Here is a 57,671-nt window from a genome sequence, read left to right as displayed (position 1 = left end):
GCCCGTTGCTAGCTGGCTGCAAGGCACCTAGCTTACAATACTCAACGATTAGAGACTGTCGAGTTTCGAGCCAATGATCGATGACCTCATTAGAGCCACCCCATTGTTCTTGTATTTGTTTGAATTTATTTAGCATGACCATGTCCTCATGATCTGATCACAACCTTGTGATCAAGTAATTGCCTAAGCAGGGTCCGTTTTATTGGTAGCTACTAAAAGTAATAGTTTGAAATATTCTCTGCTACAACTCTAGTATGAAATTAGATTGCCAGTAAAATGAACGAACTGCAAGCAATGAGGCATAGGGATGTTAAAAAAAAGTGATAACAAAATGACAGAGCAAGCTTATTGGTGCGTCGTTTCTGGTAGTGATATTTGGGTTAATAATGATCAGTTTCCGTTTGGCTCTGCTGAAGAGCTTGGGCTGAGTGTGGAGCATGCAATCTGTATTGGTCAGCATCAAGGTCGCAAGGTGTATTGGCTCAACGATTGTGATGTGGAGAATGAGCTGAACATGGTTAGCCTAAGAGAGTTACTGCACTGGCCTGAAGTGAGTTTCTTGACTGCAAGCAAAGCCATCCAATATGGGCATATGACTCAAAGTATGCGTTTTTGCCCTCAGTGTGGTGGTCGAAATCATCTCAATCATAACCAGGTGGCGATGCAGTGTGGAGATTGCCGCACACTTCATTACCCTCGTATCTTCCCATGCATCATTGTCGCTGTACGAAACGACAACAAGATATTGCTTGCGCAGCACCCAAGACATAAAACAGGCATGTATACCGTGATAGCGGGCTTCCTAGAGGTTGGAGAGACCTTAGAGCAGTGTGTGGCAAGAGAAGTCAAAGAAGAAACGGGTATCGATGTCGATAATATTCGTTATTTTGGCAGCCAACCATGGGCGTTTCCATCGAGTATGATGATGGGCTTTCTCGCAGATTATGCTGGTGGTACGCTTAAGCCTGACTACAGCGAGCTATCGGATGCTCAATGGTTTGACGTAACAAGCCTGCCTGATGTTGCTCCTGTTGGAACCATTGCGAGACAGTTGATTGAGAAAACCGTTGATGACGTGATGAAAGATGGTGTGACTGAGCAGATACTAGAGCACTAATTTGCCTGTGATAGTATTTGGCCTATGGGTGATCAAAAGCTAAAAAAAACCCTCCACAAGTGGAGGGGGTAAGTAAGATGTCGTTATGAGATGCTGAGTAGTGACTACTCAGATGTTATAATTGTAATTTTCGCTAGCGAACAAATTTTTAACATGCTCCCGTAATTGGGTGCAAATTAAGCATTGATTTAAAAGTTAATAACTTGATCTAGGTTGCAAAGCACACAGCTTTTACCCTTCAATCAGTGTTAGAATACTTGCCATCAAAACTAGACAAGATTGAATTGGAATTTAACGGAATGACCGAATTAAAAAACGATCGCTATTTACGCGCACTTTTAAAACAGCCTGTTGATTACACACCGGTATGGATGATGCGCCAAGCTGGCCGCTATCTTCCTGAGTACAAAGCAACGCGCGCTGAAGCGGGCGATTTCATGTCTTTGTGCAAAAACGCTGAACTGGCATCAGAAGTAACACTTCAACCTTTACGTCGTTTCCCGCTTGATGCGGCAATCTTGTTCTCAGACATCCTAACTATCCCTGATGCAATGGGCTTAGGTTTGTACTTTGAAACAGGTGAAGGTCCTAAGTTTGAGCGTCCTATCACGTGTAAAGCTGACGTAGAGAAGATTGGCCTACCAGATCCAGAAGGTGAGCTTCAATACGTAATGAATGCCGTTCGTCAGATCCGTAAAGACCTGAAAGGCGAAGTGCCACTGATTGGTTTCTCTGGTAGCCCATGGACTCTAGCGACATACATGGTTGAAGGTGGAAGCTCTAAAGCATTCACTAAGATCAAGAAGATGATGTACGCAGAACCACAAACGCTGCACCTGCTTCTAGATAAGCTGGCTGACAGTGTTATCGAATACCTGAACGCGCAAATTAAAGCGGGTGCTCAATCGGTAATGGTATTTGATACATGGGGTGGTGTACTGACTCCTCGTGACTACAACCTATTCTCACTGCAATACATGCACAAAATCGTTGATGGCCTAATCCGTGAAAACGAAGGTCGTCGAGTACCGGTTACTCTGTTCACTAAGAACGGTGGCATGTGGCTTGAGTCTATCGCAGCAACAGGTTGTGATGCGGTTGGTCTAGACTGGACTATCAACATCGCAGATGCAAAAGCTCGCATCGGCGACAAAGTTGCTCTGCAAGGTAACATGGATCCTTCAATGCTTTACGCTCAGCCTGAACGTATTCGCGAAGAAGTGGGCAGCATCCTTGAAGGCTTCGGCGACGGTGGTACAGGTCATGTATTTAACCTAGGCCACGGTATCCACTTAGATGTACCGCCAGAGAACGCTGGTGTATTCGTTGACGCTGTTCACGAATTGTCTAAGCCTTACCACAAGTAATTCTGAGTAAGATTATTGAAAGCGCTGTTGGGAAACCAACAGCGCTTTTTTATTGTCTGAAATTGGCATTTGATGGCGGTTTAATCTTATTGTGTGCAGTTAATCAGGTATTTGGATCATGGTAGGCCAAATGCTCTGAGATGTGTTTCCTGATATAAGGAATGACTTCATTTTCAAACCAAGGGTTCTTCTTGAGCCAGATATTATTGCGTGGCGAAGGGTGGGGTAATGGCAAAAACTCAGGCGCCCACCTTTGCCAATCACGCACGGTTTCGGTCAATGTGCTGGTGGTTTTGTTTGTTAGGTAATGGTTTTGTGCGTACTGGCCAATCAGCAGTGTCATTTGAACATTGGGTAGAGATTGCAGCACTTTGTTGTGCCAAAGCTCCGCGCACTCTTTGCGTGGTGGGAGATCACCACTTTTCCCTTTCCCCGGATAACAAAACCCCATAGGCACAATCGCGACTTTTTGCTCGTCGTAAAAAGTATCGCTATCTATCCCTAACCATCCTCTTAATCGTTCGCCACTCGCGTCATTCCAAGGGGTCGACGACTCATGCACCTTGATACCCGGCGCTTGACCTATGATCAGCAAGCGCGCGTTTGGATGCGCTTGAATCACCGGGTTAGCACCGTGTGATAGGTGAGGCTCACAAGCTCGGCATTGTCGAATCTCTTTAAGTAACGAAGAGGACATCAGTAACCTTTATCAAAATCGATGACATGATTAAGTGTAAAGCCATCTCGCCACTGTTTGTAATTCTCTGCGAAGATCTCGACTACTTGTCTTGGCTCACTGAGTGCAGCGATGTGTGGAGTGATGGTGACTTGCGGTAGTTTCCAGAAAGGATGTTCCTGAGAGAGGGGTTCACTTTCAAACACATCTAAAAATGCGTGTTCTACCCATCTGTTTTTTATGGCGAGCAACAAGGCTTTATTGTCGATACTTTCCCCTCGACCGACATTAAACAGCAACACATTAGAGCAGTAACCTAACGTGGTTTGGTTCAACAGCTGATAGGTTTCAGCGGTTGATGGCAAGGTGTTGACCACAATATCGGCCTGCTTAAGGGCAGCCTCTATCTCATTGATGTGGAAAGTCTCTTTAAAGGTTTCTTGTTTGGATGGGATACCCGTACGGTTGACACCTATGGTATGAATACCAAAAGCCGCCGCGGTTTTTGCCAAATGACTGCCGATTGAACCTGTTCCTAAAATCACCATAGTTTTGTCAGTTAGGCTAGTATAAAGCTGTGGCTGCCAGTTTCGTTGTTGTTGATGCTGGTGGTAATGAGGGAAGTGTCTACAGTGACTGATTGTGTAACCCAATACGTATTCTGCGATAGCCGGACCAAAGATGCCTTTGACGTTGGTTAGCGTATAGTCCTGACGCAGATCTGGCTGAGTGAGTTTATTGATTCCGGCATAGGTACTCTGTACCCAGTCTAGCTCTTTAAACTCGCCGAGGCGCTCTGCGATTAGAGGTGGTGACGCCAAGACAATCTGTGCTGATTTGGGGTTTTGAGTGATTTCTAGGTCGGGTAAATCCTGGTTTAGAATCAGTTGCGTATAGGTATCGTCATGCTCAGTAAGAATATAGAGCTTATTCGTAAAATTGTTCATCGGCTTACCTTTTCCCCCCAGGGTTTATCAAGTACACTTTCGCTGTCTTTTTCTGCAATTATTGAGTGACTATGCTTCAGAATCCACTGCAGGTTCGTCTTGAAAAGTTAGAACCTTGGCAACAAATTACCTTTATGGCGTGTCTATGTGAGCGTATGTACCCTAACTATGCCATGTTTTGTGAGAATACAGAATTTGCGGAAGCTCGAATCTATCGTGATGTTTTGGATAGCATTTGGGAAATCCTGACGGTTAAAACAGCAAAGGTGAACTTTGAGCGTCAACTTGAGAAGGTTGAAGAGCTATTCCCTAGCGGTGATGATTTTGATTTTTATGGTGTTTACCCAGCAATGGACGCATGCCAAGGCCTAGCAACGCTAATTCATGGTCTGCTTGACCGTGAACATATGTTGGAAGCGGTAATTAAAGTGAGTCAACAATCGGTGAAGACGGTTGCTGAGCTTGAGTTTGCTCAAGGCGCTGAAGAAGTGACGAACGAAAACCAGAAAGAAAACGAAGCGGTGTGTGAAGAGTGGGACGTTCAGTGGGCCATTTTCCGACCTCTACGTGAAACGACTGAGCGTGACTTAGAGCTGATCAAAGACCTACGCCACGAACTGCGTGAAGACCCAGTCAGTAACATTGGTGTTGCGCTATAATTCGCAATTGCACCAAGGTACGAATAAAAACAAAGGCTCCCTAGGGAGCCTTTGTGGTATCTGACGGTATCAAATTTAGATTAAGCGTCTTTTTTGTCTTCGTTCTACACTTTGTCTTTTGATGCCTTATCTTTTGATGCGTCGTTGTCATTCGTTGATTTTGCATCTGAAGAGTCGTTGTCTGCTGGAGTTTCTTCCTCGTCCTCGTCATCGCGGTTTTCGATAACACCGTGTGTCTCTTTCCACTTCTCCCAGCGTTGGAACGCCAGTTCTTGCATGTCAGTCGTCTTATCCGCTTCGTCGACAATCTCTTCGCCCACTAGGTGCTCAAAGATGTCTTCTAGGGTGATGATGCCCTGAATAGTGCCGTATTCGTCCACAACTAAAGACAGTTGCAGGCGGTTTGCCATCATCTGGTCAAAGGCCTTAGCCAAGCCCATGTTGTTCAGCAACACGTGGATAGGGCGCATTACTTCACCCAAAGCTTTCTCACCACAACCGGCTTGCTGCAATCTAAACAGCTCTAAGCGGTGAACAAAACCGATGATGTTGTCACTCTGCTCGCTGTAAACCAGCGGACGTGAGAATGGCGTGTCTTTATGTTGTTCTAGGAACGTATTCACACTCATTTCCGCATCAACACGGAATACCACTGGGCGCGGCGTCATTACCTGAGTCACGGGTACATCTTGAATACCCAGTAGGTTGCTCAGGATTTTTGACTCGCCTTCTGCAAATTCACCGCTCTCTTTTGCCAAAATCGCCATTGCAGATAACTCATCACGCATTTTTGGTGCTTGGTGGCCACGAGCAAGACGTTTGGTGATCTGTTCTGAGAACCAGACAAACGGTGTTAGGAAGAACACCATCCAACGAAGCACGCTTGCCGAAGCAGGAGCAAGTTGACGCCAGTAGGTTGCACCAATGGTTTTTGGAACAATCTCAGATAATACCAAGATACCTAGCGTTAGCACGGCAGAGAAGACACCTAACCATTGGCTACCAAAAACGACAGCCGCTTGTGCACCTGCTGTCGCAGCACCGATAGTATGGGCGATGGTGTTGAGCGTTAAAATTGACGCAAGCGGGCGGTCAATATCTGTTTTCAGTTTGTCTAAAGACTCTGCTGCAGGGTGCCCATTTTGTTTTAGTTGAGCAATGTAGCTCGGACTAATACTCAAAAGTACAGCTTCCAAAACAGAACAAATGAAAGAAACTCCAATAGCAATGGAGACGTAAATAGATAGCAGCAGCATGTTTGCCCTTAAATTAAATTGTACGCTTTAGCAGCGATTCAGCGTGGATTATAGTGAAAAAGTAGTGGCTAGGTCATCATTAATTTTGCTCTCAGCCCCTTTTAAACAAGGGCTTGCTTAATAAAATCAGTAACAAATTGTGAGTTATTACTCATATTATGGCTAAAACTACGGCATTAGAGCTAAAGATCGACGACAAACCTTTGCCAGATGGGGCATTTATGTTTTAGAGTGAATTGAATTCAAAAATACAAAGAAGGGAAACCTAAAATGAACAAGACTCAATTAATCGACTTTATTGCTGAAAAAGCGGACCTTTCTAAAGCACAAGCTAAAGCTGCTCTAGAAGCGACTCTTGGCGGTGTTACAGATGCTCTTAAAGATGGCGATCAAGTTCAGCTAATTGGTTTTGGTACTTTTAAAGTAAACCACCGTGCAGCTCGCACTGGTCGTAACCCAAAAACTGGTGATGAGATCCAAATCGCTGCTGCAAATGTTCCAGCATTTGTTGCAGGTAAAGCGCTGAAAGATTCAGTGAAATAATCTAAACTGTACCGAGGTAGTCGTATTCCACCTCGGTACAGGTTTTTATGAAAAAAGCATTTCTTCTCGTTTCACTATTATCTACATTTCTTATTGGCTGTTCTTCAACAAGCCCTCGCAAAAACCTAGAGCAATTTGAAACTCACACTGGCGGCCAAGTCATGGGCGACGCGACGAGTTTCTACTGGGTTACAAACAAGCTAACACAACCTCATACTTCAGCTGACTACGTCACTGTCGGCGATTACGGCTGGTACCAAACTGATTATGCTTGGTCAGAAGGCGTGCTTCGTGAATTCATTCGTGAAGGCGAGCAGCGTAACTCTTCTAATGAGCTGGTTCCCTATCGAGTCCATGTGCGTTTCAATAAGTCAGGCGAAGCTGTGTATCAACAGTATCGTATTGATAGCAAAATCTTACCTATCCAAGCCAAGCAGCTTGAAAACTATCAGAAAGAAGCGACGTCGGTTCTAGAGACCACAACGAAGCAGCATGATGAAGGGCTTAGGCTGATTCAGGGTTACTGGAATGGCAGCTCTTTTAAAACGTGCGCTGGTGGTGAGTTTGATCGCATTGAATTTAACCAGACCTTGCCAGGCTTCGTGATTGACCGATTGGCGTCTGTGGAAAGCTATGCGGCGTTTCTTGGCAGTGATTCACTGGGTAAGATGAGCGTGGAAGAGTTACTGATGCTGGCTGAAGACAGCCATGATTGTGTCGTTAGGCCATCATTGTTGAAAGAATAGCGAGTAATCAAAGGATTGAGAGTATTTGGCCTACTGTAGGCCAAGTGCCTATTTGTCTGTACAAATACAGATTCTTGTGTAAATGAGATAATAAAAGGCGCCTATTGAGGCGCCTTTTTCTGTTATTCACTTGCTGTCATTTGCTTACTGTTATTGGAAAGTAAGCGAGCAACAAGATTGTTTACTGCTCTTGTTCGCGCGCAATCGCACGGTAACCAATATCATTGCGGTGGAACATACCATTCCAGCTAACTTGCTTCGTCAACGCGTAAGCGCGCTCTTGAGCCTCAGAAACCGTATTGCCCAGTGCTGTTGCACAAAGTACACGACCGCCGTTTGTCACAACGTCGCCAGCTTCATTATTTGTCGTACCCGCGTGGAAAACCTTTTGGCCTTCAACTTCGCTTGTTGGTAGTGAAATAACGTCACCTTTTGCGTAGTCAGCAGGGTAACCGCCAGCCGCAAGAACAACACCGATAGAAGCGCGTGGATCCCACTTCGATTCTGCTTCGTCGAGCTTCTCGTCGATAGCCATTAGGCAAAGTTCAACAAGGTCTGACTCCATACGCATCATGATAGGTTGCGTTTCAGGGTCGCCAAAGCGGCAGTTGTATTCGATAACTTTAGGTGTGCCGTCAGCATCGATCATTAGGCCAGCGTAAAGGAAACCTGTGTAAGGTGCGCCTTCTGCGTCCATACCACGTACCGTTGGGTAGATAACTTCCTCAAGGATACGGTTGTGGATTTCTGGAGTTACAACCGGCGCAGGAGAGTAAGCACCCATGCCGCCCGTGTTTGGCCCAGTGTCTTTGTCGCCAACACGTTTGTGATCTTGGCTGGTGGCCATAGGAAGCACGCTAGAGCCGTCAACCATTACGATGAAGCTTGCTTCTTCGCCTTCGAGGAACTCTTCGATAACAACGCGGCTGCCTGCTTCGCCAAAGGCGTTGCCCGCTAGCATGTCTTTGATTGCGTCTTCTGCTTCTTCAAGGGTCATCGCAACGATAACGCCTTTACCTGCCGCAAGACCGTCAGCTTTCACTACGATAGGAGCGCCTTGCTCGCGAACGTAAGCGATAGCTGGCTCAATCTCAGTGAAGTTTGAGTAGTAACCTGTTGGGATATCATGACGAGCTAGGAAGTCTTTAGTGAATGCTTTAGAGCCTTCAAGCTGTGCTGCAGCTTGAGTAGGGCCGAAGATTGGCAAACCTACTTCGCGGAATGCATCAACCACACCGATAACCAATGGTGCTTCAGGGCCCACGATAGTCAGTTCGATTTTTTTATCTTGAGCAAACGCGACTAAACCAGCGATGTCTTCAACGCCGATGTTTACGTTCTCTAGTTTTGGCTCAAGTGCAGTACCTGCGTTACCTGGAGCGATGAATACTGTTTCAACGTTTGGGTTTTGTGCTGCTTTCCAACCTAGTGCATGCTCACGACCGCCGGCACCAATAATTAATACATTCATTTTATTTTACCTTTGATAGCTTCATCAGATTACCTATTTCGGCGTCAAACATGCTCACTTATAGTCATAAGCTCCGCGTGTTTTCCTTGAACTAGGCAATCTGATTTTGCTCTAAAAATTAAAATTTCTATTAACGTTGATGAGTAAAACGCCAACATTAATGAACGGTTAAACGAATAAAAAAGGCTCTAGGAAAACCTAGAGCCTATTCTGATTAGTGGCGGAAGTGACGCATGCCCGTAAAGATCATCGCCATGCCGTGTTCGTCTGCTGCTGCGATAACTTCGTCATCACGCATAGAGCCGCCCGGTTGGATAACACACTTGATGCCAGCCTCTGCAGCCGCGTCGATACCGTCACGGAATGGGAAGAATGCATCTGATGCCATCACACAGCCTTCAACCTGTAGACCTTCGTCTGCAGCTTTGATGCCTGCGATTTTCGCAGAGTAAACGCGGCTCATTTGGCCAGCGCCAACACCAATTGTCATGTCGCCTTTCGAGTAAACGATAGCGTTAGATTTAACGTATTTCGCTACTTTCCAGCAGAATAGAGCATCTTTCAATTCTTCAGCTGTAGGTTGGCGCTTAGAAACCACTTTAAGGTCATCTTCAGACACCATGCCTTGGTCGCGGTCTTGAACTAGCAAACCACCGTTAACGCGTTTAACGTCAAAGCCAGTTGTCTTCGTTGTCCACTCACCACACTCAAGTAGGCGAAGGTTTTTCTTAGCCGCTACGATTGCTACTGCTTCAGCAGAAACTGATGGTGCAATGATAACTTCAACGAATTGACGCTCAGTGATAGCCGTTGCTGTTGCAGCGTCTAGCTCACGGTTGAAAGCGATGATGCCGCCAAATGCAGAAGTTGGGTCTGTTTTGAATGCACGGTTATAAGCTTCTAGGATGTCTTCACCTAGTGCAACACCACATGGGTTAGCGTGCTTAACAATCACACATGCTGGCTGGTCGAACTCTTTCACACACTCAAGTGCTGCATCAGTGTCAGCGATGTTGTTGTAAGAAAGGGCTTTACCTTGAATTTGGCGAGCAGTAGATACTGACGCTTCTTCAGGGTTTGCTTCAACGTAGAATGCGGCTGCCTGGTGGCTGTTCTCACCGTAGCGCATGTCTTGTTTTTTCTCGAACTGTTGGTTGAACGTGCGAGGGAATTTGCTCTTGTTTTCAGGAGAAGGTTCGTCACCTTCTTTGTTCTCACCGTAAGATGGAACCATAGTGCCGAAGTAGTTTGCGATCATGCCGTCGTAAGAAGCGGTGTGCTCGAATGCTGCGATAGCGAGGTCGAAGCGAGTCTCTAGTGTTAGAGATTTATCGTTCGCGTCCATTTCAGCGACAACGCGCTCGTAGTCGTGTGTGTTAACAACGATAGTCACGTCTTTGTGGTTTTTCGCTGCAGAGCGAACCATTGTAGGACCGCCGATGTCGATGTTCTCAACAGCGTCAGCAAGAGTACAACCTTCTTTAGCAACGGTTTCTGCGAATGGGTATAGGTTTACAACAACCATATCGATAGGGTTGATACCGTGAGTTTCCATCACGTCATCATCTTGGCCACGACGGCCTAGAACACCACCATGAACTTTTGGGTGCAGAGTCTTAACACGGCCATCCATCATTTCTGGGAAACCAGTGTAGTCAGATACTTCTGTAACAGAGATGCCTTTTTCAGCAAGCAGGCGAGCAGTGCCACCGGTAGATAGGATATCTACACCACGGTTAGCAAGAGCTTGTGCAAATTCAACGATACCAGTTTTGTCTGATACGCTGATTAGAGCGCGGCGAATTGGACGAGCGTTATTCATGCTTCCATCTTCCTCAAATTCATGGGGTTAAAATAAAGATATTTGCCAAAAAAGAACTTGTTTCTATCTTCTTAGCGTGGATTATCTTAGATACCAGTAAGAGATAAAATAATGGCCAGTTTTGGTAAAGACCTTTTGGGTTAGTCTTATGATTAAGCTATAAGATAACCAACTCCAAATTTGATGGCGCAGATTCTAACTAATTTATTACAAAAAAGCTCGCGCAATCGTTTGGCATCTCAAGATTAATTATGAAAAGTGCCATTTCAGCCTGAAAGTAACGATAAGGTTAATTGTGGAATGGACGAAACAGTAGGAAAAAACATGTTTCAGATCGGTGAATTAGCGAAGCGATGCGGTGTGACAGCCGATACCTTGCGATTTTATGAGAAGAATAACCTGATCGCGCCAGCCAGTCGCAGTGAGTCGGGCTATCGCCTATATGATGAAAATAACCAGAAACAGGTGACGTTTATTCTCAAATCTAAAGCGTTGGGGCTGAGTTTGGACGAGATTAAAGAATTGCTTGAGATTCGCCTCGAGGCCACACAGCACAGTTGCGCTGAAGTGAAGTCGATTACCTCAGCAAAATTAGAGATGATTGATGAGAAGATCACTGAGTTAACTAAGATTCGCACCGCACTTAAGAAGATTAATGATGCGTGTTGCGGCCACGTAGACGACGATGCAAGCCATTGTTCGATTCTGGCAGCCTTGGATTCCGCAAACGTCGACAAAGGGCGCTGTTGTCGCACTGGAGAGTAATCAGCCACTATCACGGATCGACAAGCCAAAAAAAAGCCAAACTCAACAATGAGCTTGGCTTTCAATTCAATAAATTACGAAAGAACGATTAGTTCATGCCGTATTTTTTAAGTTTCTTGCGAAGAGTACCGCGGTTAATACCCATCATGGTTGCTGCGCGAGTTTGGTTACCGCGAGTGTACTGCATGATAGTGTCTAGTAGTGGCTGTTCAACTTCAGCTAATACTAATTCGTATAACTCGCTGACTTCTTGACCGTTTAATTGAGCAAGGTAATTTTTCAATGATGCTTTAACTGAGTCACGTAGTGGCTTCTGCGTGATTTGGTCTTGTGATGTAACTGTAGTTACTGTCAATGCTTCTGAAGTCAGATTTTGTTCGAACATATTCGGTCTAGCTCTTCTCGTAATTATGGTGCAACGTTATCAAAAAAACCTTCTAGCGCTTCAAGCTGCAGATCACCTGCTTCGAATGCGTTGAAGGTACGGCGAAACTCACTCGCTTGTTCATGTTCTTTTAGATACCAACCCACATGCTTACGAGCGATGCGAGGGCCTAAAAACTCTCCATAAAATTCATGTAGAGCGTGCACATGACCAAGCATGATGTCTTTCACTTCCGAAATCGGGAGTGGGTCCATCGTGGTGCCGTTTTCCAAATAGTGTAGGATTTCGTTAAAAATCCAAGGACGTCCTTGGGCAGGTCGACCTATCATTAAAGCATCAGCGCCGGTGTACTCCAGCACAAACTTCGCTTTTTCCGGACTATCGATATCACCGTTAGCGATAACCGGAATAGATACTGCTTGTTTCGCTGCTTTAATGTGTTTGTATTCTGCCTCACCTTTGTACATACAAGCGCGAGTTCTTCCATGGAGCGCAAGAGCTTGTATGCCGCAGTCTTCGGCTATTTTCGCGATTTGGACACAGTTTCTATTGTCTGTATCCCAGCCTGTGCGCGTTTTCAACGTTACTGGAACGTCGACAGCATTTACCACCGCTTTCAGAATGTCTTCAATGAGTTCTGGATGCTGCAGTAAAGCTGAGCCCGCAAGCTTCTTATTCACTTTTTTGGCTGGACAACCCATGTTGATATCGATGATTTGCGCACCGTTATCGACATTAAATTGAGCAGCCTCGGCCATAAGCTGTGGATCTGCACCAGCGATTTGTACTGAACGAATGCCCGATTCGCCTTCATGTACCATACGCTGCTGAGACTTTGACGTTTTCCAAACTTTCGGATTGGAGGACATCATTTCACTGACTGCCATCCCCGCACCGTAGCGAAGACACAACTCACGGAATGGTCTATCCGTTACGCCAGCCATAGGAGCGACGATTAGATTGTTCTTAAGTTGATAATTTCCGATTTTCAAAAATGTCATCACAGTTCTGTACCAGCAAGGGCGCGCATTTTACGCATTTTTTCGCTGCGTGAAAAGACTAATATTTGAGCATTTACAATTTGTTTTTGTAATTTGTTTAAATTTCAGTCAATTAGCGCCCAAAGTCTTGTCTAGCCTTGCTTGCGACCTGAGATTCGACACCATTCTTGTTGTTCGATGATCGGATCAATGTGAAGCTCATCACGATAATAAGTGGCAACATCTTCTGCTTGTGTATCTAAAACACCCGACATCGCAAGTACACCATTTGGCTTAACTAGGCCCTTGATGATGCCAGAAAGGTCGCGTAATGGACCTGCAAGAATGTTGGCAACAACAACGTCTGCTAGCAAACCTTCCGGTTGATCTTGTGGCAAGAACACTTCTAGTTGCTCAGCAACGCCATTGCGTTGTGCGTTGTCTTTTGATGCAAGCAGAGCTTGAGGATCAATGTCGATCCCGATAACTTTTGCCGCGCCTAGTTTGATCGCAGCGATCGCTAGGATGCCTGAGCCACAACCGAAGTCGATCACGGTTTTGCCTGCAAGGTCTAAGCCTTCAAGCCACTCCAGACACAATGCCGTTGTCGGGTGAGTACCTGTACCAAATGCAAGGCCTGGGTCTAGCATTACGTTAACAGCGTCAGGTTCAGGGATATCGCGCCAGCTAGGGCAGATCCATAAACGCTCACCAAACTTCATTGGGTGGAAGTTATCCATCCATTCACGTTCCCAATCCTTGTCTTCAATTTGCTCTACTTTATGAGCAAAGTCTGCAGGGAACATGTTGCTTGCTTTAATCTGCGCTAGAACGACACCAGTATCAGTCTCAGCGTCGTAAAGCGCGAGAATGTCAGTATCACCCCAAAGGCGAGTTTCACCCGGCAGAGGCTCAAATACAGGGGTATCTTGTGCATCCAGGAAAGTTACAGAAAGAGCACCAGTCTCTTCCATTAACATGTCGCCGATTTGTTCGGCATTTTCATTGGTAGCATTAAGCTTGATTTGAATCCAAGGCATGGCTGCATCTTCTATATGAGAAAAATTGGATGGCGAGTCTAGCAGAAAATATGAGCAAATTCACCAAAACCCCACGGAATATAATGGGGATTAAAGATTGATTTTTTCGGCGGCTTAAAAACAAAAATGCTCACCGAAGTGAGCATTTTGACTGTTCTTAAACGAACGGATTATGACAAACCAAGTTTCTTCTCAAGGTAGTGGATGTTTGCACCACCGTGTTGGAAATTTTCGTCGTTCATAATAGACAGTTGAAGCTCGGTATTAACGTTAATACCTTCAACAATCATTTCACCCAATGCGTTCTTCATACGAGCGATAGCAACATCACGGTTCTCACCGTAAGTGATCAGCTTACCAATCATTGAATCGTAGTGTGGTGGTACTGTGTAACCCGTGTAGATGTGAGATTCCCAACGTACGCCCATGCCGCCTGGTGCGTGGAAACGTTCAATCTTACCTGGTGAAGGTAGGAAACGAACTGGATCTTCAGCATTGATACGACATTCGATTGAGTGGCCGCGCAGCTTAATGTCATCCTGAGTGAATGATAGAGGCTGACCAGCTGCAATACGTAGCTGTTCTTTCACTAGGTCGATACCCGTTACCATTTCAGTAATCGTGTGTTCAACCTGGATACGAGTGTTCATCTCGATGAAGTAGAACTCACCGTTCTCGTATAGGAATTCAAATGTACCTGCACCGCGGTAACCGATCTCAATACATGCACGAGTACAGCGTTCGCCGATGTACTTACGCATCTCTTCAGTGATACCTGGAGCTGGCGCTTCTTCCACAACTTTCTGGTGACGACGCTGCATTGAACAGTCACGCTCACCTAGGTGGATAGCATTACCTTGGCCATCTGCAAGCACTTGTACTTCAATGTGACGTGGGTTTTCTAGGAATTTCTCCATGTAAACCATGTCGTTGTTGAAACATGCTTTTGCTTCAGCGCGAGTCATCGCGATAGCTTCTGTTAGTTCTGCTTCAGAACGAACAACACGCATACCACGACCGCCGCCGCCGCCAGATGCCTTGATGATAACTGGGAAGCCAATGCGCTTAGCGTGCGCTTTGTTTTTCGCTTCGTCGTCATCAAGAGGACCGTCAGAACCTGGTACACAAGGTACGCCAGCTTTCTTCATTGACGTGATAGCTGACACTTTGTCACCCATCATGCGAATGGTTTCAGCTTTAGGGCCAACAAAGATAAAGCCACTGCGCTCTACCTGTTCTGCAAAGTCTGCATTTTCAGATAGGAAACCGTAGCCAGGGTGAACAGCCACTGCACCTGTCACTTCAGCTGCGCTGATGATACGAGGGATATTTAGGTAGCTATCGATACCACGAGCTGGACCGATACAAATGGTTTCGTCTGCAAGCAGTACGTGCTTAAGGTCACGGTCAGCAGTTGAGTGAACCGCTACCGTTTTAATGCCAAGCTCTTTACATGCACGCAGAATACGTAGTGCAATCTCACCACGGTTCGCGATTACTAATTTATCTAACATAATGAGTGCTCTCTATTATTCGATAATTACTAGAGCTTGGTCGAATTCTACTGGTTGACCGTCTTCAACTAGGATAGCTGTTACAACACCAGATTTATCAGCTTCGATTTGGTTCATCATCTTCATTGCTTCAACGATACATAGCGTTTCGCCAGCAGTTACAGATTGACCAACTTTAACGAATGGTTTTGCGTCTGGGCTTGGAGCGCCGTAGAAAGTACCAACCATTGGAGAAAGAACTTGGTGACCAGCTGGAACTGCAGGAGCCGCTGCTTCTGCTGCAACAGGTGCCGCCGCAGGAGCTGCTGCCGCTACAGGTGCTGGAGCAGCTGCATATTGAACAGGTGCTACAGGTGCAGTGCTGTTACGACTGATTCGTACTGACTCTTCACCTTCAGAGATTTCTAGCTCAGAAATACCAGACTCTTCAACCAATTCGATTAGCTTTTTGATTTTGCGAATATCCATTGTTTCTTTCTCTTTATCTGTTAATTGAACTTACTCTATGACTGAGTAGGTTAGTAATAGTTCGTTGTTTATGTTTACTTTGAGTTGAGCTTGCTGAGCGCAGCGGTCAAAGCAAATTGATAACCTTGGGCACCTAAGCCACAAATCACACCTTCTGCTTTATCAGATAGGTAAGAGTGGTGACGGAATGGTTCACGTGCGTGAACATTCGATAGATGAACCTCAATAAACGGGATGGCAACGCCAAGTAGTGCATCACGCAGTGCCACACTGGTATGTGTAAAGGCTGCTGGGTTGATAATAATAAAATCAACATTTTGATACGCACTATGGATCGCTTCAATCAGTTCATACTCACGATTTGACTGTAAGTGAGATAGCTCAACATCGTGTGCTTTCGCTTGCTCGGTCAGTGAGCTAATAATCTGGTCAAGTGTTTGAGAACCGTAGTGTGCAGGCTCTCTAAGGCCTAACAGGTTAAGGTTTGGGCCATTTAAAACTAGAATGCGAAACTTTGTAGACATCGTGGGGCTATCTTCCTTTATCGTGTTTACGAACGTGAATGTTGCCATTTTATTGAAAATTTGCGGTTAATTTCTAGTGAGAAAAACCCAAATTTAAAAATTAGAACCAGATTATAGCTAATTCAGCGCAAATCGCAGCAATTTACTGGTCTAATCTCCTATTGATACAGCTTGGAATTGTTACCAACTTAACAAAAAAGCGTCTTAGCCTTAATTTGGGTCGGGATATTTGAGATCAAGATCAGCCATAAAAAAACCGCCACATAGGTGACGGTTTAGAAATTGCTGTTTTAAACAGTGACTAGCTGCTGTGACTAGTTGCTTATGCCAGTTCTGCTTTCTCGGCAATCAGCTTATCAACCACGCTTGGGTCGGCTAGTGTCGAGGTATCACCTAGGTTACCTGTATCGCCAGTCGCGATTTTACGCAGGATACGACGCATGATTTTACCTGAACGAGTTTTTGGTAGAGAGTCAGTCCAGTGCAGTACATCTGGCGTTGCAATTGGGCCAATCTCTTTACGTACCCAGTCTTTCACTTCTTTATGAAGCTCTGCAGTTGGGAACTCACCATCATTTAGCGTGATGTAAGCGTAAATCGCTTGGCCTTTAATATCATGAGGGATACCCACAATCGCGGCTTCTGCAATCTTATCGAACGCGACTAGAGCCGATTCAATCTCAGCGGTACCCATACGGTGACCTGATACGTTAAGCACGTCATCGACACGACCCGTAATCCAGTAGTAACCGTCTTCATCACGACGAGCGCCATCACTGGTAAAGTACATGCCTTTAAAGGTCGAGAAGTAAGTCTGTTCGAAGCGGTCATGATCGCCATGAACGGTACGCATTTGGCCTGGCCAAGAATCAAGAATCACTAGGTTGCCATCTGTTGCACCCTCAATGATGTTACCCATGTTATCAACCAGCGCCGGTTGCACACCGAAGAATGGACGAGTTGCAGAGCCCGGTTTCAGGTCTGTTGCGCCCGGTAGCGGTGCAATTAAGATACCGCCCGTTTCCGTTTGCCACCATGTATCAACAATTGGAGACTGCTCATTGCCGATTGTTTTGTAATACCACTCCCATGCTTCAGGGTTGATAGGTTCACCCACTGAGCCCATGATTCTTAGGCTGTCACGAGAAGTTCCTTCAACGGCTTCATTGCCTTTCGCCATCAATGCACGAATAGCCGTTGGCGCAGTATAAAGAATATTAACTTGGTGCTTATCGACCACTTCACTCATGCGGCTGGTGTTCGGGTAATTTGGTACGCCTTCAAACAGAATCGTTTTTGCGCCATTAGCAAGCGGCCCGTAAACAAGGTATGTGTGGCCAGTAATCCAACCCACATCCGCTGTACACCAGAAAGTTTCGCCTTCTTGGTAATCGAACACGTATTTGAAGGTCATCGCCGCATAAACAAGGTAGCCACCTGTAGTGTGCATAACGCCTTTAGGTTTACCTGTTGAGCCTGACGTATAAAGGATGAATAGTGGATCTTCGGCGTTCATCTCTTCTGGTGGGCAATCTGCAGATACATTAGCAATAGCATCGTGCCACCACACATCGCGGTGTTCGTGCCATGCCACATCACCGCCAGTGCGTTTGAATACCACAACCTTCTCGATGTTTTTCACTTCAGGGTTCGTCAGTGCTTCATCGACATTCTTTTTCAGTGGAACCGCACGGCCGCCACGTACGCCTTCATCGGCAGTGATAACGACTTTAGAATTTGAATCGATAATACGACCAGACAGTGCTTCTGGTGAGAAACCACCAAATACGACTGTGTGAACCGCACCTATACGGGTACACGCCAGCATGGCTACGGCCGCTTCTGGCACCATTGGCATGTATAAACAAACCACATCACCTTTGCGCACGCCTTGCTCTTTTAGAGCATTCGAAAACAGACACACTTCTTTGTGTAGTTCATTAAAAGTTAGAGTTTTGTCATCAGCCGGGTCATCGCCTTCCCAGATGATAGCGACTTCATCACCGCGCTCAGCAAGGTGGCGGTCGATACAGTTAGCCGAAACGTTAAGCGTGCCATCTTCAAACCAGCGAATATCAATGTGGCCAGGATCGAAAGAGGTGTTTTTGACCTGTGTGAAAGGTTTGATCCAATCAACGATTTTTCCGTGTTCACCCCAAAAGCCTTCAGGGTCAGAAACAGATTGCTGGTACATGGCTAGGTAAGTGTCATTATCCGCGTGTGTGGTTGATTTAATATTTTCTTTTACCGGATAAACGTGGGCTTCACTCATTGCATCTCTCCTTGTGCCTACATTCCTAATGAACTGGCAACTTCCTTTGTGTTCAGTTTCTAGGTCTATTACAGAACCGTCTGTGTGTTATCACTCTCGGCTAGGACGGCGATTTCCACAATTAGACTTTAGGATGAGACGCTGCTTTTCACTTACAAAATAGCGAGTTAAGTTCATTTTTGAGATGTTGCTCTCTATGTGAAGCGCCAGTGGTTGAATTAAGAATAAGAAGAGTTGAAACGGGGTAGGTCACCATGTTTCAGACGCACAAAGATCAGCGCAGCGGAGATAGCGTCTTGTAATGCATCATGTTTATTGACCGGGATGGGTAAATCGAGCTGGCGACAGATGGCGTCCATACTGAGATCAAAATAGGCATTGGGCAGCTGTCTTTCGAGTTTGTCTTGGTAGAGTTGGCTCACTTCGACTAATCGGTTAGGCAGTGGAAATCCAAGCTGTTTTAAACAGGCGCGGTCGAGAATTTTTTTGTCATAGCGGATGTGATAGCCGACTAAAGGACGATTTCCAATGAAGTTCAGTAGCTCGATTAAAGCCTGTTTTTCTTCGATGCCGTGCTTTAGATCTTGATGACGAATGCGGTGGATTTTTATTGAATTGCAATCGAGCGATTGTGGGGCGCGCAATCGGACTTCAAAAGGTTGGCTGGTAATGATCCGGTTACCGATGATCTTGGTCGCGGCAATAGTAACTAATTCTGCCTGATTGGGGTCTAGGCTGGTGGTTTCACAATCGAGCGATACATATTCATGATCAATAGGCGCAGTAAACAGAGGCTGATAGAGAGAGCCTTTGAGCTTGTGATGCCAGTAATAGCGAACCAACCTATTCATCGCTCAATCGCCTAATCCCGTATCTGATAGTGGTAGCCGAGCCATTGCTTGAATTTCTTTACTACGTGCAGGCTATGACGAAGCAGATCCCTATCTGCTCGCTCCATCAGTTTGACGTTAATCTTGTTGCTGCTGTGCTGCTGAGAAAGCCTTTGGGCTAAGCGCCACTTAAAGAATTGCTTGAGCGCTTCACTGAGATTATCGGCGGTACTTTGCTCTAATACTTTCTTGCTGACCAACTGCTCAATGCGTTCGAAGGTGTTGTTTACGGTAACACCATGCTCAAGACAAAGTGCTCTCACACCATGCACGATAGGGAAAATACCGCCTTGTTTGATATCGAGCCCTGACTTGGATTGCTTCACATTGCCAAATAGGGTGAGGGGAACCGAGAAGTTCAGCGCCGGGCGGCAGAACTCCGTCAGAATCAATTCTTGTCCGAGCATCAAATCACTGAGGTGCTGCTTTACAGGTTTTAATAGCTCTCTATTCCCCGCCACAGCGTGTGCATCTGCCATGATCGCAATATCCATCACGGTGTCTGGCGTGGCTTTTTTTACCCAATGGGTGAGGGTTTGTTTCCACTCTTGTTCTGAATGCACCCATTTCGGATTGTTGACCATCACGTTGCCCGGACACAGTGGATAACCCAATTGTTGAAGGGTATGAGTGAGGTCGTTCATGGCGCTTTGGCATTGATGCCACTCCAAACCATCTTGAATTATTAGCGCGTTGTCTTGATCGGTTTTGAGAATTTGTTCCCCACGGCCTTCGGAACCCAATACGATTAGGCAGCAATGATTATGCAGTGCCGGTGGGATCACCAACTCAAAAGCCTTCTCTATGATCTGTTCGTTGACCGCAGAAATCAGCTCCATGATAAAGCGTGTGCGAATCCCATTACTGAGCAAGCTCTCGACCAGTTGACGTTGTTTGTTGGATGCCATTGCCAACTCTTCAACGCTGGTGGCGCGCGCAATACGCAAAGTAAGAACGTGGGAATGTGTGGAGAATGCACTGAGGATCTGTGTCATATCCACCATGCCAACCGCATTTTTACCATCACAAACCATCAACCTTTTTACTCGATTTCTGGTCATGGTAATCATGGCGTTAAATAAGAAATCGCCTTGGTTCACGTGCATCACCGGAAACGTTGCGATCTCACCGACAGGCGCATCCAGTGGGAAGTTATCGAGCATCACAGCATGCAATAAATTGGTTCGAGTGACAATTCCATACGGCAAGGAATATGATGATCCAAAAGCTTTTGGATCATTATGTTCCAAATGAATTAGGGCCGAGTCTAACCCTTGTTCTTTAAGGGTTTGAGTGACTTGGTTGATCGGTTGGTTTGGTTCAAGTATCAGTGGTGGGTGATAGATAGAGTCATCCACTTTGGTCAATATAAACTCGGCAAGATTCTGTTGCTGCTGGGCGGCTTCTATCAAAGCTTTTCTTGTCGAGAGGTTGCTATCAAAGTAGGCCGCGAATTGGCCATTGGCGTGGTAAAGCTCAAGAAAAATATCGGTGGGCAGCAGATAACTTAATGTATCTTCGAGTGCGATATATTGGTGTTTGGTGTGAGGTTCAAACTGGCTTCGAACATCAAAAATATCGTCATTGGCATAGTGTGCGTAAATCTCACCATCATTGCTCGCGCGCTCTTCAACTGCCCCTTTGATCAAAATGTGCAGGTGTCGACTCGGCCTTTCAGCTTCCAGTATCACTTCTTGAGAGCGGTAATACACCACGTCTAATGAAGAGCGAAGCTTCAACTGTTCGGCGTCGGACAGGCTATCGAAAGGTGGGTGCTGCATATTAAATTTGTCAGGCATAAGCATCACAAGAAGAAATGGGAGTCTTTAATCAGTCTGACAAAATACCAGCGAAGCTCCAGACGACTTTAGTCTAAATGCGAGTATGGGTATTAATGAGCGTGAAATCTCTTATTGAAATGCGATATTCAGACCCATTGAATATGGGAATACTATCCCAGTAATAATTCCCTTTTTCATCGTATGCGAGATAGGCATAATTGGTGCTGCCTTTTTCCGCACACTTTATAGGTCATTTATGTTTAGCCCTTCACCCTATGGCTGGATCTCTCAGTATTTTCTTGGTTTCTTTTTTGCGTATGGCGTGTATTTGCCATTTTGGGCGTTGTGGTTTGAAGACCAAGGCGTGTCTGCTGGTGATATTGGCGTATTGATTGGTATCGGCTTTGCGACTCGTTGTGTGGCCAACTTAGTGATTACGCCGCGTATCCATAAAGTGGAACACTTGATGCCAGCGCTACGCTGTTTGAGTTTCGCTGCGCTGCTGTTTGTCGGCTTCCACTTCTTCACTGGTGGCAGTTTTGTACTGATGTTGTTGGCAACGGTACTGTTTAACCTCTGTTGTGGGCCGATTATTCCTCTTTCTGATGCGATGGCTAACCATTACAGTCGTTTGAAAATGCTCGACTACGGCCGAACTCGCCTTTGGGGTTCAATTGCCTTTATCGCAGGTTCAACGGTGGTTGGCTATTTGGTGGCACAATTTGGCACCGACATGATTTTGTATACTGCACTTGCGGGCGTGTTGTTGTCATTGATTCTGGCGATGAGAAATCCTAACGTGATGCCAGTAACGCAATCTGAGCAACAAGCGGCGCGACCAAAACTAGGTGAACTGCTGCGTGAGTCGTCAGTGGTAAAATTTTTAGCTTTGATGGCGTTGCTGCAAGGCAGTCATGCGGCTTACTACAGTTTTAGTGCGATTTATTGGAAAGAAGCGGGTCACTCAGAAGCGATCATCGGTTACTTGTGGAGCCTAGGTGTTGTTGCTGAGGTGGCAGTATTTGCTCTGAGTAAGCGATTATTCTCAGGCTGGTCACTGCGTACTTTGTTTGTCGTCGCGGCTATTGGGGTGATGGCGCGTTGGGGTATTACCGCATCAACCACGGCGATTTTCGCTCTGGTTATGGTACAGCTACTGCACGGTGTGACCTTTGCCATGGCACACATCGCCGCGATTCAATACATCCAATCTGAAGAACAAAACAAGATGGTTGCGCTACAAGCCCTGTATAACGCGATTCCATTAGGTGCCTTTATTGCATTAATGACTACCTTAAGTGGTTGGGGTTATGAGCTTTGGGGCGCAAATATCTTCTGGGGTATGGCTGCAATGGGTGCACTTGCTCTGTTCATTAAGTTGGATGAAAGAAGTTCAGTGGTTGAGATTAATCAATCAGATTCGGAACAGTCAGAATCTCACAGCAAATGCTGATAATTAGAGTCTAAAGCACAGAATTTAAGCGATGCGATTGAGTTAATCACCCATCCTTAGTTAAATGAAACCTCTCCCTTATGGAGAGGTTTTTTTATGGATGAAAAAAGGGTTTTCAATGCAAGGATGGATAGTAATTCCAGTCTCTTTAGCCTACTTGGGCGTGTTATTTCTGATCGCTTGGTATGGAGACAGGCAGGTTCGTTGGCTATCGCGTTGGCGTCCGTGGATCTATAGCCTTTCGATTGCCGTGTATTGTACCTCTTGGACCTTCTATGGAACGGTCGGGCAGGCGAGCAATAACCCTTGGTCCTTTTTACCCATTTATCTCGCCCCGATTCTGGTCTTTACACTAGGCTGGCGGATCTTGGCGCGGCTGATCCTGATTGCGAAGCGGGAGCACATCACCTCCATTGCCGACTTTATCGCGGCTCGTTACGGAAAATCTCAGGGCTTAGCGGTGGCGGTGACGGTTATCGCCGTGGTCGGTATCCTTCCTTATATCGCTCTGCAACTGCGTGGTATTACCATGGGGTTGGATATTGTTGCGCCCAACCTAGCGGCTGACTTCGGCTATCAGGACTATCACGTCTCTTGGTTTGTGGTCGGTGCTTTGGCCATTTTTACCATGTTGTTTGGTACTAGGCATATCGATAACACAGAACATCACCGTGGCATGATGATGGCGGTGGCGTTTGAATCCATTGTTAAGCTCGCGGCATTCTTGATTGTTGGCTTGTTCATCATGTATCTGGCGATGAGCAGCGACAAAATTGACCTGCTTGATGTGGCGGCTTCCACTTACGAATCACCGAATATTCCGACATTAATCATTCATACCGTTTTAACCATGTTGGCGATTGTCTGTTTGCCGCGTCAGTTTCATACCATGGTGGTTGAAAACGAACGTCCTCAAGATCTGCATACCGCTCGTTGGTTGTTTCCGCTTTACCTGATTTTGATGGGACTGTTCGTGCTGCCAATTGCTTGGGCAGGACAAGGGCTACTTACTGGCATGCCAGCAGATACCTATGTGATCAGTGTGCCAATGGCAGAAGGTGCGAATCACATTGCCTTGTTGGCTTTTCTTGGTGGTACGTCTGCGGCAAGTGGCATGGTGATAGTGTCGACCATCGCCTTGGCGATCATGGTGTCGAACGATTTAGTGATGCCATTGTTATTGCGCCGTATGCGTCTAACCCAAAGAACCCATCGACATTTTTCTGGCCTGCTATTGGTGATTCGCCGCGGGCTAATTTTACTGCTGTTACTGGGTGCTTGGCTGTTTTATCAGGCGCTCGATACCATCCATTCACTGTCAGCGATTGGCTTTCTTTCCTTTGCTGCGATTGCTCAATTCGCGCCAGCACTTATTGGTGGTTTGTACTGGCGCCCGGGTAACCGCAAGGGCGTGTATGTCGGCTTAATGGTGGGCTCGTTGATTTGGCTGATTACCTTGATGAGCCAAACCAGCATGTTGGCTGGCGACAGTGACAGTAACCTTTTACTGTGGATTATCACGCCGCCAGAACTGCTCAGTAGCTGGAATATCAGCAGTTCAAACTGGGGCATTGTGCTGAGTATTGTACTTAATACCTTGTGCTATGCCGTGGTTTCGATGACGACTCGCCCAAGCCTAAGTGAGCGCTTACAATCAGCAGCATTTGTTGGCACGCCGCTGCCTGAAAACGAGAATATCAGCCTTTACCAGAACCGAGTGACGGTCGCTGAATTAGAGATGCTGGCGTCGCGTTTTGTGGGTCGCAAACGTGCGAAAAGTGCCTTACACAGCTATTGGCAACAACACGGTCAGCCGCTGCTTCCTAATCAACAAGCGCCTGCAAGTCTGATTCGACACGCAGAGCGCGTGCTCGCCGGAGTATTCGGTGCTTCGTCTGCTAAGTTAGTACTTACTTCCGCTTTACAGGGAAGAAACATGCAGCTTGAAGAAGTCGCGACCATCGTGGATGAAGCTTCGGAACTGTACGACTTCAGCCGTGGTTTACTGCAAGGCGCGATTGAACATATTGGCCAAGGTATTGCAGTAATCGACAAACAAATGAGGCTGGTGGCGTGGAATCAACGTTACTTAGAACTGTTTGAGTTCCCTGCTGGCTTGATTCAGGTTGGTCGACCCATTTCAGATGTGATTCGTCATAATGCTGAACAAGGTTTGTGTGGCCCGGGTGACCCGGAAGATCACGTTCGCCGCCGTGTTTATCACCTTGAGCAAGGAACACGACACACCTCTTCTCGTATTCGTCCTGATGGTCGAGTGATTGAGGTGCAAGGTAACCCAATGCCAAGTGGTGGTTTTGTGATGAGCTTTACCGACATCACGGTATTCCGACAAGCAGAGCAAGCGCTAAAAGATGCCAATGAAAGCTTGGAATCGAGAGTGCATGAGCGAACTCAAGAGCTCGAAAAGCTTAACCATCGCTTGGTAAAAGCCACGCAGATTTCGGATCAAGAATCACAATCTAAGAGTCGTTTTCTAGCCGCGGTAAGCCACGATTTGATGCAGCCGCTCAATGCCGCACGTCTATTTGCTTCGTCACTGTCTGAGGTGGCAAAAGAGCAAGAGGTGAAGCAATTGTCATCTCACATCGAGAGTGCACTTGGCGCCGCAGAAGATTTGATTGGTGACTTGCTGGATATCTCTCGATTGGAGTCCGGAAAGTTAGAAACCAACATTCACGCGATTGCCGTGCATGACGTATTAACCAATTTGAACGCGGAATTTAGCGCTCTAGCGAGACAACAGAAAATTGAGTTTAAGATGATTCCGTCGTCATTGTTCATTCATTCAGACCCTAAGCTGTTGAGGCGTGTGATTCAGAACTTTTTGACCAATGCGTTCCGCTACAACCCGGAAGGGAAAGTGGTACTGGGTGCGAGAAGAGTCAATGGACAGGTTCGAATTGATGTGTGGGATAATGGAACCGGTATCGATGAAGACAAGCAACAAGAAATCTTTGAAGAGTTTACTCGTGGCAGCCAAGTACGAGCCGATCAAGGATTGGGGTTAGGGTTAGCAATCTCGAAAGGTATTGCTCATGTGCTTGGCCATCAAATTTCGATGCGCTCATGGCCGGGGCAAGGCAGTGTCTTTTCCATCACCTTAGCTAGAGCGGAAAAAGTGGCTCCAGTTGTGCAAGCTTCGACGCCAATGGCGACCAGCGACATCGAACATCTCAAGATATTGTGTGTCGATAATGAACGAGAAATCTTAGTCGGTATGGAAAACCTGATCGGACGTTGGGGCTGTGAGGTTAAGACGGCGGTTGATTTGGTCGAAAGCTTGCAGTGCCTAGATGAGGGTTGGCTACCTGATGTGATTTTCTCTGATTACCGTTTAGATAATGGCAGAACGGGTCTCGAAGTCCTGCAGCAGTGTCGCTTGCGCCTCGGAGACTCTTTTGAAGGGGTCATCATTAGTGCCGATAGAACCGATGACATGTTGGCAGCGATAAAGGCCAACAGCTTTCGCTTTATTGCCAAGCCAGTGAAGCCACTTAAGTTAAGAGCGGTCTTGAATCGAGTGAGCTAGTTTGGGTTAACAGGCTCGGATTAGTACGTTCGTGAGCGGATAGTGAAAAGGCCTCAGATGAGGCCTTTTTTGTCTCTGTTTTTTTTGCGAACGCCGATTCGCTTGTTAATTCAATAACTAACCAGCAATGCCACCTTGTGTCAGTGTGGTTGGATCAAGCAGTTTACTGAGCTCTTCTCGGCTAAGATCGGTTTCTCTTTCTGCGACATCCAGAATTGGTAAGCCTTCTTTGTAAGCTTTCTTGGCAATATCAGCCGCCTTCAAGTAGCCAATCACAGGGTTAAGTGCGGTCACTAGGATTGGGTTCTTTGACAGTGCCAAATCGAGATTGTCTTGGCGTACCGTGAAGGTCGCGATGGCTTTGTCCGCTAAAGCGACTGAGCTGTTTGCCAATAACTCAATACTTTCCAACACGTTATGAGCAATCACTGGCAGCATCACATTAAGTTGGAAGTTACCTGATTGTCCGGCTACGGTAATGGTGGTGTCGTTGCCAATGACTTGCGCCGCCGCCATAGCTGCAGCTTCTGGAATCACAGGGTTGACCTTGCCAGGCATGATCGATGAGCCTGGTTGTAGAGCCTGTAATTCAATTTCCCCTAAGCCAGCCAACGGCCCAGAGTTCATCCAGCGAAGATCGTTTGAGATCTTCATGATCGCAACTACTGCCGTTTTGAGCTGACCTGACAGCGCAACGATCGCGTCTTGACTGCTGAGGCTAAAAAAGAAGTTTTCACTCGAGCTAAAACTGATCTTTGTCGATTGAGACAGGTTACTCGCAAACTTATCGGCAAAGCGTGGGTCAGCATTGATCCCTGTTCCAACCGCAGTACCACCTTGTGCTAAAGCCTTGATAGCGGGCAGGGTGTTCTCTATTGCTTGCTTAGCGTGTTCTATCTGAAATTTCCAACCACCTAGCTCTTGAGCAAAGGTCATTGGCATCGCATCCATTAGATGAGTGCGGCCGGTCTTCACGACCTCTGCAAGTTCCTGTTGCTTGATAGTGAGTGCTTCAGAAAGGTGAGTTAATGCAGGTAATAGCTTATTTTCAGCCATCAAAGCAACGCTCACTTGAATTGCGGTTGGCACCACATCGTTACTGCTTTGGCCCATGTTGACGTGATCATTGGGGTTCACGTCGCCTTGCAAGCTTCTTGAGGCAAGCGTAGCAATCACTTCATTGGCATTCATGTTGGAACTGGTACCTGAACCGGTTTGGTAGACATCGATAGGGAATTGATCGAGGTGTTTACCCTCAATGATCTCTTGGCTGGCTTCGGCTATCGCGTTGGCAATATCACCTTCCAGTAGACCTAACTGAGCATTGGTATCTGCCGCTGCCTGTTTAATTAACGCCAGTGCTTGAATAAAACTGGTCGGCATCTTGTGAGAGCTAAACGCGAAGTTATCCGCTGCACGCTGAGTTTGTGCTTGGTATAGCGCATCGGCAGGGACTTTCACTTCGCCCATGCTGTCTTTTTCAATCCGAAATTGTAGGGTCATGTTCTATCCTTGTTAGCCAAGTGGGGCTTGGACTTGTTGTAGTGTTTGGCTGAGATTCAAAAAACGCGCTTGGCCTTGAGGTTGCTGGCAGTAGTGGCGCTTCAAATAAAATAGTGGTGAGTGAATAGAGTCTAGGCAGATATGACGAAAGGCGAAACTGCGCTGAGGAGACTCAATCGCTTCAATCAAATGAAAGAAAACTTGGCGTAGATACAGCTCGCACAACAAGATGTTTTCTTGAGCGGCATGCTTTTCATAGTAAGCCGAAAGCGTCAGTGCACACTCGATATACTCTCGAATTACAAACGGCTCATGGCCTTGAACTTGTTCTAATGAAGCAAAGCGATCCTGTGCTTTGTAAAATCTCGAATAGAGAACCTGCTGCTCTTTCATCATCATCTGCATCTCTTTATTGGATCTTAATGATAATTATTATCAAATAAAGTTTTAAAAACAACCCTTTGTTTATCTTTTTATAAAGTGAGCAGAAAAAGAAAAAGCCGATACACGAAGTATCGGCTTTCTGGAGTCAGTACCTAATCCCTACAATGTAAGTACTGATTCATTTTTTGCTAAACATCTTTGTTTAGTGGTCGTGCTTAGTGGTCGTGAGCTTCACCTGCACCTTTCGGGTAACGGATGTTCTCAACCATATCTTGTACATCTTGTGGTACTTCAGCAGTTACTTTGTTTACAGCAATCGATACTACGAAGTTTAGACACATACCTAGCGTACCGATGCCTTCTGGGCTGATACCAAACCACCAGTTTTCAGGTGTGCTTGCTGCTGGGTTAATGAACTTGAAGTAGATGATGTAGCTTGCTGTGAAGGCAATACCTGACAACATACCTGCAATTGCGCCTTCCTTGTTCATCTTCTTGTAGAAGATACCTAGGATAATCGCTGGGAAGAAGGATGCTGCGGCTAAGCCGAAGGCAAACGCTACTACCTGTGCTACAAAGCCTGGTGGGTTAATACCTAAGTAACCGGCACCGACAATCGCGACCATGGCTGCCAGACGAGCGGCTAACAGCTCCTGCTTGTCGGTCATGTTTGGTCTGAAGCCTTTCTTCAACAAGTCATGTGAAATCGACGTTGAGATGACCAATAGTAGACCCGCGGCTGTTGATAGTGCGGCTGCTAGGCCACCGGCTGCAAGCAGTGCTACAACCCAGTTTGGTAGTTTCGCTAGCTCTGGAGAAGCCAGTACGATGATGTCACGGTTAATCTTCATCTCGTTGCGCTCATCGCCCGAGTAGAACATTTTGCCATCGCCGTTCTTATCTTCCCAACCTACTAGGCCAGTGCTTTCCCAGTTTTTGTACCAGCTTGGTGCGTCCGCTGCAGCGACACCTTGCATGTCAGGGCCGTTGATTGTTTCGATCATGTTTACACGAGCGAATGCTGCAACGCCTGGTGCTGTTGTGTATAGCAATGAGATGAACAGTAGTGCCCAACCCGCTGAGATACGAGCATCACGTACTTTTGGTACCGTGAAGAAACGAATGATTACGTGTGGAAGACCCGCAGTACCGACCATTAGAGCCGCACAGATGAAGAATACATCTACCATGCTCTTGTTACCTTCGGTATAGGCGGTAAATCCGAGTTCTTCGGTCAGTCCATCCAGTTTATCAAGAAGGTAAACATCTGTGCCTGATAGCGTAGAGCCCATACCAACTTGTGGAAGTGGGTTACCTGTCATCATGATTGAGGTAAAGATTGCTGGAACAAGGAAGGCGAAAATGAGGACACAGAATTGAGCTACCTGCGTATAAGTGATGCCTTTCATGCCACCTAGTACTGCGTAGAAGAACACAATACCCATACCAATGATGATGCCTAGGTTAATATCAACTTCTAGGAAACGAGAGAATACAACGCCCACACCACGCATCTGGCCTGCAACGTACGTAAACGATACGAAGATTGCACAGAATACCGCTACCATACGTGCCGTTTTCGAGTAGTAACGCTCACCGATGAAATCAGGAACCGTAAACTGACCGAACTTACGTAGGTAAGGTGCTAAACATAGCGCAAGTAGTACATAACCACCTGTCCAACCCATTAGGTAAACCGCACCGTCGTAACCAACGAATGAGATGATACCTGCCATTGAGATGAATGATGCTGCCGACATCCAGTCAGCGGCGGTCGCCATGCCGTTTGCTACTGGGTGTACACCACCGCCAGCAACGTAGAACTCACTAGTAGACCCTGCACGAGCCCAGATTGCGATGCCGATATATACCGCGAAAGTAATACCGACGAGAATAAACGTCCAAGTTTGAATATCCATGTTCTAGCCTCTAGTCTTCCTGTACGTTGTATTTTTTGTCGAGCGCATTCATGCGGACAACGTAAATAAATATCAGCGCCACGAAGGTGTATATCGAACCTTGCTGAGCGAACCAAAATCCTAGCTTGAACCCGCCAAACTGAACGGTATTGAGGGCATCCACAAATAAGATGCCAGCGCCGTAAGACACCGCAAACCAGACCGCGAGCAGTGTTCCCATAATTCCCAAGTTTTCCTTCCAGTAGGCTTGAGCATGTTCCGTAGATTCGAACGCCATTGCCTTCTCCTTTATTCCGTTTTCGTAGAAACTGTTTTTGTGAAACCGTTTTGTAAAATAGCGTGTTAACGTAATGTTACGATTTAGAATGTAGCAAGGATAAGTCAAGGGATCTGTGCAACTTTAGTCGGGATGGTATTAGCGCTAATGTACTGAAATATGGGAGCTAGGAGACATAACCATAGAAAAATGTGATGTTACAATGTTGTTAAATTAGCCAAAGGTCTAACAAAAAGGGATGAATTAGACTGCGAGTCATAAAATTTAACAACTAAATGACCGAGAAACGGTATTTAGCCCTGCTTATGACACGAAGCGAAACATAAGTTTGTTATAGTAACAACGGCACTTTCACCGACCGTGCCTTGCTAAACGGCAGAAGATCAACAAGCTAGTGGCAAAAGATCAACAGGCTTAAAGCTCGGATTTTATTCTTTGGGGGAACGAATTGGACGCAATAACCATTAACCACTTATTCTTGACTGGTGCCGTACTCATCGCCATCAGCGTGCTTTTCTCACAAGTGTCCTCTCGATTGGGCGTTCCTATTCTTTTGATCTTTTTGTTCGTTGGTATGTTAGCGGGTGAAGATGGACCCGGTAATATTCATTTCGATGATTACTCACTGACCTACTTGGTGAGTAACCTTGCGCTTGCCGTGATTCTGTTGGATGGCGGTATGCGAACCAAGGTGGCGAGCTTCAAGGTCGCTTTCTGGCCTTCGCTCTCGCTGGCGACGATAGGTGTCGCATGTACAGCAACCTTAACCGGATTAATGGCGGCTTGGCTGTTTGACTTGTCATTAATGCAGGGCATCTTGGTCGGGGCGATTGTTGGTTCAACCGATGCGGCAGCGGTATTCTCTTTGCTGAAAGGACAGAGTCTCAATGAGCGTGTTGGCTCAACCCTAGAGATCGAATCGGGCACTAACGACCCAATGGCGGTCTTCCTGACGGTGACCTTAATTGCGCTGTTAGGTAACCCTGACGCTGAGATGGGAATGAACTTCCTATTGCAAAGTTTTGCGATGCAGTTTGGTATCGGTACTCTTGTTGGTATTGGCGGCGGCTGGGTTCTATGGAGCTTAATCAATCGAGTACAATTGGCTGATGGCCTTTATTCCATTCTGGTACTCAGTGGGGGCGTGGCGCTGTTTGCGTTCTCTAACATGCTTGGCGGCAGCGGCATCTTATCGATTTACCTAGTGGGCTTGTTCATTGGTAATCGTCCGACGCGCTCTCGACACTCGATTCTTAATGTTCTTGATGGCATGACGTGGCTAAGCCAGATCGTGATGTTCTTGGTATTGGGTTTATTGGTGACGCCATCAACGTTGATGGACATTGCTCTGCCTGCGCTGGCACTGGCCTTCGGTATGATTTTGTTTGCTCGTCCGCTGTCGGTTTGGTTGGGTTTACTGCCGTTCAGAAGCTTTTCCACCAAAGAACGCTGGTTTGTTTCTTGGGTAGGTTTGCGTGGTGCAGTACCAATCATCTTAGCGGTATTCCCGATGATGGCAGGCCTGCCCAATGCTCAGCTGTATTTCAATATCGCCTTCTTCGTGGTTATGGTTTCGCTGATTGTTCAAGGCGGTAGCTTGATGAAAGTTGCAAGACTCGCTCAAGTGACGCTACCACCGACGCCAACACCGATTTCTCGTACCGGTATGGAGATTTATCCGACCAGTGAGTGGGAGATGTTTGTTTACAAATTGAAAGACGAGAAGTGGTGTGTCGGCGAGCCGCTTAAACGCTTATCTATGCCAGAAGGGACGCGAATTACTGCACTGTTTAGAAAGGATGCCTTGCTTCACCCATCAGGCAGCACCGTGTTAGAGGCGAACGATATCTTATGTGTGCTTGGTCAAGACAAAGATTTGGACAGCTTAAGTTCGTTGTTCAGTGAGGCGCCTCTAGCAGAAGAGGCGGCACGATTCTTTGGTGACTTCTTCTTGGATGTTGAGCTATCAGTTGCGGCAGTGAGTGATTGTTATGGTATTGAACTTGGCTCGGAAGAAGAGCGAGAAATGACGCTAAAACAATTGGTTGCTCAAGAGCTTGGCGCACACTCTGTATTGGGTGATAGCTTTGAGTGGCATGACATCACTTGGGTGGTTGCAGAGATAGATGATCATAAAGTCGTCAGGTTGGGTTTATGTTTACCTAAGACGACTTTAGAAGAGGATATCAGTGAAGCTTAATTGTGGACTTCTTGTAGCAAGATAACCGCTTGAGTACGATTTTTCACATCCAGTTTACGGAAGATGGCCGTCATATGTGCTTTGATGGTCGCTTCCGAAACATTCAATTCATACGCGATTTGCTTGTTAAGCAAGCCGTCAGAAAGCATCCCTAATACCTTGTATTGCTGAGGCGTCAGTGTGGAAATCTTTTCTGCAAGGTCGCTACACGCTGCATTATTGGTGATAAGCCCTTCAGGGAAGAACGGGTCGCCATTCAGCACTTGATTCAGTGCACTCACCAACTCACGCATATCACTCGACTTAGGAATAAAGCCAAACGCACCGTGGCTCTTCACCTGAGTGACCACGCTGGCATCTTCACTGGCAGAAACCACCACAATCGGTAGATCTGGGTATTCAGCGCGCAGTTGAATTAAGCCTGACATGCCATTGGCGCCCGGCATTTTCAGATCGAGCAGTAATAGATCCGGCTCGCCTTCTTTCTTTAGCAGAGTCAGTAAGGCATCGAGAGAATCGGCCTCAAGCAGGTTCGCACCACTGATCGCCATATGAACTGACTGAAACAGGGCGTTGCGAAAGAGAGGGTGGTCATCAGCAATGATGATGGTATAGGTCGAGTCCATGACGTTCATACTTTTAACAATTTAGTTAATATTTATTATCATCCTGATTGAGTATGTGGACAATATCTATGCATTAAAAGTCTGAACCATATCGACTTTTATCCCCGGAATAAGAAAGCGTTACTCTGAATAGCAAAAAAGCCGCACTGCCATCTCGTTACGGAGGGGCGGTGCGGCTTTCGATTCGGCTTATATTTTAGTGAATATTGCCGTTATAGCTGGTGGTTTTGCATGTGTTTTAAGAATACATCGGCAGGCATAAAACCGGTTACACGAGCATTTGGAACATGGTTACCCTCGCCATCCCAGAACTCAATCGTCGGTAAGCCAAGTACCTGTAATTGTTTAAGCAGTTCAATGTCTTGAGGCATGTTTCTCGTTACATCGGCTTGTAGCAGTACAAAGTCAGAAAGCTTGTTTTCCACATCAGCTTGATGGAAGGTGTACTTCTCGAACTCTTTACACGCCACACACCAATCGGCGTAGAAGTCGAGCATCACAGGCTTACCGAGTTTCTTCGCTTCGATGAGCTGGATTTCTAGCTCTTCAACCGTGTTGATGCGTGCAAATTGGATGTGCTGTTGTTCTACCGTTACGCTCTTCTCCGCAAACCAATAGTTCAATGCAGGCTGTGCCGAAGCAAACAAGCCAAGCATCGCGATGATGCCTACCGCACTCTGCTTCCAGCCGCCGAATGGCAGTGCATTCTTGCTATGGTACAGCCAACCAAAGGCGATGAAGCCAAGGCCAGACCAAAGCACGGTTGCCCACAATTCAGGAATGATGCGCTCTAGCAGGAAGATAGGTGCTGCCAGCAAGATAAAGCCGAATACGATCTTCACCTTGTCCATCCAGCTGCCCGCTTTAGGCAATAGCTTATTACCAAATACCGCAACTAAAATCAGCGGAATACCCATACCCATGGCTAATGCATACAGAGCAATCGCACCGGTAAATAGGTCGCCACTCTGAGCCACATACAGCAGCGCGCCTGACAATGGCGCCGTGGTACAAGGTGAACACACCAAGCCAGAGATAGCGCCCATTGCGAATACGCCCAAGGTATTGCCACCTTGCTGCTTATTGCTTTGATTGTTGAGCCAAGTTTGAATGCTGCTTGGCAGTTGCAGGTTATAAACGCCAAACATCGACATTGCCAACGCCACGAACAGAACACTCAGCGCGATCAGCACGTAAGGGTGCTGCATAGCGGCTTGGAACTGCATGCCTGCTGAAGCAACCACTAAACCTAATAAGGTGTAGGTTAACGCCATGCCTTGCACGTAAATAAAGGACAGCATCAGCGCGCGACCTTGGCTGAGTTTGCCACCACCTAAAACGATACCCGTTAGAATCGGATACATAGGCAGCACACACGGCGTAAAGGCTAAACCAACACCGAGTGCTAAGAATAATAGAGGGGTCCACCAACTGTCACCGAGCTTATCGGCTAAGCCTGCTTCTTTTGAAACAGGGGCATTTGGCTGTTGAGTCGTGTTACTTACAACGTCTGCTTTCGGAGATGTTGGTTGCGTAGAAACATCGGTTTCGTTGCCAGCAGAAGATGAAGCTTGTGAGTCACTACCTTGCGAATTAGCAGAACCTGTTGCTGTGAAAGGTTCAATGTCGATGATACGAGTCTCTGGTGGGTAGCAGAACCCTGCGTCCGCACAGCCTTGATACTTAACGATCAGCTGTGAGCCATCTTGGTAACTCTGCAGAGGAACTTGCACGAATAACGGCTGAGTATAAATGCTCACCTCACCGAAGAATTCATCTTGGTGCGGCTTACCATCTTCTAATTCAACATTACCGATAGCGAGATTTTGCCCGGTGAACGAGAGGCTATGTTGATAGAGGTAGTAGCCCTCTTTTACTTGCCAGTCGAGAAGGACTTTGTCGTCTTGCTGGTAGTAATTGAAAGGGAAAGCTTGGTCTACAGGGACAAAACCATTGTTATTGCCTCCGAAGCTTGGCTCGGCGTTGTCGTTCCCAAATAGCGCCCACGCAGGCTGGGTGAATAGGGAAACACAAACAAAAAGTAATGTGGCAAGTCGTCGCATACTATTTAGTCATCAAAATGGAGTTGAAGGTATCTTAACTCAATCAGACCGTAATAGTTTGCTATTAGTTTCATCGGCAAACAAATATCCCCTAAGGCGGGATAGCGATTTTATTGGGTAATCGAGTGGGGAGCTGCAATTCAACTTGAGTGACTTGCCTTTGTAAAAGAGACATTTAAGCTACACCCAAGCGTGCTTTTACTACTTGTTCGCAAGCATCAATATTCATCGTATCTTTTGGAATAATAAGCACGGTATCATTACCGCCAACGGTGCCGATAATCTCAGTATGTGGGTCGATATCGACTAATCTTGCGACTAATTGAGCACAACCTGGATGAGTTTTTACGATGACCATCGCTTGGTTATGAGTGATGAATTCGATTTGCGATGAGATGGATGCATCGACACGAACCGGTGCACTTTCAACCGTGATGCAGTAAACCTTTTTACCGCAAGCATTCTGAATTTTGACAACACCAAGCTGTGACAAAATACGAGATACGGTCGATTGGCTGATACCGGTATAGCCAATATCGACGAGTTTCTCTCGCAGTTGATTTTGGGTCGAGAAGCTTTGTTGTTGTAGTAAGCGTTTGCACGCTGCAGTCAGTGTTTTATCTTCAGCTGAATACAAGCAACCGTGCTCAGTGATTGGGTTCATGAACAACTCCTTAAGGTCAACATGTGGTTATCGCTTGTCCATAGCGCCGAGCGTACTCCCAAAGCCGTAGAGTACGATTGTTAAATAGGGCTTACCGATGAATCCCGAAATAGAGAGGGAAGGTATGCGTGATGTATGATCGTCTACCCATTGAGTCTACCACTAAAGGATAGTTATCTTTTTGAAGGGGATCACCAAATAAAATTCTAGTTAATTGCTTTTATTTTGGAGTTTTATTCTTTTGTTAAATGGATATTTATTCCAAGTTTGGCATAAATATCCATCGGTATTAGGGTGCTTTGGAGACCGTGATAATGGCGCTAAGGGTTAGCGAATTTCACTCATGATCTCGCGAGAGAATACTTTTTCACAGTAGTGACATTTTAGCTGCACGTTTTCCTGTTTTAGCTGCACTTTAAAGCTGCTTTCGACAGGTTCACCGTGCGAAATACAGTTGCTATTCGGGCAAGAGTAGACACTGTGGATTTGCTCTGGCAGCACAAGGGTTAGCTTATTAACCACTTTATACTCTTCAATCTGATTGACCGTTGCCTGCGGAGCATAAAGAGCCAATTGGTTGGCTTGTTCCTTGGTCAGGAAGATGTTCTCAATCTTGATTAGATCTTTATGGCCAAGTGCCGATGATGGCAGGTTTAAGCCCATAGTGATGCGCTGTTCTGTCTTGTGTAGCTTAAACAGTTTAAGGATTTTGATACCAAGGTGAGCAGGGATGTGGTCAATCACGCTGCCGTTACGGATCGCTTCTACTTGTAGCTGAGTTTGTTTAACCATGACTGTTTCTCCTGCTTATAAAGTGTCGTTAAGAACTAGGGCCAATAGGGCTTCGCGAGCGTATACACCGTTTTCAGCTTGTTCGAAGTAGTAAGCGTGTGGCGTTTTATCAACGTCGGTGGTGATTTCGTCGACGCGTGGCAGCGGGTGAAGTACCTTCATGTTTTGACGAGCGTCTTTCAATGTATCGGCGGTGAGGATGTAAGCCGATTTCATGTGTGCGTATTCCGACGCATCAAAGCGCTCTTTCTGCACGCGAGTCATGTACAGAACATCCAGTTCAGGCACGACTTCTTCAATGCTGCTGTGAGTGCTGTATTGGATGCCCATCTCTTCCAATTCTTCACAGATGTAATCTGGCATCTCTAAGACTTCTGGCGCGATAAAGAAGAAACGCACGTTATTGAATTTCGATAGTGCTTGGGTCAATGAGTGCACGGTACGGCCATATTTTAGGTCGCCGACGAACGCCACATTGAGGTTATCGAGCGTGCCTTGTGTTTCGTAAATCGAGAACAGGTCCAGCAAGGTTTGCGTCGGGTGCTGGTTAGCACCGTCGCCGCCGTTTACTACCGGCACACCGTTAGAAAATTCAGACGCTAAACGTGCTGCCCCTTCTTGTGGGTGACGCATTACAAAGGCATCGACGTAGGATGAAATAACCTGCACTGAATCGGCAAGTGTTTCGCCTTTCTTCGCCAGTGAGGTGTTACCGCCATTATCAAAGCCAATGACCGTGCCACCAAGGCGCTGGACGGCGGTCTCAAATGAAAGGCGAGTTCGAGTTGAAGGCTCAAAGAAGCAGCTCGCAACGACTTTATTTTTCAGCAACTCTGGGTTTGGCTCGGCCTTGAGTCTTGCTGCTGTGTCGACGATAAGCTCCAGTTCATCACGAGAGAGCTCTGGAATGGAGATGATGTGCTTGTTAAATAACGAATGCGCCATAACGGGTCTTCCTTTTTCTATGCATACAGTCAAATTGCGGACAAAAAAAAGCCCCCTAAAAATAGGAGGCTTTGAAACGATCAATAGAGCAAAATAAAAATGACACCACCGCCACTCTTTGGCGTGTAGTTTGACAATTATGTGCGACAGAATTGCGGTTCATTTTTTGCTCTCTTTAGACAAATTGCGGAGGATTATACTCAGATAAAAATGCCATGCAATACTTTCCGTAAAGTATTCATTTAATGGATTTTTATGCGAAATTACGTCCGTTTCTAGTTTCCATTTAAGCCTTTGTTGGAACTGAGAGTCTCAGGCTTTTTCAGGTAATAATCTTTTCTAGTACATGAAAAAAAATGCGGGTTTTATCCAAGGTCAAAATCCCAAGAACGCCACCCGCATTTCCCTGTTATTGCACTTAGCTTGTCAATTTATTGCGAACAAGTGCGTGCTTAACTTCTTAGCTGCCTAGTGTCGCAACCATTACTGCTTTGATGGTGTGCATGCGGTTTTCTGCTTCATCGAACACGATTGAGTATTCAGACTCGACCACTTCGTCCGTCACTTCTACGCCATCTTTAAGCTGCGGATATTCAGCAGCAAGTTGTTTGCCGACGGTTGTATCTTCGCCGTGGAAAGCTGGCAGACAGTGCATGAATTTCACATATGGGTTACCCGTTGCTTTCAGCATTTCCATGTTCACTTGGTAAGGCATCATTAGGTTAATACGCTCAGCCCATGCTTCTTTTGCTTCGCCCATAGATACCCAAACGTCGGTGTACAGGAAGTCACAACCTTGCACGCCTTCTTGAACATCTTCAGTCAGTGTAATTTTGCCACCTGTGTGCTCTGCGATTTCACGACACTGAGCCAATAGTTCTTCTTGTGGCCAGAACTGTTTTGGAGCAACAAGGCGAATGTCCATGCCCATTTTCGCTGCGCCAACCATCAGAGAGTTACCCATGTTGTTGCGAGCATCACCTAGGTAAGCAAAGCTGATTTCATGCAGTTGTTTACCACGGCCGTATTCCGTCATGGTTAGGAAGTCAGCAAGAATTTGTGTAGGGTGGAATTCGTCAGTCAGACCATTCCATACTGGAACTCCAGCGTAAGCGCCTAGCTCTTCAACAATCTCTTGACCGAAGCCGCGGTATTCAATGCCATCGTACATACGGCCAAGAACGCGAGCGGTATCTTTCATTGATTCTTTGTGGCCAATTTGAGAGCCAGATGGGCCTAAGTAAGACACGCGAGCGCCTTGGTCGAATGCCGCTACTTCGAATGCACAGCGAGTACGAGTTGAGGTTTTCTCAAAGATAAGCGCAATGTTTTTGCCAGTTAGTGTTGGCTGTTCGTAACCGTTGTACTTCGCTTTTTTTAGCTCCATAGAAAGATCTAATAAGTGTTGAATTTCGCGTGGAGTGAAATCTAGTAGTTTTAGGAAGTTACGATTGCGTAGGTTAAAAGCCATGATGTATTCCTTCTTAGATTTAGGCGCTTTCTTGTTACAGGGAAAGAAAATTCAAGAAAGCGCGATTCAATTTTTGTGTATTAATTTCAGTTCAAACGGTGATTCAGTTTTCTCGCAAGGTTTGAAAAGCTCGCGAGTAGATTAATCTTTGGTGATGTTGGTGCCCGCCAAGCCTTGCAGGATTTGCAAACCATCTTCGAGTGCACCAATACCGACGACTTTGCCGCCTTGCTGAATGAATTCGCACGATGCTTCAATTTTTGGTCCCATAGAGCCTGCATCAAATTCGAATTTCGCCAGTTCACTTGGTGTGGTGCTGCGCAGTGCGTGTTGAGTCGGTTTGCCCCAATCAAGGTAAACAGCGTCCGCGTCGGTCAAAATAAGCAGTGCATCCGCATCCAGTTGTTTCGCTAAGAAAGCCGCTGACATGTCTTTGTCGATAACCGCTTCAACACCCACTAATTTGCCGTTCTCTTTTTTCACTGGGATGCCACCGCCGCCAGTACAAATCACTAGGTGGCCTGCATCGATAAGTTGGGTGATCGCTTCGTGCTCAACAATGCCAGTAGGGCGTGGGCTTGGCACAACGCGACGGAAGTGTTGGCCGTCTGGTTTGACGATCCAGTGGAATTTCTCCGCCAATTCACGCGCTTCCGCTTCTTCGTAGATCGGGCCAATCGGCTTCGTTGGATCGGCGAATGCAGGATCGTTTGGATCAACGGTCATTTGCGTCAACATGCACGAGATGTTGCGGTTAGGTAGATAGTTCTTGAACTCTTGCATCAGCATGTAGCCGATCATGCCTTGAGTCTCACTGCCCAATACATCTAGCGGATACGGGTTTACTTTTTTGTATTCCAAACCTTGCAGAGCCAGTAAACCAACTTGTGGGCCATTACCATGTACTAGAACCACGTTGTACACTTTCGCGATTTCAGAGATGGTTTTAACCGCTGTTTCAATATTACGGCGTTGAACATCGGCTTCTAACGGCTCACCGCGACGAAGTAAGGCATTACCGCCGAGTGCAACAACAACAGTTTGCTTAGTCATAATTGTGTTCTCTCATTTTGGCCAAGCTGAGATTATTTAAGATCATTCAACTTGGCCGTTTTCGTCTTAGTGATTAGATACCATCACGCTCAATTGGGCAGCTCATGCAGCGTGCGCCACCGCGACCGCGGCCAAGTTCATCTCCAGGGATAGGAAGAACTGTGATGCCTGCTTTATCGTATTTTTCATTGGTGTAGGTGTTGCCTTCGTAGCCAATCACAACGCCAGGTTTAACCGTTAGAACGTTGTTTGCATCGTTCCACTGCTCACGTTCTGCATGGAAGTTGTCACCACCGGTCGTGATTAGGTTTAGCTTGTCTACGCCAAGTGCTTTTTCGATAGCTGTTACGAAGTAGCCTTCTTCTTTCACTTTCACTGCGCCAGACTCATCACCAGTTAGGTTCCAGCACTGTACGTCTTTACTCACCACTTCAGGGTAAACAGAGAACGTATCTTCGTTCATGTGCGTCATAACGGTGTCTAAGTGCATGCAAGAGCGGTGTTTTGGTAGCTGCATTGCGATAACTTGTTTCGCTTGACCGTGTTTGAATAGGCTAGATGCTAAGTGCTCAACACCTTGTGCTGTTGTACGCTCAGACATACCGATAAGAACCGTACCGCGACCGATTACAAGAACGTCACCGCCTTCAATGGTTGAGTTGTCGTAGCTGATGTTTTCTTCATCGCCGAAGTACTTAATGAAGTCTTGGCCAGCAAATGTTGGGTGCCAGCGGTAAATAGCGCGAACGTGGTTGGTTTCACGTTGACGAGCAGGTTTCGCCATCGGGTTGATGGATACGCCACCGTATACCCAGCAAGATGTGTCACGAGTAAATAGGTGGTTTGGTAGCGGTTCGATAATGAAGTCGGTTGGTGCGTGCATGCCTTGCATCATTGAAGATGATTTCATTGGCATCTCAGCGTAAGACAGACCACCCGTTAGGATTTTTGCTAGTTCTAGGTTTGGTAAGTCGCCCAAGTAGCAGCGCACATCGTTAGCAAAGGTTTTGCCTAAGCGGTAATCAGAAACTTGATGATTCAAAAGCCAATCTTTCGCTTCTGGCACTGCTAGCGTGTCTGCTAGTAGGTCAGTAAGAAGAAGAACTTCAACACCTTGATCACGCAGCGTTTGAGTAAATGCGTCATGCTCTTTACCAGCACGTTCAACAGCCAGTACGTCATCAAATAGTAAATCGTGACAGTTAGAGGGTGTTAGGTGAGTCAGTGCGCGTCTTGGACGGTGAACTAGAACGCGGCGTAATTGACCTATTTCAGAACCTACATAGAACTTACTCATGATCGTCTCTCTCTTATATATTTGAATTACTTTTATCGCTAAGAGTAATTATTTATTTTCAGTTGAGAAGAATGAATTATTTATTCATATCTCTTGTCTGGAATTAATATTACGCCTGCTAGTCAGGTATTCTTAGAGATCTATCACAAATCGTTTTTTATCCCGCAGCCCTTTAAAATTAAGGGTTTTAACAAACTTTATGCACTTTCAGTTATGAATAATACATTCTAAATAGTTAGCAGTTAGGGAACTTTATGCACGCTTTTTTTACGAAACTTACTAGAATCTAATTTACGAGGGATTATATGCAGAATAGTTTTATTGATAAGAGTGTACTTAGCTTGGAAGTATGCAGTGTTTTTATTTAGATATTTAATTTTGGATGTGGAATTAATTGTTTATTAACAAAGTAAATGCGAATAAAGCTGTTGCGATCACATTTTAAAATCGGCTGTTTAAGTGTGTTTTTTGATAGAAAAGGGCATTAATCCTCGTCTGTTTATTAGGCTATTAATTACTTTAAATATAATTAACGCTAATAAGTGACTAACTATTTGTTTAAACATCATGGTTGAAAATAGAGTGTTATTTCATCAAGAAAATTAGATGTTTAAAAGTAGGATTGATTCTTCTATTGCGAGTGCTTTGAGTTTGGTTGAGCTTGGCTACGAACAGAAGAACCTTGAATATCGCGTGTATGGCTTTGAGGAGCTGTTTCAGTGGCAGAGGGTTACATTGAGAGGGAACAATAAAAAAGCCGCTGTGAGAAGCGGCTTTGGATGAGAAAGGAGTGAAGTGCTGTTAGTTAGATCAGCGCACCAATACTCAGTACAACAATGCAGAACACCATCAATATACCGACTAGTGGCATCACCCATTTAACCCAGCGCACGTAAGGGACACGAGCAATCGCCAAACCACCCATCACCACCGCGGAGGTTGGGGTGATTAGGTTCACCAAGCCAGATGCAGATTGGTACGCAGTGATAACCAAGTCACGACCTACGCCAGCAAAGTCGGCCAGTGGTGCCATGATTGGCATGGTCAGTACCGCTAAGCCAGAGGTCGATGGCACTAAGAACGACAGTAGAATCTCTAAGAAGAACATCACGTTAATGAAGATAACCGAAGAAAGCCCCGTTACCATCTGTTCTGCTGAGAAGAGAATGGTATCGGTGATCATACCGCGGTCCATCACCACTACGATACCACGTGCAATACCTATGATGAGCGCAACGCCAAGTAGGTCGCGGGCACCATCAATGAAGCTGGTGGTAAACTCTTCTTCGCTCATGCGAGCCACAATACCAACGATGATGGTTGCTGCTAAGAACATCGCTGAGATCTCAGCCATCCACCATCCAGCAACGGATACACCATAAATCATTACAGCGAACGAGCCACCAAAAATGGTCAGAATCAGTTTGCGAGTCGCGGTGAATTCAAGTTTTTCGCCGCTCGCATTACCTAAGAAGTGCGCTTTGTTCTCTTCGTATTTGTCGTAGACAATTGATGTTGTTGGATCGGCTTGAACCATTCTTGCGTAACGCATTACGTAGGCAACACAAATACCCCAACCAATAATCAACATCGCAATGCGCAACACGATACCGTCTGTAAATGGAATACCAGAGGCGTTGGCAGCGATCACGGTTGCGAATGGGTTAATCGTTGAACCCAGCACCCCAATACCTGCACCAAGCAGTACGGTCGCAGCGGCAACAAGAGGGTCAAAGCGAGCTGCCATCATTACCGGCACTAGCAATGTATAGAAGGGCAGTGATTCTTCCGCCATGCCGTAGACGGTACCACCTGCGGCAAATAGCGCCATCAGTATTGGTATCATCAACTCTTCTCGCCCTTCTAAGCGGGCGGTGACGCGCTCGATACCGGCATCAATGGCACCCGTTTTGGTTACTAGCCCTAAGAAGCCACCAATGATTAAGATGAACAGCGAAACGTCGATAGCCGCCGCTTCATAGCTATTGTGGTCATAGAAGCCGTCAATAGGCGCGAGCAGTACATCAATCACGCCTTGAGGGTTACCTTCTACCGCTTGATAGGTTCCGGTTACGGGTACTTCTCGGCCTAGCTCTTCATTCATTGCACGGTCGTATTGGCCTGCTGGAACAATCCAGGTAAGCAGTGCAACGAACGCAATCAGAATAAATAGAATGGTGTAGGCAGAAGGGAATTTAAAGTTGGCAAAGAAGCCGCCCTTTTTTTTCTCGCTTGGTATCGTTTGAGTTGTCATGGCTATCTCCTTACATCATCTTAAATAGAAGTGATGTGAATTAGCGACTAATGATTTATAGATTGTAAATACACGGACACTTATAAAGTACTCAACGATATAAAGTTGCTGACTTTAAATTAAGGTTGTTTTTATATTTACTAATCCAAATGAAGTTAGATTTAATTTAGCTGCGGTTATTTTATTCCTTACTCCGGTATTTAAGTTTGGTGCTGTTCACAAAAATAATGGCTAATAAAAGGGCTAAAAAATGGCAGAAAATCGTCAAGGTTTTTTGGTTAGTTAGCTTGGATTAATATTCGTTTTGGATTAACTGGAAGTGGAAGGAGATTGATTTGGTAGGTGTTGTTTATGATTAGGCAGAATAATCTTGGAATTTTATTCAAACTTTATTTTTAGGCGGTTTTTAAAGTTTATAATGGTTATTTGATGCGTATCAAATAACACATTGAGCAGAAAACAAAAAAGGAAGCCGAAGCTTCCTTTTAAATGTTCAATCACCAGCGAATGTTAGATAAACAGACCGCCGAATGCGAAGCCGAGTGCTACCGCAGTACTGATTGTTACCACACCTGGAATGAAGAATGGGTGGTTGAATACGTAGTTACCGATACGCGTTGAGCCTGTGTCATCCATCTCAACCGCTGCTAGTAGCGTAGGGTAAGTTGGAAGTACGAACAGCGCACTTACCGCAGCAAAAGAAGCAACGGCTGTTAGTGGTGCTACGCCAATCGCTAGTGCTGCAGGCATCAGTGCAACTGTTGTTGCGCCTTGAGAGTAAAGCAGCATAGAAGCGAAGAACAGAACAAGAGCCAGCATCCATGGGTAGTCAGCCAGTAGAGCGCCTGCTACGTCTTTGATTTCAGCAACGTGTGCGTTTACAAACGTTGAACCTAACCAAGCCACACCAAGTACACATACACATGCCGTCATACCAGAACGGAACGTTGGTGCTGAAGAAATCTTCGCTGCATCAATCTTAGTGAACATCACGATAGCCGCTGCTGCTGCCAGCATTACAGACATGATCGCTTCGTTACGACCTAGCGCCGGGTTTTCAATTAGGCCAACAGAGCTAGAGATAGCCGCTGCGTAACAAACCACGAAACCAATTGCAGCTAGGAAGATGTACGTTGCTTTCTTCGCTGTAGGTAGAATTTCGCGTTTCTCTTCTGTTGCTAGCTTGATTAGACCTTTCTCTAGACGTTCTTGATAAACAGGATCGTCTTTCAATTCGCTACCCATGTAGTTAGCAACAACCGCACCAACCATACAAGCGATGAAGGTTGTTGGGATACAAACCATCAATAGCGTTAGGTAATCAACACCAAATGGTGCCAACATTGCTGCGAAAGCCACAACTGCAGCCGAGATTGGCGAAGCTGTGATAGCAATTTGAGAAGCGACAACTGCGATAGACAGTGGACGAGAAGGACGAACACCTTGGCCTTTCGCTACTTCTGCAATAACAGGAAGCGTAGAGAATGCTGTGTGACCAGTACCCGCCATTAATGTCATTACAAAGGTCACAATCGGCGCGTAAAAGGTGATGCGTTCAGGGTGTTTACGCAAAAAGTTTTCGGCAATTTGTACCAACCAGTCCATACCGCCAGCAACTTGCATTGCAGCAATTGCGGTGATAACTGACATGATGATCAAGATTACGTCGATCGGGATGAAAGATTGGCTTGTTGGAACGCCAAGAATAAGTGAAAGGGCAATAACACCAGCACCACCGGCAAAACCAATACCGATACCGCCAATTCTGGCCCCCAAAAAGATAAAGAGCAGGACGACAAACAGTTCTACTGCAATCATAAGTAACACCTCATTTAGATTTTATTATGTGAACATTCGCCGCTGGAATGTTCACATAATAGTTCTATGGTTTAGATTCAATTTGGCAAAAGCGCAACCAACGGAAATCCACAAAATAATCATGGTTAACCGTATTGGAGCCTAAAAAAGGGCTCCGTTTGGAACCCTTTCTCGCTAACTTTATTCGTAGCGCTTCGCTTTATACTGAGGATGCATCAAATTTTCAACAGAGAAAATGTCATCAAGTTCTTCTTCGGTTAATAAACCGCGCTCTAGAACCACATCACGAACGCTCTTACCTGTCTCAGCACAGATCTTACCAACAATGTCACCCTCGTGGTGGCCAATGTATGGGTTTAGGTAAGTGACGATACCGATAGAGTTAAATACGTGCGCTTCACATACTTCTTTGTTCACCGTAATGCCGTCTACACACTTGTCGCGTAGGTTCACACAAGCGTTTGTTAGGATGTCTAGAGACTCAAACATGCTTTGTGCAATAACAGGTTCCATTACGTTCAGTTGAAGTTGACCACCTTCCGCAGCGAAAGAAACCGTGTTGTCGTTACCTAGAACTTTGAAGCAAACTTGGTTTACTACTTCAGGTACAACTGGGTTTACTTTAGCAGGCATGATTGAAGAACCTGCTTGCAGTTCAGGTAGGTTTAGCTCGTTCAAACCAGTACGTGGACCTGAAGAAAGTAGACGCAAGTCGTTACAGATCTTAGATAGCTTAACTGCTAGACGCTTAAGTGCGCCGTGCGTCATTACGTATGCGCCACAGTCAGACGTTGCTTCGATTAAATCTTCAGCCGCTACACACTCTAGGCCTGTTACTTCTGCTAGGTGTTTCACTGCTAGGCCTTGGTAACCCGGTGCTGCGTTCAGACCTGTACCGATAGCCGTTGCGCCTAGGTTTACTTCAAGCAGTAGTTTTGAAGTGTATTCTAGGTTTTTGATTTCTTCATTGATGGTTACAGCCCAAGCGTGGAACTCTTGGCCAACCGTCATTGGAACTGCGTCTTGAAGCTGAGTACGACCCATCTTCAAAATCGTGTTGAATTCTTGGCTCTTAAGCTCGAATGCACCTTTTAGGTATTCGATCGCATCAATCAGTTTACGAACGCTGTTGTAAACAGAGATACGGAAGCCAGTTGGGTAAGCACAGTTTGTAGATTGGCTGCGGTTTACATGGTCGTTCGGGTTGATGAACTCGTATTGGCCTTTTTCTTTGCCCATAAGTTCAAGAGCCACGTTCGCAACAACTTCGTTTGCGTTCATGTTTACAGAAGTACCAGCACCACCTTGGAAAACGTCCGATGGGAACTGATCCATGCACTTACCCGTGTCTAGAATTAGGTCACAAGCTTGGATGATGTATTTAGCCACTTCGCTTGGAATTACACCTAACTCTTTGTTTGCTAAAGCCGCTGCTTTCTTGGTCATCACCATACCGCGAACGAATTCAGGTACATCTGAGATCGTTACATTTGAGATGTTGAAGTTTTCAACTGCGCGTAGAGTGTGGATGCCGTAGTAAGCATCAGCCGGAACATGACGTTGACCTAATAGATCTTCTTCGAGACGAGTAGCTTGAGGAGCTTCAACTTGAGCTTCTGATTGAGTAGCCATAACAGGATCCTTAGAGAATTATTCTGATTATATAGTTAGTTATTAGCCTATTCTGTGTGCAAATACTCCGTTCGCTAGAATATTGGGCTGATAAATCCGTCCTGACTTATGTGGCACATGATACTGTACTTAGCGCATAAAAATATTAAGTGGATCACCTTTTTCGGTTTTGTTTCGTCAATATTTTGCAAAGTTATTCTTGGTCAATAAACACGCTTATTTACAGGATAAATTTGAGATTGTTAGGGCTTTCAGCGTAAACTGCAAGTAACAAAGGAGGGCGTGTGTTTCCTATCTTATTATTACTATTTATCTTCGTACCCATCATTGAGATTGGGCTATTTATTCAAGTTGGTGGCTTCTTAGGATTGTGGCCAACTATTGCGTTGGTTTTGATCACTGCATTTGTAGGTGCATCGCTGGTTCGTAGCCAAGGCATTCAGACACTTATGTCTGTGCAAGGTCGTTTGCAACAAGGCGAAATGCCAGCACAACAGATTCTTGAAGGCGTGATGCTTGCAGTTGCCGGTGTATTGCTGCTGACTCCGGGTTTTATGACGGACGCACTCGGTATGTTGGTATTATTGCCAGCACCAAGAGCGATGATTGCCAAGAAAATGATGGAAAAAATGGTGGTGACCAACATGTCTGGTGGTTTCCATGCCGGTGGACAAGCTGGTTTTGGCCAGAGCCCATTTGGACAAGACCCATTCAATCGCGATCCATCTGACCAATCAAAAGACGGCAACACCTTTGAAGGTGAGTTTGAGAAGAAAGACGACGACAACGATCGTAACCGCTTAAACTAATTAATTTTTTCTCTCTTTATATAGAGGGAAAACAGAAAAGGCTCTTACCTTTATCCTTCGCAAGAAAGTGATAATGGTAAGAGCCTTTTTTATTGTCTGTCGCTAGCTGTTACTTACTGTTTACTATCGATAACAGATAACAGATAACAGATAACAGATAACAGATAAAAGATAAGCTTGAGTGTTCGGTTATACCGCGCCTTCAAAACCCATTTGTCGCCATGCTTCAAAAGCAATGATTGCCACTGCGTTAGACAGGTTCAGGCTGCGCGCGTCTGGCATCATTGGAATACGAATGCGTTGTTCCATTGGCATGCTTTCAATGAACTCAGCAGGCAGGCCGCGAGTCTCTGGGCCAAACATCAACACATCACCTTGTTGGAATTTTGCATCAACGTGGTGACCTGTCGTTTTAGTGGTGCAGGCAAAGATGCGGAAGTCACCCTCGCGTTCATTCTCAAGATACTCAAGGAAAGCTTCTAGGTTCTTGTGACGCTTAACTCGCGCAAGGTCGTGGTAATCCAAGCCAGCACGACGAACCTTCTTCTCTTCAAAATCAAAGCCAAGCGGTTCAATCAGGTGCAGGTTTGCGCCGCAGTTAGCACATAGGCGGATGATGTTACCCGTATTGGGTGCAATTTCTGGTTCGTATAGAGCGATATCAAACATGTTGGTTCACAAGAGTAATCAAAGATAGCCCGAGTATACGGTGGCAAGCTGAGTGAGTACAGTTCACCACCATTCGCTTACGCTTTATTCGCGAGTGCTTGTGCGTAGTTTTCAGCAACCGCCTTCCAATTCACCACATTCCACCATGCGTTGATGTAATCAGGACGACGGTTTTGGTAGCTGATGTAGTAGGCGTGTTCCCAAACATCGAGCGCAAGAATCGGTTCGCCATCACTGACAACGGTATCCATCCACGGATTATCTTGGTTCGAGGTTGAGATGATCTTCAGTTGCCCTTGCTCTACCACTAGCCAAGCAAAGCCGGAGCCAAAGGTATTGATCGCCGCTTGGGCGAACTGATCTTGGAATGTCTCGAAATCACCGAAGGTACTCTTGATAGCCTCACCAAGCTCGCCCGTAGGTTCACCACCGCCGTCTCGCGACATGCAGTTCCAGTACAAGATGTGATTGTAGTAGCCACCGCCATTGTTACGAACAGCCGGGCTGTGCTGAGAGATGTTGGCGAAGATCTCGGTCAGAGATTGCTGTTCTAGCTCGCTGCCAGACACCGCCGCAACAAACTTATCGTAGTAGGTTCTATGGTGCTTGCTGTAATGCACTTCCATTGTCTTAGCGTCAATGTAAGGCTCTAGGGCATCGTAAGCGTAGGGTAAAGCAGGGAAAGTGTGCGACATGGTAAATCCTCCTTAATTAGAGGATTTACCATAATGGTAATGACAATCATTATCAACTGCGATCTTTGTGGGGGTATTACACCGGTAAGATAGGCAGGGTGATTTCGAGTTGTAATCCACCGAGCTGGCTGCGGGTTGCGGTGATGGTTCCGCTGTGTTGGCGAATCGCACTTTCAGTAATGGTTAATCCAAGCCCTGTGCCGCCAGAGTTTCTGTCACGCGCTGTTGAGACACGGTAAAAAGGTCTGAAGATAGAATCGAGTTCATCCTCTGGAACACCATCACCATTATCATTGACGCAAATTGTTAGCTGATCTTGAACCACATGGAACTGTACATCCACTTGGTCTTTACCGTAGTAGATGGCATTGCGTGTAATGTTGTCTAGCGCACTCATCAGCAGTTTAGGGTTCCCCGAAATAGAGCGTTCTGGGATCTCCGAGAACGTCAGTTGTTTGCCCATCTGTTCGGCTTCAAACTCTGCGTCTTTTAAGATCTCTTCCCATAGGCTCGAGATAGGCTGAACCTCACGAGTAATATGGCTGTCGACCTGCATACGAGATAGCGTCAGCAGCTCACTGATCATCTGTTCCAAACGCTGTGCTTCGGTATCAATGCGTTCTAACTCTTGGCTCTCGCCTTGTTTACGAATCGCCAGTGCATTGGCCATGCGAAGACGTGTCAGTGGCGAGCGGAGCTCGTGTGAGATATCAGAGAGCAGGCGTTGTTGCCCCGAAATCATCTGGTTTACCGCTTCTACCATCTGGTTAAAGCTTTCACCAGCTTGTCTGAACTCTGAAGTACCTTTTTCGAGTGTTGGATCGACCTCGAATTGACCTTTCGCCACGCGTTGTGCCGCGCGTTCTAGCCTGCGAGCGGGTTGACTCAGTGCCCAAGCTAACCAAAGTAATAGCGGGGTACTCGCCAACATCACGGCAAGCAATAGCTGCAGAGGTCTATCAAACAGGCGCAGTAAGAATGGCGGTGGTTGGTTCCACTTCACTCCGGCATACATCAGCAACTCTTCACCAGCGAGAGTAATTGGCACTGGCCCTGCGACCATGTAGTGTCCGTAGAGTTTTTGCTTCGGTATCTCAGGGTTATCAATCGAGGTAACAAAGTTACGAATCGCCTTTAGCTTATAGTCTGAATGCCTTTTCGAGGTAAGGACTGCGCCCTCAAGATCGGTCAGGTAGATGCGAGCTCTAGAATCCTTGCGGCTGCGTGGCGCCTCCAGTTGGAAGACAATCTTGCCCAGATTAGGTTCTTTGGCGTAGCGTTTCTCTGTGATTTTAGCGATACGCTCGAGTTTATCGAGGTGATCTGCGGGCACATCTCGCGCGACTCGAGGGTCTAAATGGGGAAGTGACAGCACCGACAAAAGCACCAGTAACATGGTGAACCAAAAGATAGCAAAGATACGTCCATATAAGCTGGTGATTTTAGGTATACGCATTAATCTTCCTCTACCAATAAGTAGCCACGGCCTCGTAAGGTTTTGATACGTGATTTGCCGTCAGTGCGCTCAGGAATCTTCTTACGTAGATTAGAGATGTGCATGTCTATCGCGCGGTCAAACGCTGCGAGCCTTTTACCCAGCACATCCAAACTCAATGCTTCTTTGGTGATCACTTGCCCTGGGTTTTGGATAAGGTGACTCAGTAGGGCGAACTCGGTTGTGGTGAGGTCGATGAGCTCCCCATTGCAGTAGGCTTCTTGTTTGCCCGGGAAGACTTCGATGTCTTGATATTGAACTCTATCACTGGCCGCCTTAGGTGCGGTGTTGGTTTGAGTACGACGCAAGATAGCTCGAATACGAGCTAACAACTCTCGGTCACTGAAAGGTTTAGGCAGGTAATCATCCGCGCCAAGTTCAAGACCAATCACACGGTCGATCTCTTCGCCTTTTGCGGTCAGCATTAGTACCGGCGTTTCCCAATTTTCCCTCAGCTTTTTTAGCGTTTCCATGCCATTAAGGCGCGGCATCATCACATCCAAAAGGACCAGATCAATCTCATCATTGATCGCTTCAAGCCCGGCATAGCCATCATTGGCTTCGGAGACAGTGAAGCCCTCAAAGCTCAAAATGTCTTTAAGTAAGCTGGTTAACTCTGTGTCGTCATCAATAAGAAGAATGTTCGCCATTGGGAAGCCTTAATCATTTAGTTAGGTTAATAATACTGCTAATTATTCGTCAACTTTCACTCTTTACGATTCTTTACGCTTTCTAAACGTCACTTTACGAGGGAAAGACTAATCTATATTCAAGCGCTGAGAAACAGACGCAACACATGACTTATTATACCGAATTGAGGCAACAATTATGAAAATGACTAAGAAACTTGTACTAGCAGCTGCGGCACTTCCACTTATTTTTGGTACAGCAAGCGCGTATGCTTACGGTGGTGGTGATAAAGGTGACCACAAAGGTATGCACGACAAGTGTGGCGGTTTCGATAAAAAAGTAATGCGCCAACTAGACCTAACCGACGCTCAAAAAGAACAGTTAAAAGAGATGCGTGAAGCAGACCGTGCTGAGATGAAAGCAAAGCGCGGTGCAAACAAAACGGCAAAAATGGCGCAAATGAAAGCGCATCACGAAAAGGTTCAAGCATTGGTACTTGCTGACAACTTTGACGAAGCAGCAGCAAACGACCTAGCAAGCCAAATGGTTGAGAAGCAAACTGAGCGTCGCGTAGCAATGCTTAAGAAGCAACACCAAATGATGAGCGTACTAACGGCTGAGCAAAAGACTCAACTGAAAGAAATCCAACAAGAGCGCATGACTAAGTGTGCTGACAAAATGGGAAAACGCATGAACAAAGACAAGTAATTCATTGCTTGAAAAATCAGCGTTGAATGAAAGTGTTTAGAAAGAAGCGGCCGAGTGCCGCTTTTTTTGATCCTTAAAAATGAATGTTTTACATCATAGCTGTCATATTCAATTGGTTGTTTGCAGGTTATACTTTGTGCTATCAGTCACTTTATAGCCAAGTTATGAAACAAGAATACGCACGTTTAGTTACGCTCGCCGCTTGGGCAGCCACCACCATCGCCACTATTTTATTGATAGTGAAAGTCGCAGCGTGGTGGGTAACAGGTTCTGTGAGTCTGTTGGCTTCCGTCGTGGACTCCATGCTTGATATCGCAGCCTCTGTCGTTAACCTTATCGTGGTTCGCTACTCTCTGCAGCCTGCCGACAAAGAGCACACCTTTGGTCATGGTAAGGCTGAATCTCTCGCTGCATTAGCGCAGGCAATGTTTATTTCAGGCTCTGCATGTTTCCTTATTCTCAATGGTATTGAACGCTTCTTCCGACCTCATGAACTGAACTCTCCAGAAATTGGTATCTACGTCAGCCTGTTCGCGATAGTGATGACCTTTGGTCTGGTTCGCTTCCAAAAACATGTGGTCAACAAAACGGGTAGCCAAGCTATTGCAGCCGATTCATTGCACTATCAATCAGACCTTTATATGAACGCCGCGATTATGCTGGCACTGGCATTGAGTTGGTTTGGGCTTGGCCAAGCGGACTCTGTATTTGCGGTGGGTATAGGTATCTACATTCTGTACAGCGCTTATCAAATGGCGATGGAAGCGGTTCAGTCTCTGCTTGATCATAAGCTGCCAGATGATGAGCTGAAACAGATTAAAGAGACATCATTGAGCGTGGAAGGCGTGTTGGGTGTGCATCAATTACGAACGCGTCGCTCGGGGCCAATACGCTTCATCCAACTGCATCTAGAATTGGAAGATAATATCCCACTTATTGAAGCGCATCGCATTTCTGACGAAGTAGAGGCTAAGCTTATCTCCGTGTTCCCTGATGCTGATGTATTAATTCACCAAGACCCGTATTCGGTCGTATTTGGACCAGAGAAGCAGCAGAAATTCCACTCGTGGTAATGCGTGCTAAAAATCAGCGGGCAAATGGTAAGTGAGTGGCTTTTGAACTAAAGTGAGTAAAAATTATTAACTGTTAGGTGATTCAAAAACCACCTTAGTAACAATTAATGTTGATTCTGATGTGAATCAACAAAGTTATTGAGTAAAACTGTAATACTCTTACAGAAGTAGAAATGTTACATAATTTTACGCGATTTGAGTGCTATTCCTGTTGAGGAAATGTAACATAACGCACAAATATAGATTTAAAATCTTGTTGATATACAATCAGCAAGAACAAGAATTGAATAATAGATTCCCAAAAATCGAGGGTGAGCATGATTAAGAAGATCGGTGTTTTGACCAGTGGTGGTGACGCTCCAGGTATGAACGCAGCAGTTCGCGGCGTTGTTCGTACTGCGTTATCAGTTGGCATTGAAGTTTACGGTATTTACGATGGCTACCAAGGCCTTGTTGAAGACCGTATCGAAAAGCTTGACCGTTCAAGCGTATCTGACGTGATCAACCGTGGTGGTACTTTCTTAGGTTCTGCACGTTTCCCTGAATTTAAAGACGTTGCTGTTCGTGAGAAAGGCATTGAGAACCTTAAGAAGCACGGTATCGAAGCACTTGTTGTTATCGGTGGTGACGGTTCTTACATGGGTGCTAAGAAGCTGACTGAAATGGGTTACCCATGTATCGGTCTTCCAGGCACAATCGATAACGATATCGCGGGTACTGACTACACAATCGGTTACCTAACAGCGCTTAACACTGTTATTGATTCAATTGACCGTCTACGTGACACGTCTTCTTCTCACCAACGTATTTCTATTGTTGAAATCATGGGCCGTCACTGTGGTGACCTTACGCTTATGTCAGCAATCGCGGGTGGTTGTGAGTACATCATTACTCCAGAGACTGGCCTAGATAAAGAACAGCTTATCAGCAACATCCAAGATGGCATTGCGAAAGGTAAGAAGCACGCAATCATCGCTCTAACTGAGCTAATGATGGATGCTAACGAACTGGCTAAAGAGATTGAATCTTCAACAGGTCGTGAAACTCGTGCAACGGTTCTTGGTCACATCCAACGTGGTGGTCGTCCTACTGCATTTGACCGTGTATTGGCTTCTCGCATGGGTAACTACGCTGTTCACCTTCTTCAAGAAGGTCACGGTGGTCGTTGTGTGGGTATCGAGAAAGAAGAACTTGTTCACCACGACATCATCGATTGTATCGAGAACATGCAGAACCCAGACCGTTCTGAGCTGTTCCGCGTTGCAGAAGAGTTGTTCTAAGCCACGCTTAGCGTTCGCTTAAAGAATTTAAAAACCGCTGATTATTCAGCGGTTTTTTTGTGCCTGCCGTTCTTTAGATTCATTGTAAAATCCCCTCCTAGCCTCCCCTTATGTCAGGTTTCTAGATCCCTTTAGCTTTCATTGGAAAGGGGAGGAACCGTTCCGTAGTTGTTGGAGCATATACCGACTACAACAAATTTTAGCGATTAACGTAAGCTTTCCTATTAGCGATTTATTGAACATTTTATGGTTTCAGTAAGCCTAGGGACCTAAGTGAACAAAGAAAGTTCTCCCCCTTTACCTTAGATCGGCAGGGTAATCGAAAATGTTGAAATAAGGGGGAGTTAGAGGGGGATGCGTACACAGAAGTTTATTTGGGGATTGAATTCATGATTTTCACCAAAACTTCTTCAAGATTCTGATTAACTTCATTATTGGTAAAGCGAAGCACCTTGATTCCAATCTTGTTTAAGTCTCGTGTACGCTGATGATCGTAAGCCTGTGCTTGTTCTGAAAAGTGGCTATTACCATCTATCTCAATGGCCAGTTTTAGTTCACAGCTGAAGAAATCCACGACGTACTTTCCGATGCTATGTTGTCTGCGAAACTTAATACCAAGCTGCTTGTTCCGTATATAAAACCATAGCTTGCGTTCTGGTTGAGGCATGTTGTTTCGGAGCTGTTTTCGAAATGTGTTTAGATGAGCTTGTGTATAAATCTTCATAACGCAGTCTAATAAACCGGAATGTTATTAAGTTACAAAGAGCTCAGTGCAAAAAAGAGGTTGGGAGTGGCGGTTTTCGAGCGAGATCAAAAAAGGCCAACCTAAGTTGACCTTTCATTTAATTTAAACGGTGAAGTTTAAATTAAGCTTTTGCTTCAGCTGCTGCTTTAGCGATAGCTGCGAAGCTTTTCGCGTCTAGAGCTGCGCCGCCAACTAGAGCACCGTCGATGTCTGGTTGTGCGAAGTAAGCTGCTGCGTTTTCTGGCTTAACAGAACCGCCGTATTGGATAACAACTTTCTTAGCAACTTCTTCAGATTTCTCTGCGATGTGTGCACGGATTTGAGCGTGGATGCGTTGTGCATCTTCAGCTGTAGCTGCTTTACCAGTACCGATAGCCCAGATTGGTTCGTAAGCGATGATAGCGCCTTCAAGAGCTTCAACACCTTGAGTGTTGATAACAGCGTCAAGTTGACGAGCACATACTGCAACAGTTTCGCCTGCTTCGTTTTGTGCTTCAGATTCACCGATACAAAGAACTGGAGTTAGGCCGTTCTCTTTTAGGAATGCGAATTTCTTAGCTACGAACTCATCTGATTCGTTGTGGTATTCACGACGCTCAGAGTGACCGATGATGATGTGAGATGCGCCGAACTCTTTAAGCATTGCTGGAGACATGTCGCCAGTGAATGCACCGCTGTTGTTTAGGTCAGAGTTTTGAGCACCTAGGATGATCGCGCTGCCCGCTTCAGTAAGCGTACGCTCTGCTAGATCAACGAAAAGTGCTGGTGGAGCAACTGCTACGTCTACGCCTGTTACGCCTTCAAGTTCAGCGTTAAGACCGTTTAGTAGATCAACAACCATTTCTTTGCTGCCGTTTAGTTTCCAGTTACCCATAACTACAGGATGACGCATAGGAATATCTCCAAAGTATTTAAATAAATCGAATGTAAAAAAGTAAACTTTATTACGAAATAATATAACAGATTAATATCAACAGATCATGACTGTGGTCATGACTTTCTTGGATCTTACTCAATGGTCAGAGTAGATTTTGAGCATATATCAGTGATCCGGCAGACAGAATAATAGCTAACTTCTCGGATTTTTCATCGTTAGTTGTTATTAAGGGACAAACGATTGCGTTAACAACAGGAAGTAACAATGCCGAATCTAGTTCTAGAGTACTCCAATTCAGTGGATGAGCGAGTAAATATCCAAGGCTTACTGGAAGATCTCCACCAAGTCGCTCTCACATGTGGCTTGTTTGATGTGCCATCAGTGAAATCTCGTTCACTGCGTTGCCATAATTGGTTGGTCGGTGATGAGGAAGATAGTGTAGACTTTATTCATATCAGCTTTGAGTTACTTTCGGGACGAAAGGAAGAGCAAAAGCGAGAATTGTCACGATCGTTAATGCAGATCCTGCAAGAACAAGCGAGTCATGTAAGAAGCTTAACGGTGAATATTCGTGATATGGATAAAAGTTGCTTTCAAAAAGTAATAAACTAACCATTGCTGCTGACTTTTAGCGGCGTATAAATTTGAGTATTTAAGATGTCGATGAAAGAATTACTGCTCTCTTTCAAGGGGAGAATTGGTCGTAAGACTTACTGGATTTGGAATGTTTTCTACTACATAGCGATTACCGGTTTTGCTTCAGGTATCTCTGTGTTGTTCCCTGCTTACTCTTATATCCTGCTACCAATCATCTTATTGATGCTTGTGATCCCAGACCTTGCGGTAACCGCTAAGCGCTGGCACGACCGCAATAAGTCTAATTACTGGCTACTATTGAATGTGCCATTAGTATTGGGTCGTTTAGCTTCGCCAATGGTTGCAACGACGACAGAGCCGGTATCGCCAATTCATATGGCGGCAACCGTCGCGGCATTAGTGTGTGGTTTCTGGATTCTGATTGAGTGTGGTTTGTTGAAAGGTACAGAAGGCCGTAATGACTACGGCGAAGACCCATGTGAATATTGAACAGCGAACCAATAAGAAGGGGGCATTACGCTCCCTTTTTCTTTTTAGTGCTTTGCTAATTTCAGTACATTTTAGGTTCGGTATTCGGCTTAAAAGGCACGACATTTTCAGGCAGAGATTCTTCAAAGCCGCAGCGCCCTTCGAGTGCATCTTGGAACTTACAGACCTGACAGCGCAGCTCTTGCATGAGTACGACATTGGCGTGGTGTGGGTTTTTACAACGGCTAACCACTAAGTCGATGTGACTTTGCTGCGCACGAAGTCGGTCTTGCATCACGTCTGAAGCCGAACAAATCATCTGTTCGCACATCTCGTGTTTGAATTGATTGAATGCTTTCGGGTCGCTTTTCGCGAGTTGGACAAGTTCATCAAAGGGTGGCAGTTTTTGAGCGGGTTGTGGATGCGCCATCATTCCTTCCTTAGCATTAAGCGTGTTTCATATGCTCTAAGCTTAAGAAAGAAATCTGTACAAATTTTAAT

At 45.8% G+C, this 57,671-nt stretch carries 52 protein-coding genes (1 of these 52 only partly in view); 15 read left to right on the top strand and 37 right to left on the bottom strand.

What is annotated here, in order from left to right; all coding sequences use genetic code 11:
- Window positions 1-142 carry the 5' portion of an Rsd/AlgQ family anti-sigma factor gene (locus AB4274_RS06715; RefSeq protein ID WP_032546263.1) on the bottom strand. It extends 356 nt beyond the left edge of the window, so only the first 142 of its 498 coding nucleotides appear in the window; the start codon lies at window positions 140-142; its stop codon lies beyond the left edge, outside the window.
- 165 nt (window positions 143-307) lie between these two features.
- Between AB4274_RS06715 and nudC the strand changes: the two genes are divergently transcribed.
- Window positions 308-1,117: an NAD(+) diphosphatase gene (gene nudC, locus AB4274_RS06710; protein WP_372111397.1), complete on the top strand. Its 810-nt coding sequence runs from the start codon at window positions 308-310 to the stop codon at window positions 1,115-1,117.
- 299 nt (window positions 1,118-1,416) lie between these two features.
- Window positions 1,417-2,484: a uroporphyrinogen decarboxylase gene (gene hemE, locus AB4274_RS06705; RefSeq protein ID WP_017060530.1), complete on the top strand. Its 1,068-nt coding sequence runs from the start codon at window positions 1,417-1,419 to the stop codon at window positions 2,482-2,484.
- Between the two features lie 103 nt (window positions 2,485-2,587).
- Here the strand turns inward: hemE and AB4274_RS06700 are convergent, their stop codons facing one another.
- Entirely contained in the window at window positions 2,588-3,181 is a 594-nt protein-coding gene (locus AB4274_RS06700) for a uracil-DNA glycosylase family protein (RefSeq protein WP_372111394.1), read from the bottom strand.
- Window positions 3,181-4,107 (bottom strand): D-2-hydroxyacid dehydrogenase, encoded by a 927-nt coding sequence (locus AB4274_RS06695; protein WP_017063654.1) that lies wholly within the window; start codon window positions 4,105-4,107, stop codon window positions 3,181-3,183. Before AB4274_RS06695 ends, AB4274_RS06700 begins: the two co-directional genes overlap by 1 nt.
- A gap of 71 nt (window positions 4,108-4,178) precedes the next feature.
- On the opposite strand from AB4274_RS06695, the gene AB4274_RS06690 reads away from it, so the two are divergent.
- Window positions 4,179-4,766 (top strand): YjaG family protein, encoded by a 588-nt coding sequence (locus AB4274_RS06690; RefSeq protein ID WP_017062699.1) that lies wholly within the window; start codon window positions 4,179-4,181, stop codon window positions 4,764-4,766.
- Between the two features lie 104 nt (window positions 4,767-4,870).
- Here AB4274_RS06690 and AB4274_RS06685 read toward each other — a convergent pair whose 3' ends face one another.
- On the bottom strand, window positions 4,871-6,022 hold the full coding sequence (locus AB4274_RS06685) for a CNNM domain-containing protein (RefSeq protein ID WP_372111392.1): 1,152 nt from the start codon (window positions 6,020-6,022) through the stop codon (window positions 4,871-4,873).
- A gap of 270 nt (window positions 6,023-6,292) precedes the next feature.
- On the opposite strand from AB4274_RS06685, the gene hupA reads away from it, so the two are divergent.
- Window positions 6,293-6,565, top strand: coding sequence for a nucleoid-associated protein HU-alpha (hupA, locus tag AB4274_RS06680; protein WP_004729753.1), 273 nt, complete (start codon window positions 6,293-6,295; stop codon window positions 6,563-6,565).
- A gap of 47 nt (window positions 6,566-6,612) precedes the next feature.
- The gene (locus tag AB4274_RS06675; protein ID WP_017063655.1) at window positions 6,613-7,311 is read left to right on the top strand and encodes a DUF1481 domain-containing protein; all 699 of its coding nucleotides are present in this window, start codon (window positions 6,613-6,615) and stop codon (window positions 7,309-7,311) included.
- 181 nt (window positions 7,312-7,492) lie between these two features.
- Here the strand turns inward: AB4274_RS06675 and purD are convergent, their stop codons facing one another.
- Window positions 7,493-8,782, bottom strand: a complete 1,290-nt coding sequence (purD, locus tag AB4274_RS06670) for a phosphoribosylamine--glycine ligase (RefSeq protein ID WP_017062702.1) — start codon at window positions 8,780-8,782, stop codon at window positions 7,493-7,495.
- Window positions 8,783-8,996: 214 nt separating this feature from the next.
- Window positions 8,997-10,604: a bifunctional phosphoribosylaminoimidazolecarboxamide formyltransferase/IMP cyclohydrolase gene (gene purH / locus AB4274_RS06665; protein WP_372111390.1), complete on the bottom strand. Its 1,608-nt coding sequence runs from the start codon at window positions 10,602-10,604 to the stop codon at window positions 8,997-8,999.
- A gap of 324 nt (window positions 10,605-10,928) precedes the next feature.
- On the opposite strand from purH, the gene zntR reads away from it, so the two are divergent.
- Window positions 10,929-11,369, top strand: a complete 441-nt coding sequence (gene zntR / locus AB4274_RS06660) for a Zn(2+)-responsive transcriptional regulator (protein WP_048612394.1) — start codon at window positions 10,929-10,931, stop codon at window positions 11,367-11,369.
- 88 nt (window positions 11,370-11,457) lie between these two features.
- Here the strand turns inward: zntR and fis are convergent, their stop codons facing one another.
- From fis to AB4274_RS06615, 9 genes are all read right to left on the bottom strand, one after another.
- Window positions 11,458-11,754 carry a DNA-binding transcriptional regulator Fis gene (fis, locus tag AB4274_RS06655; RefSeq protein ID WP_004729744.1) on the bottom strand — a complete coding sequence of 99 codons (297 nt, stop codon included), beginning with the start codon at window positions 11,752-11,754 and terminating at the stop codon, window positions 11,458-11,460.
- Between the two features lie 23 nt (window positions 11,755-11,777).
- Window positions 11,778-12,746 carry a tRNA dihydrouridine synthase DusB gene (gene dusB / locus AB4274_RS06650; protein ID WP_032546269.1) on the bottom strand — a complete coding sequence of 323 codons (969 nt, stop codon included), beginning with the start codon at window positions 12,744-12,746 and terminating at the stop codon, window positions 11,778-11,780.
- A gap of 140 nt (window positions 12,747-12,886) precedes the next feature.
- Window positions 12,887-13,774, bottom strand: a complete 888-nt coding sequence (gene prmA / locus AB4274_RS06645) for a 50S ribosomal protein L11 methyltransferase (RefSeq protein WP_017055901.1) — start codon at window positions 13,772-13,774, stop codon at window positions 12,887-12,889.
- Window positions 13,775-13,944: 170 nt separating this feature from the next.
- Window positions 13,945-15,288 carry an acetyl-CoA carboxylase biotin carboxylase subunit gene (accC, locus tag AB4274_RS06640; RefSeq protein WP_017062706.1) on the bottom strand — a complete coding sequence of 448 codons (1,344 nt, stop codon included), beginning with the start codon at window positions 15,286-15,288 and terminating at the stop codon, window positions 13,945-13,947.
- Between the two features lie 15 nt (window positions 15,289-15,303).
- Window positions 15,304-15,756: an acetyl-CoA carboxylase biotin carboxyl carrier protein gene (gene accB, locus AB4274_RS06635; RefSeq protein ID WP_017062707.1), complete on the bottom strand. Its 453-nt coding sequence runs from the start codon at window positions 15,754-15,756 to the stop codon at window positions 15,304-15,306.
- A gap of 74 nt (window positions 15,757-15,830) precedes the next feature.
- Window positions 15,831-16,280, bottom strand: coding sequence for a type II 3-dehydroquinate dehydratase (aroQ, locus tag AB4274_RS06630; RefSeq protein ID WP_010435475.1), 450 nt, complete (start codon window positions 16,278-16,280; stop codon window positions 15,831-15,833).
- Window positions 16,281-16,602: 322 nt separating this feature from the next.
- A complete protein-coding gene (gene acs, locus AB4274_RS06625; protein WP_009844693.1) occupies window positions 16,603-18,552 on the bottom strand; it encodes an acetate--CoA ligase in 1,950 nt (649 codons plus the stop codon).
- Between the two features lie 218 nt (window positions 18,553-18,770).
- Complete coding sequence (locus AB4274_RS06620; protein WP_017062708.1) at window positions 18,771-19,403, bottom strand: 3'-5' exonuclease; 633 nt, start codon at window positions 19,401-19,403, stop codon at window positions 18,771-18,773.
- A gap of 11 nt (window positions 19,404-19,414) precedes the next feature.
- Complete coding sequence (locus AB4274_RS06615) at window positions 19,415-21,247, bottom strand: DUF294 nucleotidyltransferase-like domain-containing protein (RefSeq protein ID WP_372111401.1); 1,833 nt, start codon at window positions 21,245-21,247, stop codon at window positions 19,415-19,417.
- 232 nt (window positions 21,248-21,479) lie between these two features.
- On the opposite strand from AB4274_RS06615, the gene AB4274_RS06610 reads away from it, so the two are divergent.
- Entirely contained in the window at window positions 21,480-22,676 is a 1,197-nt protein-coding gene (locus tag AB4274_RS06610; protein WP_048605450.1) for a 3-phenylpropionate MFS transporter, read from the top strand.
- Window positions 22,677-22,794: 118 nt separating this feature from the next.
- Window positions 22,795-26,226 (top strand): PAS-domain containing protein, encoded by a 3,432-nt coding sequence (locus AB4274_RS06605; RefSeq protein ID WP_372111387.1) that lies wholly within the window; start codon window positions 22,795-22,797, stop codon window positions 26,224-26,226.
- 117 nt (window positions 26,227-26,343) lie between these two features.
- Here the strand turns inward: AB4274_RS06605 and AB4274_RS06600 are convergent, their stop codons facing one another.
- The 4 genes from AB4274_RS06600 to AB4274_RS06585 form a co-directional block, all read right to left on the bottom strand.
- Window positions 26,344-27,729: a class II fumarate hydratase gene (locus AB4274_RS06600; protein WP_372111385.1), complete on the bottom strand. Its 1,386-nt coding sequence runs from the start codon at window positions 27,727-27,729 to the stop codon at window positions 26,344-26,346.
- 12 nt (window positions 27,730-27,741) lie between these two features.
- Complete coding sequence (locus AB4274_RS06595; protein ID WP_017062714.1) at window positions 27,742-28,128, bottom strand: hypothetical protein; 387 nt, start codon at window positions 28,126-28,128, stop codon at window positions 27,742-27,744.
- A gap of 200 nt (window positions 28,129-28,328) precedes the next feature.
- Window positions 28,329-30,032 (bottom strand): sodium:solute symporter family protein, encoded by a 1,704-nt coding sequence (locus AB4274_RS06590; protein ID WP_017062715.1) that lies wholly within the window; start codon window positions 30,030-30,032, stop codon window positions 28,329-28,331.
- A gap of 10 nt (window positions 30,033-30,042) precedes the next feature.
- The gene (locus AB4274_RS06585) at window positions 30,043-30,309 is read right to left on the bottom strand and encodes a DUF4212 domain-containing protein (protein WP_010435433.1); all 267 of its coding nucleotides are present in this window, start codon (window positions 30,307-30,309) and stop codon (window positions 30,043-30,045) included.
- 448 nt (window positions 30,310-30,757) lie between these two features.
- On the opposite strand from AB4274_RS06585, the gene AB4274_RS06580 reads away from it, so the two are divergent.
- Window positions 30,758-32,509, top strand: a complete 1,752-nt coding sequence (locus AB4274_RS06580) for a potassium/proton antiporter (RefSeq protein ID WP_372111383.1) — start codon at window positions 30,758-30,760, stop codon at window positions 32,507-32,509.
- On the opposite strand, the gene AB4274_RS06575 is transcribed toward AB4274_RS06580, so the two are convergent.
- The 11 genes from AB4274_RS06575 to aspA all read right to left on the bottom strand — a co-directional run bounded on the left by AB4274_RS06575 (window position 32,506) and on the right by aspA (window position 47,124).
- Entirely contained in the window at window positions 32,506-33,135 is a 630-nt protein-coding gene (locus tag AB4274_RS06575) for a response regulator transcription factor (RefSeq protein WP_017062717.1), read from the bottom strand. The two genes, AB4274_RS06580 and AB4274_RS06575, sit on opposite strands and share 4 nt — an antisense overlap.
- A 212-nt stretch (window positions 33,136-33,347) precedes the next feature.
- Window positions 33,348-35,198, bottom strand: a complete 1,851-nt coding sequence (locus tag AB4274_RS06570) for a protein-disulfide reductase DsbD (RefSeq protein ID WP_017066562.1) — start codon at window positions 35,196-35,198, stop codon at window positions 33,348-33,350.
- A 175-nt stretch (window positions 35,199-35,373) separates the two neighbouring features.
- On the bottom strand, window positions 35,374-35,862 hold the full coding sequence (locus tag AB4274_RS06565) for an arginine repressor (protein ID WP_017063664.1): 489 nt from the start codon (window positions 35,860-35,862) through the stop codon (window positions 35,374-35,376).
- Window positions 35,863-36,189: 327 nt separating this feature from the next.
- Window positions 36,190-36,654: an aspartate carbamoyltransferase regulatory subunit gene (gene pyrI, locus AB4274_RS06560; RefSeq protein ID WP_017062720.1), complete on the bottom strand. Its 465-nt coding sequence runs from the start codon at window positions 36,652-36,654 to the stop codon at window positions 36,190-36,192.
- 15 nt (window positions 36,655-36,669) lie between these two features.
- Window positions 36,670-37,599, bottom strand: coding sequence for an aspartate carbamoyltransferase (gene pyrB / locus AB4274_RS06555; protein WP_017063665.1), 930 nt, complete (start codon window positions 37,597-37,599; stop codon window positions 36,670-36,672).
- A 460-nt stretch (window positions 37,600-38,059) separates the two neighbouring features.
- On the bottom strand, window positions 38,060-39,070 hold the full coding sequence (locus tag AB4274_RS06550; RefSeq protein WP_372111380.1) for an ornithine carbamoyltransferase: 1,011 nt from the start codon (window positions 39,068-39,070) through the stop codon (window positions 38,060-38,062).
- Window positions 39,071-39,211: 141 nt separating this feature from the next.
- Window positions 39,212-40,123 carry a carbamate kinase gene (gene arcC, locus AB4274_RS06545; RefSeq protein WP_017062723.1) on the bottom strand — a complete coding sequence of 304 codons (912 nt, stop codon included), beginning with the start codon at window positions 40,121-40,123 and terminating at the stop codon, window positions 39,212-39,214.
- Between the two features lie 73 nt (window positions 40,124-40,196).
- Complete coding sequence (arcA, locus tag AB4274_RS06540) at window positions 40,197-41,420, bottom strand: arginine deiminase (RefSeq protein WP_017062724.1); 1,224 nt, start codon at window positions 41,418-41,420, stop codon at window positions 40,197-40,199.
- 805 nt (window positions 41,421-42,225) lie between these two features.
- Window positions 42,226-43,674 (bottom strand): YfcC family protein, encoded by a 1,449-nt coding sequence (locus AB4274_RS06535; protein WP_017062726.1) that lies wholly within the window; start codon window positions 43,672-43,674, stop codon window positions 42,226-42,228.
- Window positions 43,675-44,184: 510 nt separating this feature from the next.
- Window positions 44,185-45,492, bottom strand: a complete 1,308-nt coding sequence (locus AB4274_RS06530) for an anaerobic C4-dicarboxylate transporter (RefSeq protein WP_017061168.1) — start codon at window positions 45,490-45,492, stop codon at window positions 44,185-44,187.
- Between the two features lie 180 nt (window positions 45,493-45,672).
- Window positions 45,673-47,124, bottom strand: a complete 1,452-nt coding sequence (gene aspA / locus AB4274_RS06525; RefSeq protein ID WP_017063668.1) for an aspartate ammonia-lyase — start codon at window positions 47,122-47,124, stop codon at window positions 45,673-45,675.
- Between the two features lie 284 nt (window positions 47,125-47,408).
- Between aspA and AB4274_RS06520 the strand changes: the two genes are divergently transcribed.
- Entirely contained in the window at window positions 47,409-47,933 is a 525-nt protein-coding gene (locus AB4274_RS06520) for an FxsA family protein (RefSeq protein ID WP_012604974.1), read from the top strand.
- A 189-nt stretch (window positions 47,934-48,122) separates the two neighbouring features.
- Here the strand turns inward: AB4274_RS06520 and trmL are convergent, their stop codons facing one another.
- The 4 genes from trmL to AB4274_RS06500 all read right to left on the bottom strand — a co-directional run bounded on the left by trmL (window position 48,123) and on the right by AB4274_RS06500 (window position 51,442).
- Window positions 48,123-48,602: a tRNA (uridine(34)/cytosine(34)/5-carboxymethylaminomethyluridine(34)-2'-O)-methyltransferase TrmL gene (gene trmL, locus AB4274_RS06515; RefSeq protein WP_009844716.1), complete on the bottom strand. Its 480-nt coding sequence runs from the start codon at window positions 48,600-48,602 to the stop codon at window positions 48,123-48,125.
- A 77-nt stretch (window positions 48,603-48,679) separates the two neighbouring features.
- Complete coding sequence (locus AB4274_RS06510) at window positions 48,680-49,297, bottom strand: superoxide dismutase (protein WP_017066564.1); 618 nt, start codon at window positions 49,295-49,297, stop codon at window positions 48,680-48,682.
- A 76-nt stretch (window positions 49,298-49,373) separates the two neighbouring features.
- Window positions 49,374-50,753: an envelope stress sensor histidine kinase CpxA gene (gene cpxA / locus AB4274_RS06505; protein ID WP_017068848.1), complete on the bottom strand. Its 1,380-nt coding sequence runs from the start codon at window positions 50,751-50,753 to the stop codon at window positions 49,374-49,376.
- Complete coding sequence (locus tag AB4274_RS06500) at window positions 50,753-51,442, bottom strand: response regulator (RefSeq protein WP_017066566.1); 690 nt, start codon at window positions 51,440-51,442, stop codon at window positions 50,753-50,755. Before AB4274_RS06500 ends, cpxA begins: the two co-directional genes overlap by 1 nt.
- 178 nt (window positions 51,443-51,620) lie before the next feature.
- Here AB4274_RS06500 and AB4274_RS06495 point away from each other — a divergent pair, with 178 nt between their 5' ends.
- The 3 genes from AB4274_RS06495 to pfkA all read left to right on the top strand — a co-directional run bounded on the left by AB4274_RS06495 (window position 51,621) and on the right by pfkA (window position 54,483).
- Window positions 51,621-52,130 (top strand): CpxP family protein, encoded by a 510-nt coding sequence (locus AB4274_RS06495; protein ID WP_017063671.1) that lies wholly within the window; start codon window positions 51,621-51,623, stop codon window positions 52,128-52,130.
- A gap of 164 nt (window positions 52,131-52,294) precedes the next feature.
- Window positions 52,295-53,203 carry a CDF family cation-efflux transporter FieF gene (gene fieF / locus AB4274_RS06490; protein ID WP_017066567.1) on the top strand — a complete coding sequence of 303 codons (909 nt, stop codon included), beginning with the start codon at window positions 52,295-52,297 and terminating at the stop codon, window positions 53,201-53,203.
- A 317-nt stretch (window positions 53,204-53,520) separates the two neighbouring features.
- The gene (gene pfkA, locus AB4274_RS06485) at window positions 53,521-54,483 is read left to right on the top strand and encodes a 6-phosphofructokinase (RefSeq protein WP_017061160.1); all 963 of its coding nucleotides are present in this window, start codon (window positions 53,521-53,523) and stop codon (window positions 54,481-54,483) included.
- Window positions 54,484-54,853: 370 nt separating this feature from the next.
- On the opposite strand, the gene AB4274_RS06480 is transcribed toward pfkA, so the two are convergent.
- Window positions 54,854-55,207 carry an endonuclease domain-containing protein gene (locus tag AB4274_RS06480; RefSeq protein ID WP_017061159.1) on the bottom strand — a complete coding sequence of 118 codons (354 nt, stop codon included), beginning with the start codon at window positions 55,205-55,207 and terminating at the stop codon, window positions 54,854-54,856.
- A 142-nt stretch (window positions 55,208-55,349) separates the two neighbouring features.
- Window positions 55,350-56,120: a triose-phosphate isomerase gene (gene tpiA / locus AB4274_RS06475; RefSeq protein ID WP_017061158.1), complete on the bottom strand. Its 771-nt coding sequence runs from the start codon at window positions 56,118-56,120 to the stop codon at window positions 55,350-55,352.
- A 249-nt stretch (window positions 56,121-56,369) separates the two neighbouring features.
- Here tpiA and AB4274_RS06470 point away from each other — a divergent pair, with 249 nt between their 5' ends.
- Together AB4274_RS06470 and AB4274_RS06465 are read left to right on the top strand one after the other, a co-directional pair.
- Entirely contained in the window at window positions 56,370-56,717 is a 348-nt protein-coding gene (locus AB4274_RS06470) for a 5-carboxymethyl-2-hydroxymuconate Delta-isomerase (RefSeq protein WP_372111378.1), read from the top strand.
- Between the two features lie 45 nt (window positions 56,718-56,762).
- Window positions 56,763-57,191 (top strand): DUF805 domain-containing protein, encoded by a 429-nt coding sequence (locus AB4274_RS06465; protein WP_017061156.1) that lies wholly within the window; start codon window positions 56,763-56,765, stop codon window positions 57,189-57,191.
- Window positions 57,192-57,252: 61 nt separating this feature from the next.
- Here AB4274_RS06465 and AB4274_RS06460 read toward each other — a convergent pair whose 3' ends face one another.
- On the bottom strand, window positions 57,253-57,600 hold the full coding sequence (locus AB4274_RS06460; protein WP_017061155.1) for a DUF3135 domain-containing protein: 348 nt from the start codon (window positions 57,598-57,600) through the stop codon (window positions 57,253-57,255).
- Window positions 57,601-57,671: the final 71 nt, after the last annotated feature.

The sequence above is a fragment of the Vibrio sp. 10N.261.55.A10 genome (assembly GCF_041470825.1).
Taxonomy (GTDB): domain Bacteria; phylum Pseudomonadota; class Gammaproteobacteria; order Enterobacterales; family Vibrionaceae; genus Vibrio; species Vibrio crassostreae_C.
This window is presented reverse-complemented; position numbering and strand designations above follow the sequence as displayed.

Bases quoted from the DNA above. Each gene is read 5' to 3' on its own strand.
- AB4274_RS06615 (WP_372111401.1), bottom strand. From the start codon at position 21,247: ATGCTTATGCCTGACAAATTTAATATGCAGCACCCACCTTTCGATAGC.
- tpiA (WP_017061158.1), bottom strand. From the start codon at position 56,120: ATGCGTCATCCTGTAGTTATGGGTAACTGGAAACTAAACGGCAGCAAA.
- purH (WP_372111390.1), bottom strand. From the start codon at position 10,604: ATGAATAACGCTCGTCCAATTCGCCGCGCTCTAATCAGCGTATCAGAC.
- arcC (WP_017062723.1), bottom strand. From the start codon at position 40,123: ATGACTAAGCAAACTGTTGTTGTTGCACTCGGCGGTAATGCCTTACTT.
- AB4274_RS06550 (WP_372111380.1), bottom strand. From the start codon at position 39,070: ATGGCTTTTAACCTACGCAATCGTAACTTCCTAAAACTACTAGATTTC.
- AB4274_RS06695 (WP_017063654.1), bottom strand. From the start codon at position 4,107: ATGAACAATTTTACGAATAAGCTCTATATTCTTACTGAGCATGACGAT.
- AB4274_RS06510 (WP_017066564.1), bottom strand. From the start codon at position 49,297: ATGTCGCACACTTTCCCTGCTTTACCCTACGCTTACGATGCCCTAGAG.
- AB4274_RS06605 (WP_372111387.1), top strand. From the start codon at position 22,795: ATGCAAGGATGGATAGTAATTCCAGTCTCTTTAGCCTACTTGGGCGTG.
- accC (WP_017062706.1), bottom strand. From the start codon at position 15,288: ATGTTAGATAAATTAGTAATCGCGAACCGTGGTGAGATTGCACTACGT.
- AB4274_RS06495 (WP_017063671.1), top strand. From the start codon at position 51,621: ATGAAAATGACTAAGAAACTTGTACTAGCAGCTGCGGCACTTCCACTT.
- AB4274_RS06530 (WP_017061168.1), bottom strand. From the start codon at position 45,492: ATGATTGCAGTAGAACTGTTTGTCGTCCTGCTCTTTATCTTTTTGGGG.
- trmL (WP_009844716.1), bottom strand. From the start codon at position 48,602: ATGTTTGATATCGCTCTATACGAACCAGAAATTGCACCCAATACGGGT.
- arcA (WP_017062724.1), bottom strand. From the start codon at position 41,420: ATGAGTAAGTTCTATGTAGGTTCTGAAATAGGTCAATTACGCCGCGTT.
- AB4274_RS06465 (WP_017061156.1), top strand. From the start codon at position 56,763: ATGTCGATGAAAGAATTACTGCTCTCTTTCAAGGGGAGAATTGGTCGT.
- fieF (WP_017066567.1), top strand. From the start codon at position 52,295: ATGAAACAAGAATACGCACGTTTAGTTACGCTCGCCGCTTGGGCAGCC.
- pfkA (WP_017061160.1), top strand. From the start codon at position 53,521: ATGATTAAGAAGATCGGTGTTTTGACCAGTGGTGGTGACGCTCCAGGT.
- AB4274_RS06460 (WP_017061155.1), bottom strand. From the start codon at position 57,600: ATGGCGCATCCACAACCCGCTCAAAAACTGCCACCCTTTGATGAACTT.
- AB4274_RS06610 (WP_048605450.1), top strand. From the start codon at position 21,480: ATGTTTAGCCCTTCACCCTATGGCTGGATCTCTCAGTATTTTCTTGGT.
- AB4274_RS06480 (WP_017061159.1), bottom strand. From the start codon at position 55,207: ATGAAGATTTATACACAAGCTCATCTAAACACATTTCGAAAACAGCTC.
- purD (WP_017062702.1), bottom strand. From the start codon at position 8,782: ATGAATGTATTAATTATTGGTGCCGGCGGTCGTGAGCATGCACTAGGT.
- zntR (WP_048612394.1), top strand. From the start codon at position 10,929: ATGTTTCAGATCGGTGAATTAGCGAAGCGATGCGGTGTGACAGCCGAT.
- prmA (WP_017055901.1), bottom strand. From the start codon at position 13,774: ATGCCTTGGATTCAAATCAAGCTTAATGCTACCAATGAAAATGCCGAA.
- AB4274_RS06675 (WP_017063655.1), top strand. From the start codon at position 6,613: ATGAAAAAAGCATTTCTTCTCGTTTCACTATTATCTACATTTCTTATT.
- pyrB (WP_017063665.1), bottom strand. From the start codon at position 37,599: ATGGCGCATTCGTTATTTAACAAGCACATCATCTCCATTCCAGAGCTC.
- hupA (WP_004729753.1), top strand. From the start codon at position 6,293: ATGAACAAGACTCAATTAATCGACTTTATTGCTGAAAAAGCGGACCTT.
- fis (WP_004729744.1), bottom strand. From the start codon at position 11,754: ATGTTCGAACAAAATCTGACTTCAGAAGCATTGACAGTAACTACAGTT.
- AB4274_RS06595 (WP_017062714.1), bottom strand. From the start codon at position 28,128: ATGATGATGAAAGAGCAGCAGGTTCTCTATTCGAGATTTTACAAAGCA.
- nudC (WP_372111397.1), top strand. From the start codon at position 308: ATGTTAAAAAAAAGTGATAACAAAATGACAGAGCAAGCTTATTGGTGC.
- AB4274_RS06585 (WP_010435433.1), bottom strand. From the start codon at position 30,309: ATGGCGTTCGAATCTACGGAACATGCTCAAGCCTACTGGAAGGAAAAC.
- acs (WP_009844693.1), bottom strand. From the start codon at position 18,552: ATGAGTGAAGCCCACGTTTATCCGGTAAAAGAAAATATTAAATCAACC.
- AB4274_RS06620 (WP_017062708.1), bottom strand. From the start codon at position 19,403: ATGAATAGGTTGGTTCGCTATTACTGGCATCACAAGCTCAAAGGCTCT.
- cpxA (WP_017068848.1), bottom strand. From the start codon at position 50,753: ATGCGTATACCTAAAATCACCAGCTTATATGGACGTATCTTTGCTATC.
- AB4274_RS06575 (WP_017062717.1), bottom strand. From the start codon at position 33,135: ATGGACTCGACCTATACCATCATCATTGCTGATGACCACCCTCTCTTT.
- accB (WP_017062707.1), bottom strand. From the start codon at position 15,756: ATGGATATTCGCAAAATCAAAAAGCTAATCGAATTGGTTGAAGAGTCT.
- AB4274_RS06570 (WP_017066562.1), bottom strand. From the start codon at position 35,198: ATGCGACGACTTGCCACATTACTTTTTGTTTGTGTTTCCCTATTCACC.
- AB4274_RS06600 (WP_372111385.1), bottom strand. From the start codon at position 27,729: ATGACCCTACAATTTCGGATTGAAAAAGACAGCATGGGCGAAGTGAAA.
- AB4274_RS06535 (WP_017062726.1), bottom strand. From the start codon at position 43,674: ATGACAACTCAAACGATACCAAGCGAGAAAAAAAAGGGCGGCTTCTTT.
- AB4274_RS06590 (WP_017062715.1), bottom strand. From the start codon at position 30,032: ATGGATATTCAAACTTGGACGTTTATTCTCGTCGGTATTACTTTCGCG.
- AB4274_RS06700 (WP_372111394.1), bottom strand. From the start codon at position 3,181: ATGTCCTCTTCGTTACTTAAAGAGATTCGACAATGCCGAGCTTGTGAG.
- aroQ (WP_010435475.1), bottom strand. From the start codon at position 16,280: ATGTCTACAAAGTTTCGCATTCTAGTTTTAAATGGCCCAAACCTTAAC.
- AB4274_RS06690 (WP_017062699.1), top strand. From the start codon at position 4,179: ATGCTTCAGAATCCACTGCAGGTTCGTCTTGAAAAGTTAGAACCTTGG.
- AB4274_RS06685 (WP_372111392.1), bottom strand. From the start codon at position 6,022: ATGCTGCTGCTATCTATTTACGTCTCCATTGCTATTGGAGTTTCTTTC.
- hemE (WP_017060530.1), top strand. From the start codon at position 1,417: ATGACCGAATTAAAAAACGATCGCTATTTACGCGCACTTTTAAAACAG.
- AB4274_RS06500 (WP_017066566.1), bottom strand. From the start codon at position 51,442: ATGGCGAACATTCTTCTTATTGATGACGACACAGAGTTAACCAGCTTA.
- aspA (WP_017063668.1), bottom strand. From the start codon at position 47,124: ATGGCTACTCAATCAGAAGCTCAAGTTGAAGCTCCTCAAGCTACTCGT.
- AB4274_RS06470 (WP_372111378.1), top strand. From the start codon at position 56,370: ATGCCGAATCTAGTTCTAGAGTACTCCAATTCAGTGGATGAGCGAGTA.
- pyrI (WP_017062720.1), bottom strand. From the start codon at position 36,654: ATGGTTAAACAAACTCAGCTACAAGTAGAAGCGATCCGTAACGGCAGC.
- AB4274_RS06565 (WP_017063664.1), bottom strand. From the start codon at position 35,862: ATGAACCCAATCACTGAGCACGGTTGCTTGTATTCAGCTGAAGATAAA.